The following is a 44,528-nucleotide window of genomic DNA, read 5'->3' as shown; positions in this document are numbered from 1 at the left end:
TCGCTGCGACGATGAAGCCGAAAACCGAGGAGTCCGACGAGCTCTAACGGTTAACTGGAAAGATCAGCGCGCTGCGGCCTACCGCGTAGGGTTACCTTTCGGAGCGACGTGCAGCAAGATCAAACGCCCACCCTCAAAGAGGATGGGCGCGTGGTGACTTACGACAGGATGACGTCCTACTTCTTCTCGGCGCTGGCTTCCTTAGCTGGAGGCGGCTTCATGCCGACGGTCAACTGGCGGATTTTTAAAGCGCCGCCTTCACGTATGTCGATGCCGCCCCAGAACACTGTGACCTGGGTGGCGTCGCCGCTCTTAGGGTCCTTACCGAAGATGTCGGTCTCGCCGTTGGCAACGACCAGATCGTTGTTGATGACCGACATGTTGCCGACTCTGATCTCTATATGATCGGTGCCGTTCTTGAAGTTGTTTTCGTATACGCTCTTAAGATCGGAAAACACACCGCCCGGGTTGATCTGGACCCCGTCCTTTGTATAGAGCGCAGCGACACAGCCCGCGTCTTTCTTGGCGACGCAGTCGGTGTAGGCGACGGCTAATTTTTCGGCCTCCTGCTTGACCTCATCGGCCAGTGCCGGTGCAGAGATGAAAGCGGAAGAACACAATGCCAAGAGCAATGAACGTCGCTTCATAACAACTTCCCCTCTGGTTGTGATGCACAATTGCATCGCGACGTCCTCCTGACGTAGGACGTCGCGTTGCTTTCGTTAGGCTGTAATACTACCGGCTTGCGAGTATATGCCACTTTGCACGGCTTGGCGCGCGCCAACTTTGATCATCGACGACGGAGGCGGCATTCATTCGAGAATGCGGCGAATGCGGTCGGGAAAGACAGGCAAGTTGACGCATTTGACAGATGAAAGTGTCTTGCTCGACGCCACGTTGGCCTACTTGTTCATCATGGTTAGGACGAACGACAAGCTCGCTACGGCCCAAGGCGCCTAAATTGCCGTTCAACGGCGAGGGCCGGCCTCAGGCAGGAAGCCCACCCGTAAATTTCCCAAGTGTCGGTAATAACGCTCGCTGGTTAACTGGTGCGGATCGAGCGCCGCATCATGAAAACACCGAAGCCAAAGCAATGGGCCGAGCAGGAGGTCCGACGGTTGGTCAGGCTGGCCCGGCAGGGAGTTGGCACGTCGAGGATAGCCGCCGATCTCGGTCGCCACGCCGGATCGGTGAGGCGCATGGCGCGAACGTTGGGACTGCTGTTGAAGAAGTAGTCCCCGAGCGATCTTGAGCGCAGCGCGGCTAACCTACAGCCCAAAGCCTCGGCCAATCTACCGCGCAAGCTTGAGCACGGCGTCGGTATTGCGGCCATAGAAGAACGCTCGATCAAGCTGCGAAAAGATGCCCATTCCAAATAGCGCGATGGCAATGCCTCTAAACATGGTTGTGGACCGGCTTGAACGATGGAGCGAAAGTTCAAAACGGCCCCAGGTACTCATTAAGAGGCTGGCTGCCTGATGTGCGGTTTACCGCCAACATCGGCCGAAGAGCGGATGGGCTCCGAGGTCGCCGATGGGCCCACGAGCGGACGTAGCTTGCCCGCTATTCAATCACCTCGTCGGCGCGCGCGAGAAGATGGGGCGGGATGGTAAGGCCGATTATCTTTGCAGTTCTCAGATTGATCGCCAACTCGAACCTAGTAGGCTGCTCGACGGGTAGATCGGCGGGTGCAGCGCCGTTCAGAATTTTTCCTGCATAAACGCCAAGCTGGTAGGAAACATCGGTGATGCGCGGTGAATAACTCATAAGTCCCCCATATTTTACGAAAAGAGACCACTCGTAGATCGCAGGAATCCGACCTTGCTCGGACAGCGCGGCAAGTCTTTCTCGCCGCGCGATGTAGAATGCGTCTGGGCTAACGAGAAGTGCAACATGCTGCTGGTCTCTGATCTCCTTGAAGGCAGCAGCAATTTGCTCGTCTGTGCTGGCCTTCAGAATGTGAATCGCCCGCGCGAGCGACTTAGCGGCAGCCTCAGCGTCTGAGGCGACCACATTTGCGTTAGGGTTTGTCGGATTGATCAGCACGGCGATCGAACCGCCTCCCGGCGTCAACTCGGCCAAGAGCTCAAGTCGCTTGGCCGTAAGCTGTGGAGTGTACATGCTCACACCGGTGGCGTTGCCTCCGGGCCTGTTCAAACTGGAAACGACGCCAAGGGATACAGGGTCCATGGCAATTGCAAACACGATGGGGATTGTCTTTGTTGCGGAAGTTGTCGCCAAGACTCCATTGGTGCCAGTGGCGGCGACAATTACCTGAACACGGCCTTGGACGAGGTTAGCTATCAGCTCCGGAAACCGATCATACTTTCCCTCGGCGAAGCGGTACTCGATTGCGACGTTCTGATTCTCAACAAAACCCTTGGCGCGCAGCCCGCCGCGAAAAGCGACGAGCAGTTCCTTGCTTTTCTCGGCGGAATCGAAGCCAAGGTAGCCTACTATCGGAAGCGGGCTCTTCTGGGCGTATACCGCACACGGCGACATCGCTACTGCAATCATGAAAAGCGCAATGAGCTCCCGTCACCTCATTTGGGCCTCGAAGATAGTGAGCCGGTTAAATGTTATCAGGTGTTAGTTGTGGCAGCCGGTGCACATCGTCGCACCCGATGCAAATGCTGCATCGCAAATGCGGTGCAGGACCGATCGGCTTTGGGTCATTCGCCTCAATTTGCCAGCGTGTTCTCGAGGTCCGCTCTGGCCCCGACGGCCGACGTGCGGGACACGATGGCGATCTTCGCCTTCGGGCCAACAAGCGACATTCACAAATAGCACGCGGTTCGCGAGCAGAGCGCGAATGCAGCCGGCCTACTTAATTAAGATGGCGCAGGTATCAGGCCGTGACATTTCATGATCTCGCCCATCCGGGCAGGATCAGGAGGCGCAGGGCCGCCGATGGCTATGGCCATTTCTCGGAAGAATTCCGGCCCGAGAACGCCTGGCGTGAGAACGCAAAGCATTTTCGCAATCGCCTGCGTCTCGTTGACGAACCCGTGGACAACACCGCGCGGGATGAAGAGATCGTCTCCGGGCTTGATCTCGATGCGCTTGCCGGCGACCGTCCAGGTGATGACGCCCTCAAGACCATAGATCGTTTCTTCCCAGTCACGGTGATGGTGCGGGACCGGCATACGGGAGTTGGGCGGGATCACCACCTCAAACATATCAAGCGCCCCGCTGGTATCATACTTGGTGCGCAGAAACCGCAATTGCATTTCGCCAACCTTGATAAGTTCAGCCATTGTCGTGCCTTCCGTGACGCCATAGAAAAGATCGCGGGACGGCTCAGCCCATCCGCACCGAAGTATCAGCAGAAAGCCTATGGTCGGACCTTGGGCATGTCTATTGGGCAATGATGTCTGGCATGGGTCAAAATGCGAAGAACTCAACGCGAGCAAATCTGGTCCGCCATGCCTCACTGAGCGGACCTCAACCGGTGCGCTGCTACTTCGCCGATGGCCCAGCAGCGGTCAATTGGCCGAGTCGACCCAAGCCGTCCTGACAGGCTGGGCCAAAGAAGCAGCTGCACTGGCCTTTAGTTGAACTGTTGTCGTTTTTGAACCTTCGCTCGAATTGCCGGACTCACGTCAGTAGACGATGGGGATGAACTGTCCCATCACAGCGTCGAGCGATTTTGGCTACCGTCACTCATCAGCGGCAGTTGCAACGGACTTAGTTTCGGGGTTGCCGGCCTAAGCCGCACCAAGCCAGCGGATCGGCCGGTGAATATCGCGGAGGCAAAGAGATGTTTCCAGCGAAACTTGCGGCATCGTTGCTTGGCTCAGCGTTGCTACTGACACCCGTACTGGCACGTGACGATGGCCGATACGACCACTCTCCGCTGAAGCCATGGTTCGAAAGCCTGCAGAGCGAATTTGGGAAGTGCTGTACCGATGCCGACGGATACATAGTGTCCGATGCGGATTGGGAGTCCACTCGTGGGCGTTACCGCGTCCTCATTGACGACGAATGGGTGATCGTACCTGACGGCGCGGTTATCACACAACCAAACCGTTTCGGCCGCACAATGGTCTGGAGGCACTACATAGACGGCCATCCGCGCGTCCGATGCTTCATGCCTGGCAGTATGACTTAATGCCCTTTAAAAGGTAGTCCGCTTCGGTCAAAGGCTGCCCTCTCCAGCCAGCATGGCCTTGGTCGGATCAGTTGCCCGAAGCGGACATCCCCGCGCTCCGGGCTGGGGTCAGCCACGGGCCATCAGCCGACATGCACCAGCGGGTTAAGCAATCCGCTGTAGCAGCGTCGATTGAACGTCGTTGCCCCACGAAGCAGCTGATTGTTTCACCCCGGCGTCATACCTTTGCTCTTGATCACCGATATGGCGTCCGGCGTTTTCAGGTAGTCGACGAGCGCCTTCGCGGCTGCGGCTTCCTTCGTGCCCGCACCGAGCGCGGCCGTGAATACGACATCCTGCTGCAAGTCAGCAGGGAACGGGCCAACCACATCGAGGCCCGGCACCGTCAAGACGTTCATCAGGAACAGCGCGAGTTCAGCCTCGCCCTTGGCGACCACAGCGACGACCTGTGCCGGCGTCGGCTGCGCTTTCATCTTGGCTTTCATCTGCTCGGTGATGCCGAGGCGCTCGAATACCTTCGCTATTGAATAGCCGGTTGCGCTTTCCGGAATTGAGGCGACCGATTCCGCATTGAGCAAGGCAGCTTTTAACGCGTCGGACGTGGAGATGTTGGGCTTCGGCGCACCGGCGCGAACCGCGACACCGAGGCCGACACGAGCTATGTCCAGCGTCGGCCCGGCTGCGAAATGTGATCGCGCGCCAGCGTCCCTCATCACCTCAACCGGCACGACACCGACATCAAACGGCTTGCCGGAGGTAGCTTCCTTGATCAGGTTCGGAGTGGTGCCGAAGAAGATATCAAGCTTGTGGCCCGAGGTTCGTTCGAACTTCGGCTTGAGACACGCCCACACTGCTGTCATGGCGCCGCCGGCCAGAACCCTCAACTCAGCTGAGGTCGCAGCCGATGACAGCATCATCACGGCCAAGATGCCCCCTGCCGCGAAAGAAAACGTCCTCATGTGACTCCCACAAGTCAATATGAACTGAGCGTTGATCGCACGTCGACGCTACGCCATTCTAGGTTAAACGCCTAATGTCTCAGATGGGTCACAAGCAGTCCCCAACCGCATTCACACGGCGGGTCGGCTAAGGGCCCAGAAGCTGACCAACGCTGGCGATGCCTGTCTCACGCGAATACTTTGCGGCGGTGGCGAATGCTGGACGGGGAGCGTCCAGAGAGCTCCCGAAAGGCGGCGTTGAACCGGCGCACGCTGCCAAAGCCGGCCCGGTAGGCGATCTGGGCCAATCGATCATTTGTCTCGTCAATTAGGCGCTTCGCCCGCTGTACACGCCTGGTCTTTGCTACCTGCTGCAGGCTGGCCCCGACATACCGCTCGAACAGACGCGCGAGGTGGCGCGAGCTTACCCCGAGCCGATCGGCGAGTGCAGCAACCGAACCGTCGTCCAACGCGCCACCATCGATCAATTTCGAGGCGCGCGCGACTGTCGAGCGCGTGTGGTCCTGACTGCCGTGTAGAAACGGCCGTCACAGCGCGGATTCATGCCCGTAGCTGCGACGCCACCCACACACCGATCGAGCGGGCACGACGTTTTGGCGTCAAAGGGATCGGCCGAAACCGAGCGGCGTCACCGGCGCAGCGGTCCACTGAGGAAACGCTGATTCCTAATCTCGCGAAGGAGCAGCATGCGCTTGGTTTGTGCTGCGTTGAGCAGCCCCTCGAACAAGACCAGGACCTCGCGGGCCTGCACGTAGACTTCGGTGGTGATGGCGCGTTGGTCGAAGCCATAGGTCCTCAGCCGCGCCTCTATCTCGGACGCAGCGACGGGATCACACCGCCAGCTCAGGGCATTTTGTAGCGTGTAGGTCTCGGCCTCCGCTTCGAACTCGGGATCAATTCCGACCATGTCGATGCGCCGCAGCGCCGCCTCAACCGCCTTTTGGCGATAGGTCTCGAGTAATTTATGCCGCAACATGCGGTAGCGCTGGATATCCCAGGACAGTTCGGCGACGTCAATGGCGAGGAGCCATTCGATGGCGGAGCGCGGCGCGAGGTCGGTAAAAATCGCCTGCTGGAGCGCCTGGTAGTGTTCGAGCTGTTCGCCCGGCAGCAGCAGTGGCGGGGACGCCAAGGACTCAAACTCGACCGGCAGCGTCGTGATGGTGAGCTCGCGCGCGGTTTGGAACAGACCGTTCATCCGGCGGCCTCCGAATCCAGGTTTGCCGCAAGCGACGCGGCGCCGACGGCGACGTTGGCGGGATCGTGGACGGGGCTTGCCGCCCACAACTCCTGCGCCACCGGCAGCGGCGCGATCTGCAGGTTCGCCCACCACGCCCGTTCATTGCCGTGCTGATGCAGCTCCTGGTGATGCGCGCGGCACAGGGGGACAGTGAACTCATCGCTGACCTTGCGGCCGAGCGCCCGGGCTTGAGCGAATTTCAGATGATGGGCATCGCACGGGGTTTGCCGGCACACCAGGCAGGGCTGCCCCCTAACAAACAACAGGTGCGTCTTGCTGCGTTTGCGGGACGGCTCCTTGGGATAGGCGAGCCCGGCCTCGGGTAGCGCTGGCTGCAGCGCGGCCTCGGCGTCAGCAGCAGGCGCTGCTGGCAGGCTTGGCGTGCCATTCAGGTCGGCCGTCTGCTCGGCCTGAGCACGGCCAGCGTCCTCAAGCTTGGCCTGATAAGCTGCCTCGACGTGCCGGGCATCCGGCTCCTGCAGGCTGTTCTTGAGCGGGAGGCTCGCCATGGCCCAGCTGAGCAGATCGGTGCTGGCGGGCAGCGCTTCGAGCTGGCGCAATAGCTGCTCGCGGAGTGCGGCGGACTCGCCCGGCCGCAGCACCGGGGCACGGTTGAGAGCGCCCTTGCCGGGCGAGGCCTTGGGGTTAGGTGGTGCGGGGGGACCAGCGGCCGCATCCGGGGCGTCCAGATCATCCTCGCCGGCAATCCCGACCAGCGCGAACAGGGCGTAGCGTCGGGCGTAGGTGAGCGCCGCGCCCATGCGGTGCGGCGCCTCAATGTCCCTTGAGGCGCAGACCGGCCACTCCGAGGAGATCCACTCGCCGGAGGAATGGGCAAGCAGGGTGGTGAGATGGATGTGGCCGGTGACCTGTTCGACCCGGGTGCTCTGGATGGCGGCGATCTCCTGCTGGCTCAAGGTCTTGCGCACGATGTCGAGGCCGCTCGCCAGCGAGGCGTAACGAAAGCTGCGGTCGTCATCGCGCAGGAACGGCGAGCGGATCTGAGCGGTCAGGGTCTTTTCCGGGTTGGTCAGTTCGGCCTGGGCGCGGGCCAGCGCCGCCGCGATCGCCCCGATATGCTCACTGGCCTGGTGCATGGACGCGCTCCATCTCAACCGGATCAAAGCTGATCGCGCCGGCTTTGGAGCGTTTGGCGCGAAGTCCGTGGCCAAACGCTTCCTTGGCATCCTCGGGCAGCAGCTTCTTGAGCTCGGTCTTGGCCAGTTCGTGCTCGCCATGGGCATCGCGGGTGCGCAGATAGGTCGCCGCGCATGCGGCCCACAGATTGGACGCGCTCATGTCGACGACCTTGACGGCGGCGAGCCGCGGCCGTGGCGCCTCGATCCCAAACAGCAGCGGCGGCTCGCCGCTCTGCACGCAGCGCCAGAACTTCTTTTCCGCCGTCAGCAGCAGGTGTTGGTAGAGCGGATCGGCATGCACGGTGATCTCGACCCATTTGCCGCCGCCGGTGATGATCGAGAGCACGGCCGCGCGCGCCGCGACCACCCACATGTTGTGCTGCAGCTGAGCCATGTGCTTCTCGGCCGCTGCCTCTTCAGTAAAGGCCCAAGGCAACATGAACTTGGCCTCGAACACCGCGCCGGTTTCTGCGACGATGCCATCGAGGGTGGCCGCCATCCAGCTGTGGACGGGATGGCGAATCCGCTTCTGAATATCCGTAATAGTCACGCCCGACGCGCGCTGGTACCAGCTGCGGTTGAGGTCTTCGGTCACGCTGCCGAGCTGGACGATGAGGTTGTGCGCAAAATCTTGCGGCGCGATCTCGCCGCGCTTTTCGCGCCACAGCCGCGTGAGATCGTCCTGATCATTGCCCATGATGATGCGGGCATCCGAGCCGCCGACAAAGGCGCGCCGGTCAATAGGGTCGAACTTGATGATGCGATGTGGCGTCTCCGCGCCATCGGTTGCAATCAGGGTCACCGGTCTCTCCTTGGTTTGGCAAACGCGGCTTGCCGCCGCACCACCAAAACCCCCGCCACTGCGAGGGGAGAGACCGGGGCCAAGGGCCTGCCGGCCGGTTTAATGATTAACGCTCCTTTTGCGCGGGAATGCCAGTCCTTTCTGCCGCAATTTAGCGGTTCTTTGGGCTGGAAAATCCTTGAGAAGTCAGGATCTTAGGGCCACCTTTCCAGGTGCCGCAACTAGCCCCCGGCCGAGGAGCTCGACATGTCGTCAATTCGACAAATCGAAGCCAATCGCGCCAATGCCAAGCGCAGCACGGGCCCGACAACGGCGGGCGGCAAGGCAAGGTCCAGCCGCAACGCGTTGCGCCATGGGCTCGCCAGGAGTTGCAAGCCGGACGAGCCGGAGGTCGCAACGCTGATGATTGCAGTTAGCGCGGGCCTCGGCTGTGACACTGGATCGGACACGGTAGCCGCCCTTGCGAATGCCAAGTGCGACCTATGGCGGGTGCGACGGGTCCGCCAGGCGCTGTTGGCCCATCTCTTAGATGGTCCGATCGACGCCATTGCACGACGGCTGAACGGCCTGGAACGCTACGAGCGTAGCGCGCTGGCCGCGCAGAAGCGCGCGCTTCACTCGCTCAAGGCACCGCGGGTGTAGAATTGCGATTGGCTTCGTTCTGGAGAAACTCTCGATCTTGTAGCTGCCCGGCGACCGGTCATGGAAAACCATAGCCATAACCCTCCCGGCCGACCGAAATGATGTTGAGTTCGATGTCATCGAACATCGGGTGATTGCCCGCCCATTTCAAGAATTGCGAGGTGCTGTCGACCTGGTCGTCATGCTTGCCGTGGGGAAACGCCAGCAGCTCCAACAGATAGTCGTCCAGCCAGGGCGCCTCTGCCGGCAGATGCACTTGTCCGGCCTCGATCCGGAAGGATTGTGCCGCCATACGGTCGGCCTTGCTGCCTTCGGGTTTGATGCCAATCGGGCGCGGCATGCCGGTTGGCGTATTGCGTTGCAGGTCCTGCAACATCGCAATGCCGGGCCCGGCGTCCTCCACCAAAACCGCGTCTGCGTGATATCGTATCGCCAGCGCGACCACGGCGCGCCGCAGGTCGGGATATTGATGCCGGCCGCGGTAGAGATCGACAAGGTAGTAGTCATTCTTGATCATGCGCCAGGTGGTGCAGACCGAGTAATCGTTGGCCTTTCCGGTCATCATGGCGGTGTCCCAGCTCTGCACGACATAGTCGGATGTCCCCGCCGGCGGCAACTGATCGAACCAGCGAAACCAGGCGCGCTTGATCAAATTGCCCTCGAGTGGCACCGGCCGTTGCTGGTATTGCGCCGAGAATTGCAGGCTGCCGATTTCGGCCTTGATCCGCTCCAGCACCGGCTTGCTTTCGCGCCGCGGGTGCAAGAGGTCGCCTGTGCGACGGCGGAAGAGGCGATCGTGACCGATGGCGATGTCGCTATCTTCGATGGCAATGGCCGGCAGATCGAGGTGATGCCAGCCGCCCGCTTGCAGCAGATGACCGGCGAGATCATCTTCGTGCAGGCGCTGCATCACCACGACGATGCGGCCGTCCTCCTTGTCGTTCAATCGCGAGACCAAGGTGCCGCCAAACCAATCGGTGACGCGGTTGCGCGCGGACTCCGACATCGCCTCCTCCGCCTTGAGCGGATCGTCGATGATGATGAGGTCCGCGCCTCGACCGGTTAGCGTGCCCCCGACCGTGGTTGCGTAGCGGCTGCCGCCCGCCGTGGTCACGAGTTCAGTGCCGGTATCCTTGGCCGGGCGCATGGCCGGAAACAGCTCCTGATACCAGCCCGACTCGATCACCATTCTGAACTGGCGGTGCAGCTCGGCGGACAGCTCGCTGGCGTAGCTGACCACGATAATGCGGCGGCTGGGGTCGTGGCCCAGCCACCAGGCGACGAACGCGACCGAAACCGACAGCGATTTGAGCGACCGCGGCGGCTGGTTGATGAGCAGCCGAGGGCAATCGCCGCCGTAAACGCGCATGAGCTGATGGGCAATGGCATCGATATGCCAGTTCGCCAGGTAGTCGCTGCCGGGAAAGACGGTCGCGAAGGCCCGATGGATGAAATACCGCACATCCGTTCGCAGCAATGCCGCCAACACCGGCATCATGTGGCGTCCTCCTCGTCGCGTTGGCTTGCAGTCGTCGCATCGGCGTCGGCCAAGACGTCTCGGCGATATGCCTCGAGGATGGCCTGATCTTCGGGCGGCAGGCTGGTCGCGGTCTCTTCCGCGGAGCCGACACTCATCGCCATCGCGAGGGAGAGGAATCTGTCGAGCGCCCTGACGTCGCCTTTGAGCGCCTTTTCCCGCAAGCGAAGCAATGCCGCCTTTTGCGTGGTGACGCGTCGTGATCTGCCGCCGTCGTTGACCGCGACCGGGGCCAATAGGACGGTTTTCAGGTCGGTGGTAAAATTCAGGCTGCCTTTCGGCCGACCACGCGGGTTGCCGGATTGCCCCGGCTTGAACCTGGTGTGCTGGGGCGGTTTGCCATAGCCAGAGCCCTTATCCGATTTTTTAGCCACTGGCGCGCTCCAGCTTCGCCGGGCTGGTTTGGCCGAACGGCACGCCGGTCTCGGCGTGCACTGCCGCCTTGCCGGTCAGATGCTGCCAGCGGCGGATCGTGACATCGACGTAGCTGGGGTCGATTTCGATCAGCCGTGCCCGGCGCCGGGTCCGTTCGGCGGCGATCAGTGTCGTGCCGGCGCCGCCGAACGGATCGAGCACGATGTCGTGCTCGTTGGTGCAATCGCGGATTGCATCGGCCACAAGCGCGACTGGCTTGACGGTCGGGTGCAGCGAGAGCTTGCCCTTGGCGGAATTTGTCCAGGTGTTTTGGCTGGGATAGCTCCACACGTTCGAGCGATTTCGACCGTTCCGGCCCAACTGCACGTTATTGACGTGTGGCGCGCGCCCCTTCTTGAACACGAAGACGAGTTCATGCGCCGACCGATACAGCGATCCCATGCCGGCGTTTGTCTTGGCCCAAACGCACACGTTCTTCATTTCCGTGTATATGGGAGTGGCGGCAGCCAGCAGCGGTCCGATCCCGCGCCAATCCATGCAAAGGAAATGAATGGCGCCATCCCTGGTGAAGCTGGCGAGCAGGGCAAAGCTCGTCGCTAAGAACGCCTCGAATTCAGTCGTCGACATCTCGCCGGATGCCATCGCAAACTCGGCATGGGTGATTCTCCCCTTGCCAGATGCGTGGCCATCGATTCTCTGGTTGTACGGCGCATCCGCGAACGCCATGTCTGCCAACTCATCGTCCAGGAGCCGACGGTAACTTTCGTCATTTCTTGCATCGGCGCAGAGTATGCGATGCTCATCGCCGAGTGCCCAGAGATCGCCGGGCTTGGTGATTGGTGGCTCGGCATCGGGTGCGGGCAAGTCGTCCTCCCAATCTTCTGAATCGGACGCCGCGACGTCGAGTTCTCCCATCGAAAATCCGGTTAGTTGCAGGTCGATCTGTGGGTCGATGGTCAGGAGCTCACTCAATTCGAGACGCAGAGCCTCGACGTCCCAACTGGCCTCTTCAGTTACGCGGTTGAGCATAAGCCTCAGCATTCGCAGCTGAGCCTCGCTGAGATCGGTAATGGTGACGGCGAGGACATGATCCAGACCGATCTGCGCGGCCGCTGCAACGACCGCCCATCCCGCTATCACTCGTAGCATCGCATCAACGAGAATGGGAAGAACTTGACCGTACTCCCCCAAGCTGGAAGCCAGCTTGTCGATTTGAGTCTTGGGGTGGCGACGCGTTTGGTTGCCGAGCGGCTTGAGGTCGCGGATCCGAACGGGAACGGCTTTCAAATCGTGGCGAAGTGCATCGCCATTGGTTGGTCGGGTGTAGTTCTCCAAGAGAGCCTCCGTGTGCGATATGCCTGTCGGCATATTGGCGGAAGGCCGGCGGGATGCACTTAGAAGGACGTGGACCTGAGCTCCGATTTGCGATCGGGGGTGCGATTTCGCCGCTTGATGGCAGCAGCCATCAGGCTGCAGACAGTTTGTTCGGTGATGTGAAGACAGCTCTGCAGGAATTGCAAGACGAAATGTCCGGCGGGCGTATTGACCTCGCCCTTATACTCCAAACCCCGGTAGGGATTGTGGGCGAAGGTGCCGCCGTAGCGCTCGACCAGCTCGCCGAGTGAAATTACGACGTGCAGCAGCATGGGCCGCGGGAGCGGGCCACCGGACTTTTTGCCGGTTTCGAGCGCTGTACGGGTCGCAAGCTCGAGTCGTTGCGCGATCCGCACGGTATCAGCGAACTGTCGCACCTCATAGTCCCACGTGTTGGGCAGGTACCGAAAGATCCTGCTCTGTGAAGGCTCGTTCAGCATCGTAAGATCTTCGGCGAGACGATCGGCTGCATCGGCAACCATGAGGAGCTCAGCGTTGCCGGCCCGCCTGGCGCTGCCGACAAGCGCTCGTAGTCGACTTGGAAAAGAGTAGGCCACGCTCAGGCGACCTGCGGGTTCGGTCGGCGGATTCCCAGCGAGCCAATCGAATTCAACGTGCTGCGCGCAGGTGAGAAACTGGCGGACGGAGCGAGCGGTATCATCCAGCGCGGCGTTAATTTGGGCTTGGCTTGGTTGCTTAGCTCGCCACCGCCTGTCATCCTTCAGGACGAGTTCTCGAAGCCAATCGAGCTCCTTGCGAATATCGGCCTCATGGCCGTCGTGGACACGGCCAGGGAATATCCGCATCAAAGTGCCAAATAAGTCGTCGCTGTGCAGAAAACCGTCGGAGGCGCTGCCCGGCCCGTGCATTTTTCCGTAACCGTTTAGTCGGACCAGCCCGGACCAACCCCATCTTGGATCAGCGCGCCTCCGCATTACCCCCGCCCTGCATCAGGTGAAAGCTCTCAGGTTCAGAATACAAGATTCCGCGAGAATCGTGCTTAGGCAAGGCCGGACAAACACGGTGGTGCACGACGAATTCCCGCACGTCACTTTTTCAGGAGCAACCCCATCTCTCGCGCCATGTGCTTTACTGAGCCGACATGCCGGCGAAGAGCTGCGGCAATTTCCGCCGCGCCGTACCGCCGGCGGATCATCGCCGAAAGCTTCTTGCGTTCGAGGTCGCTCCATTCCTTTGGCTTCGAGATTTTCATGGCGTGATCTTCGGGCCGGTCCGAGGCGGGCGACATTGGGAAATTTACGGGTGCCATCCTGAGTTGTGTCCAAAGACCGAGGAGAAAGTGGGATGCAAGCGTTGCGGACGCTTGCTGGGCTTCGTGTATGCTTATCCGCGCACGACCTATGCGAGCCAAGCCAAACGTTGCGGGCCTTCGCGGCCGCGGCGGCCGCAGCGAACCTACACGGGGTGGCGCATTTCTGGACCGCTCCCAGCTCCAGGTTTTTGCCGTCGACGGCAAACAACAGGCTCAGGGACAAGTTCGACCGACTCGCGGGCGGCGCGACACCGACGCGTGCAGTCGGCCCGCCATGAAGATGAGCGTGAACGGATCGAGATGGCGACCAGCACACCTGCGATTTGATTGCATCGGCGAAGCCCAAGTGCAGCGGGTTAGTCTTCACACCCTTTCAGGAGGGGCGGCGGCGAGTTTAATCGCCAGGACCTACGACCAACCCGCCCCTAGCGCGAACACACGTCCGTAATGCGGAAGGTCTGCAATCGACCCGTAGACCGCCAGGCGTGCGAACCAGCCAGCGCGTGGGCTCGGCGACAGCGCTGATCATCGAAGGCTCAAAGCTCTCCTGCACATCGGGGATGTTGTATGTTCTTACCTGCCAGTGCTTCTGCCGACCGCACCGGCGGTCCCGGTGCTTCGATACCAACCCCTCCAACCCCATGCGGCAGGCCGCCCGATATAGGTCAGGCCCGAGCCCGCCGCTCGACTAGCGCGCCCGAGCAGAGAGATCGCTCGCCGCGCCGATTAAATATTAACTAATAAAATGAAATTAAACAAATTAAATAATGGACGAGATTTAAATTTGGATTAAGATGCGAATGCTTGGCGCCGGACGCACGCGTCAAGGACCTCCTTGGAAGCGGCCCCATCATCTTGCCCCTGCTCACGCCGTCCAAAGGATGTAGGGGCCGCTTCTTTGGCAAATTGGGAGGGGAATCATGCAGTTCCTGTCATTGGGTGATTTGTTTTTCATCTCCGCGGCAACGGGTACGCTCCTATTGGTCGAGGTCGGAGTTTTGATCATTGTGGGCGTGATCTGAGCCGGACGCCTTCCGGTCAATGCTCCCATCGTCGCGGCCGTGCGCCTGGTGCGTGCCTCGAGTGGGCGGACAACCATCGACGTCATGCCTGCGGTCGCGAATGATAACGCAGGCACCTGGCCTCTACTACCGTTTCCGGATCGCTGGTACGCCACCTGTTGATCTGTGATGCGGCTCGGTCCTGCGGTGCTTAGCACGTCGCAGGCACGAGCGTTTTTCCAAATTCGGTCATTGCTCGGCTGCCGCTTGCTGTCGTTGGTGGTGAAGGCCTGTGCCTGACGTGTATGCCACCAAGGCTAAGTTGTATGCTTGCCAAAGCGTATGCCGGTCGAGATCCGGGAAACACTTCAACACGAGTGGTTCAACGTCAGCGGCTTGATATGCATCCAGGCATTGAAGAATGACGCAGCTGACGTCGGCGATGCTGTGGTGTTGCATTTTCATTGCTCCCGGTTATGGACATCAGCTGGTTCGGGGCCGCGGTCTCTTGGTCTGTTGCCAGGACGACAGGTGCAGCCACAAGCTGAAGCGACCGCCAGCAGACATTGATCGATGGCCCGATCACCGTAGGCGGGGCGCCTCGCTCGCGCGCAGGGTTTGCGGCAAGCGCGACGCCCTTGTCAGAGGCGGTCGCGACCCGACGATGATGCGCGGACATTGAGCTCTGATGAACCGCCCGGTCCATTAGTTTGGTGGAGTTGTTGGAGTCGCCTGTCGAGTTCTTGTTTTTTGGCAACGATCCTCGCGGCGAGAATCTGATCGACATCCGTGTAGAGAGCCCACAACTCATCGAGGGACATCTGCTCAAATTGCGGTTGGTAATCACGAATGTCCACAGTCCGGCCCCCGGCTGGGGCGGGTAGCAGCGAAGTCAGTCTTGAAAGCCCGGACCCTTACGCTGATCAGATGATCGCGTTGCTGGCCGGGCCGACCGCGCTGCCCTCATAAACCGCCTTCCCAGCTCTAGTTTCGCGTGTCGCACCGACGATTCTGCGCTCGGCCTTGGCTACTCGGTCTCTAAGGGTCTCAAGTTCGGATACTTGAGACGCGAGTGCCTCACAATGTTGGTGCAGAGCGAAATGACAACCATCCAGTCGCGCACGAGCGTCCATTGCACGCCCCTCTATGGTACTGCCCCAGAAGACGTGGCCCGCAATTGGGACCACCGCGAGACTAGTCAAATTGACCCATCAGGTCTGTTCGCTTTCGCACATTCGCTGTATGCTTTCCCTCCGCGGATCGCCGCGCGTCGAGTTGCTGCGAGGGGCAAGCAAGATATTGCTGCTGGCCTGCCGCTCGGGCCTCACGGTTTTCGAATTCGCAAAATGGACGACTTCCAGGCGACTGCCGCCGCAGACAAGGCCGGGCCTTGGATCTCGCGATCGCACAAAACACCGCCAGCCCGTCTACGGCCCCGGCACCGCCGCGATCTGCGCGCGTTAGCTTGGATCAGCCGGATGTAGTATCCCGCGCCAAGGAAAATCGGCAGATCGCGCGTTTCGGCCGATGACGACGATATCTCTGCTTGGCCTTGGCTACCTAATCTCGAAAGGTCCCGCGGTTCGACAGCTGGAAGCGAGCGCCGCGAAACGCTGGCGCGGGGAAGCGGAGGAGCGTGGATCTCAACACGGGGCTGTCTCCGGCGCGGGATATCGGCTCGCGCGGCTCTTTGCCATCGGGCGGTTGATCGTTTCGCAGGAGGTTAGTTTCAGGGCATCTGCTGAGCATTGCGAATACCGGCCGATCTGCGCGGCTTTCATGCGGTGGTTCTCCCTCTTTCTGGTAGCAGTACTTCGATTGCGTAAGGCGCGAGCCGGATGTCGGTCTCGCTCTCCGGCTGGTGATCCACGGGGTTTCTTCTCTCTTGAGAGAGCAAACTTGGCCGCTAGGCGTCTGAACAATGAACGCTTTGCGACTTGCATAGCTGCGGGAAGGCAGCCTTCGCCTCGTTAGTGCAAAAACAACATGCATTCCTTTGTCTTGCTGCTCGACCCACCAGTCTGCCTCGCCCTGACGAGCGATGCGGGAAGACTCAGCCCTCAGCCGCTCTATTTCGAGCCGGAGCAGCGCTTAGGAATAGACAAGTGCGCGATTTTGGTCTTCTTCACGAAAATCCAATTAAATGGCAAGTGACGTCCGGCGATTCAGGAGCGCATCGCGTCGATAGCGTGGGCGATTAAAATGCCCACGCTCAAAATAACTAGAAAAATGAGCAACCAGGTACTCACGTCCACCTCCTGTCTTGGAAGTGAACCTTCCTGTTTATGCACAGTCAAAGGCATCACGTAGGGAACCGCAATTTCAGCGGCCGCTGAGGATTCATTGCCACACGGCGGGCTATCGTCGGAACGCCAGGAAAAGGAGTGTGCCGACGATGGCGGTCGCGAGAAGTGGAAACCAAATGTCCGGCACTTCAGGGACTCCGACTCACTGCGTCGGATTAAATGCGAGCTGCGCTCTTAATTCTTCTGGTTTTCACTATTCTCCACAGCTCGAACAGAAGGCCGCAACTCGCAACGAACATTTGCGGTATTATGTTCGTGGTTTGGCATCGTCAGTATTCGGAGCTTTTCGATCTCGCGTGTTCGTATAGCTAGCCGGCCTCACGTGCAGATCCATTTCTGGTCAGCAGTTTCAGGTTTAACGCATCTCGGTAGCATCAAGCGTAACGAGTGACATTCGTTGCCAACTTGCCGAGACGGAATATCGTCGCGTCGATCGGGCATTTTTGTTCCCGAACCACCAGTTAGCGGGAGTTGCCTGAAAACGGGTTCGATTTCCATGATTCGATGTTCGTCTTATGGAAATTCGAACTATCGTGCACCAGCCGCGCAGTTCTCCTATCCCAGCGCGCGAGCGATATCGTCGGGTCGATTTCCTGCGGCGGCCAGAGCGATCAGCCGCTGATGATCTTCCGGCGTCCACCTTCTCACCAGTGGGTAGCGTGACTGTTCCCTCGCGCCAGCGGCCCCCAGCCTGTTGCACGCCTATGCCTGCCTATACAGTTCGCAGATTCGCGCCCAACAAGCGAGGTGGGCTGCTGGTCGGCGATCGGCCAGAATGAAAGTGCTGCTGCTGGTCGCGGAGCGAGGCGCGCCGGTGATGTTCGCCCGGCTAGGGTCATGTGCCTGTGAGGGGAAAGCGCCCTGGAGCGCAGGGGGGGCTTCAGGAGCGCCCCAGGGCCGCCCACTCCATGCCGGCGACGGCGTAAGGCCGGCATGATCGCCTACGGCGTTGCCCAAGGCACCGCCTATCGAAATGCCACTGCCTTAATCGTCATGATGGTGGTGATGGTGGTGATGCTCATGCGAGCTGCCCCCGCCAGACCGCGCAATGGCGTTAGACGTCAGCGATGTTGATAGCAGGAGCGTCATCGCTGGAGGCGTCACGACGGCAAACCTACCGCAGGTCTTTAAGAACTCGCGGCGATCCTCGTCTTCTGTGGCGCTTGGCATGCTGAGCTCCGGTTGGTGGCGTGCGGATATTAAGCCGAACGAAATTTAAAGCAATTAAACAAATTAAGTTCCTTTTATTATTTAAAGGCCGCGAGCCGGCCTCAGGTCAGGTGGGTGTGTCCGCTACCGGACAGACCGGCCGTTGGTTGTATGTTGCCGCCCGACGTCAAGAACTCGCGATTGAATACAAGGCCCTTGCTAAATCATCCGCTATTTCCACCGAACGAGCAATTTGGTTGAAGAGCGTCGCAAGGACCCTCACCGGATTAGCTAATCAATTGGACCGGCTTGCCTCTCTGACGAGAGACGAAGGCGTCACGTACGAGCCGCCGATGATCGCCCCGGGGCCGAGCCGGAAGACGGCCAACGTCTTTAGGATGTCCGCGTCGGCGACGATGCAGCCGAAAGCCACGCCTTCGAGCGCGCCAAGAAGATCGTCAGGAGCGATGGTGCACATTGGGAGACGCAAGACCTCAGACAAGAATTCGCAAGACAGCTCGGCAAAGCAGCAGATGGGGAGTGTCCACGTTGCGCTCAACATGGAACAGCCCGGGCAGTGCATCCGAAATTCAATACCTCCTATTGTTCGCCCTACGCTCAGTTCCAGAATTAACTTGCAACACGAACATCAAGCTTAATTCCAGACCGTGATTGCTGCCGCGCGCTAGAGGACTAGGTTTGCGCACAGGGACATTGTCCTTGTCCGCTCCACCCCAGCGAAGTCGCCGCACCATTATATTCGGTGCAGCGACTTCGACGCTGGACAGTCGCGCGAGCTTCACTTGAGAGAGCAGCCGGACCACGAAACGCTTGATCTCATCGAGATGCGTCGTCGACTTACGGCGCTCCGGTCGAAACACTCGGACAATCTTTTAATTACTTCGCTGTTGAACCGCTTTTTCGTGAAAGTCGCATTTCTGCTGAAGCCAACAGACCTGGCGCACGAGCAATATCTCAAATCCGAATTCGAACGAACGTTGACAAAGGTCAAAGAGATTGCTGCACGGACGAAATCTGACTGAAGGCCGCACCAACGCGTGGCTCTGGACCCGATTGGCCGGGTATCCGCCACTTCTCTATCGGATCAGCCAGTAGCGGTTGTCGGCTTTGGGCACCGGTGTCTGAACAATAATCCCCGCATTCGTCTTCGTCCTCCCTTAAAAAATCGGGTGCTGCTGCTATTCCCGGGGCTTGTCGGCAATCTCTCGCACAGCCAAGCTCAGCTCCAGCTCTCTGAGCTGCTCAATCAGAAGTTCTACGATCTGGTCGTAGTCAGACGCCGTCAGCGAATGCACGCCTCGCAAGGCCAGTTGGTTCTGGAGGATCATCGCCATCATGGCTTTAACGCTCATGGGCCCTCTCGTCGGGAAACAAGATCGTCATAAAAACAATCAGAAGTAGACGTCAAAGCTTTCGGATGCGCAACGTCCGTAAGAGTACGGACAACGTAAGGCGGCAAATCCCTTTGGCGCCGCACAAACGGTAGAATGTGTCGCGTGTGCGCCTTCAGACTAATCCGTTGGCAAAGGAGGCGTCGGGCTGCTGGGACTCCACCGGATCAAGTGTAACGTTTTCGCAGGTAAGGCCAGGTAGGATGGAGCTTTACTCGCCGACAGGCCAGCCACGAGATTGCTAATGACTTCGGATTGCAATGATGAACTAGCGGCTATCGCTCGAGCAATCGCAACCAAGCAGCTTTATATCGAAAGTCAAACCATCTTGATCCAGGTGCTCGAGCGTGACGGACACGACATGCTTGAGCAAAGAAAAGCTCTCGGTAAGGAACGATCAGACCTAGCAACACAGATCGCGCGACAATTTAAGCTGCTAGAGACAAGGTGCACATCGGGCGCAGATGATCTCGTTGCGGCTATAATGAAATGATAGAACGTCGAAAGCTGGAGCGCATCGATGTGGACGAGGTCGCCTACATTTCAGGCGACGGCGCCAGCTTACGCTGCCGCGTGGTCAACATGTCGGAAGAAGGGGCATCAGTTGAGCTTCCGTCGAAGCGGCACGTGGCCTCCACATTCAAACTAATGCTCGAGACAGATCGCATCATCCGAAGTTGCCGCCTAGTCTGGTCGAGTGGAAATCTTATCGGGGTCTCGTTCGAGGATGATCTTTAGGCGGAGAAGAGTCAGTTAGCTCTGCCCTACAATGGAATTCGCGGTTGTTTCGCTGGCATGGATGGGCGATGTCAAACAATAGACCGGAAAATCCGTTCGTGGTCCCCCGAGGAAGAAGCGCAACTTCTTGCGCTATTCGACAGTGGCATGACTGCACGCGGGATCGGCCAGTGGCTAGGCCGCACTCGCCTTGCGGTTTACAGTCGATTGCAACGCTTCCATAAGCAGCAGGGTCGAGTAAGCCGCACTAGCGGACGTGTCTTCGCACAGCGGGCCGGTTAGTCATCCAAATGCCGCATGGATGTGATGTAGAGGCAACCGCCAACCAATTTGTCGAGCCCTCTGCGGGAGGCGAATACACGATCTGAAATAGCGCGGCATCTGCAAACAAAAAGGTCGCGCCCACCGGGCGCGATCTTTCTCGAAGTTCGCCAGAATTCGATCAGGAATTCATTGCTTCTCTTTGATAACGGTCGTGCTGCTGGTGCTGCTACCAACGGTGCCTTCGTCGCAGACTTTGGTCTGCTTGATGCGGTCTTCAGCTTCGACGCGGCTCTTAAAGGCCATCGGACCGATCTGCGTCACGACTTCCTTGTCCGCCGGGCGCGTGGTGGTAATCGTACAGTTGTGGCTAGGTCCTTGCACGACGTAGAACTCGTCAGCAAGTGCTGGAGCAGCCCATCCGACGATGAGCGCGCCAGCAAGAAGGGATGCTTTCATTGTCACCTCTCTGTTGAAGTACTGCCCAATAGAGGACGAACGGATAAACAGAAATCCACCGTGCTACTGGGCGCATGGTTAGATTACCGCTTCTCCGGTTCTGTAACTCACCCGAGATTTCGAGGTTCCACGAGTTCTGGTGCAAACACAGGTCAGCACCAGGTCGAATTTAGATTTGGAGCGCACACGGGTGCCTGATGCGAAATTCCAAGGTGAACAGGGCTACTCGGAACGCTGAACTTGCTCGCGCGTTGTGCGTCATCGAAAGACCTAAAGATTGAAGGAGCGCGTTATGGATCGCGAGCACGTGAAAGGCGTCGCCGATAAGGCCAAGGGCACGATTAAGGAAGGTGCTGGCAAGCTGAGTGGCGACAAGGACCTCCAAAGACAAGGTAGGGCCGACAAGGCCAAGGGCGCCGTGCACAACGCCGCCGGTGACGTTAAGGATGCCGCGCGGGATGCAGCAGACGCCATGAAGAAGTGACTTCCCTTATGTGGGGACTAACACTCGCCGCTTCTTCTGGGCGACGGTTTTGTTTGCGCTATCGAGGAACCGCGCGCCTCTGTGCAGCGGCTTTATCTTCCTTTCCTACCTCTCGCATCACGACCTTGAGCACATGAGCAACGGCTCTTGCAGCGCCTTCGCCTCGTCCATGGGGCGGCGCACCTAACGCCGGTTAAGGGATTGGTTACCGGTCACTGTCACCATTTACATACAGTCGCATTATGCGGCAGCGCATTCTGAGAGCAGTCTATTACTTCGACACGCCCGGTTGGCGGTCTCTTTCAGGAGACGCCCCAATGCTTAAGGGCTTCACGGTCTTCGTTGTTGCGCTGATCAGTACAGCGCAAGTGGATCAATACCTAACCCACGGTCGGTACACCGACGCGGCCATGGCTATGCTGCGGCAGATCGGTCGCGCGTTTGGATTTTAAATAGTTCTTTTGCGACGGAGACCCGTCATGGACGGCATCTCATGTGCCGATCTCCAAAGGGATGAACAACGCGCAATTGCGATATTGGGAGCCGGTCTTCCATTGAATGTGCAGCCCCCTTGCTCTCCTGGCGTTAGGTCGACTTGGGTCTGATCATAGGGTCTCATTTGACGGCTGCTGCACACAATTTGCGAAGAGATGCCGTTTTGAAGTTTTGAAGCGTGTTGCTGGGTAAGCGGTTCGGCGCCGGTCGATCACGACAGGGGGTGGGATGCCAAACGCAATCGAGCTGATTGTGGACGGTTACGTTCGCTTGAACAATCGGAGGGCTCTGGATGATCTCCGCACGCAGCGCCGGAAACTGGCCGTGGACCTAAAGGCACGTACAGGTTTTGATTTCCGGACGACCGTCCAGCAGATCGAGGAGGATATCGCCGTGATCGAGGCTGGGCTGGCGCGGTTGGATGGCGCGGCGGCGAGCTAAGCTGCCAAAGCAGTTCGCGGTTCAAGCCGCCCGATTAGCTTCTTTCTCGGTCCCGCGCATAACGATCTTGAGCACATCATCCGGCAACGGGTCATTGCAGCGCCTTCGCCTACTCCCATGTCGGCGTGGCATCCAGCCATCTGCTACAGGTCAACATCGTCTCGACGCGTTTTACTGGTGCTTAGTAAGGCAATAGTTCGGACGCTTTTGTCCCGGCCAGGCTGTGGAAATTCTTGCAATGACCTATGGCTGTACGGGTGACATGGCGCTCAGCCGAAGGTGTGTAAGACCACAGCATAGTGGTTGCAACAATGAGGAAGGCAACGGCCACGATTGCAGATGAGATCAGACGCTTCATGGGAAACCTCCGGTTTCCGATTGAAGGTTCGTCCGACAGTTCGATTAAAGGTTCAATGGAAAAAGCCAAAATCTCGGCCCGTTCATGGAGTTCCGTTTGAGACGTAAGGGCGGCCCCCCGTGCTAGGCGGCATGCCCACCCGCAATCGTGACTATCTCGCACCCTGCACCTTCGAAAAGCCCGATCCGAATGGTTCGGAAACACCCCGGCATCGGTGCGAAGTTGCCGACATAGCGGTTGACGACGCGGAACAGCGCGATAATGGCGGCTTGGTTGCTGGTGATCAAACGCGCAAACGAGAACACCCGCTCGCCACCTACTCGACGTCGATCATTCGCTCCTTGGTGATCCGCAGGCTGCGGACGTAATAGCCTTGTGCCTGAACGGCTGACTTGATTTCGTCGCTGACCTTGAGAACTCGTTTCCTGCTCTTCCGCCACTTATGTGCAGAGTAAAGCACGGGCACGGGAGAGCCTGAACTTAGAACGAGCAAGAAGCGCCTGTCATTGCGATAGACATCATACATTTCGCCCCCGCGATCATGTTGAAGTAAGCATGTCTGGTCGTCTCCACAGCTTAGTATCGCGAATGGCTGCGCGGGTTGTAAATCTGCAACGTCCGGGATTTCTTCAGCAACGTTCCAGATTGGGAACGAACTTGGTGCAAGCTCGGCAGCTTCCGCGTAGGCGGTTCATGAGCGCGAGCGCAATCCAGCCTCCTCGGTAGCATCAAGCTTAACGAGTGACATTCGTTGCCAACTTGCCGAGACGGAATATCGTCGCGTCGATCGGGCATTTTTGTTCCCGAACCATCAGTTAGCGGGGGTTGCCTGAAAACGGGTTCGATTTCCATGATTCGATATTCGTCGTATGGAAGTTCGAACTATCGTGCACCAGCCGCGCAGTTCTCCTATCGCGCCCGCTGGAAGCCGAGTACCGTCAGCTCATCGAGTTACGAAAGCGGGTCAGACAGGCCGAAGCCGCGGCCTCAAAGCGGTTTACGATCGCGACAAGGAAAAGAACTCGCCGCAACGAAGATGAGTCCGCTGGCAGGCATCTGCTCGATGCGCGCGGCGGAGTTCGTGGCGTGCAGCGCCAGGGTTGTAACCACTAAAGTCAGGTCGTCGAGAGTGGTCGAGATGCCTTGGTGGCGGGCTTGGGGGAGAAGCGTGCAGTCGGGGGGACTACGACCGTTTTGAATGGGCCCGCGAACCGCGAGGGCCAGCTCCGTCGGATGGCCGGGCGATGCGCCGCCGTCCGTCTTTCCCGAAGATCCTCGACGGATTAGAGGCCTGTGCGCTGTCGCCGAAAATCCGCCCTCCGGTTTTCATCTTGTGGCCTTGCTTTGGTCAAACCGGCGTTGGGGAGTGTGGACTTGCCCGATTTAATGCCCGGCCTCGGTCCGGATGACATCGGGTGCGATGGGGAACGCCGATGCATTCGCCGATTAGACCGATATATCCCGGCTCACAAATTCATAGTCCCGCGCTCTCACCGGAAGACGTCGAGCTTGTTGCGCGCGCGGATGAACGGCTCGTCCACGCCTATGATCAGATCGCACGTGCAGATGAACAGCTGGCGCGTGTCAATGAACAGCTTGCCAAGCTAGATCAGGATGGCACGCGCCATCCTTCTCAGCCGAAGAATTCCGCGAAATGGTTTCGACCACCTGACCGCGGGGCGAGCTCAGCGCGCGGAAGGCCGGCACTGCGCGGCCTGATCGGTCTGCTGTTGGCAAGCGGCATCTGTTTAGCTGCTCTTGCTGCGCAGTCATCTTACGGCGATGCGGTCAGAGCAATGATGTATCGGTGGTCCGCGCATGCCGTTTCACCTTCGTCGTTGCCGCAAGAAAGAGCCGAGATCTCCTCGGCTCTGCCTACCACTCAGACGAGTGCAACCTATGTGGCACTTCAGCAACCGGGGCCGCTGACTACACCGCACGATGCGATCCAGGCAGCCGCTGGCCCCAGTTCGCCGGAGCTAGCGCTCCAGGGATTGTCGGGCGACCTTACGAACCCGCAGCAAGCGATCGAGCAGCTCAAGGCCAGCCAAGATCAAATCGTCCGCGACCTTGGCCAGCTCTCCGACCAGCTTACGGCGGTCCAGGCACAAATGGTGCGAGACAGAGCGGATGCCGGCGAACAGCTCAGAATGGTCCAAGAACGATTGGCCGGCATCACCACTAACGCTTCCGAGCAGATCCTACGCCCCAAGACGCCGGTGCCGTTGCCCAGGCCAGTTGCCGCCACGATCCGCAAACCTGTGCCAACCGTTCGGCGGGCGCAAGACAGGGGGCGGCCACACGCGCCGCTGCAGACCGACCAGGCCGTGCAGGACTAGGGATTAACTGTTTTCCAACGCGTCTGATCGCTGCGAGACCTCGATGCGGAGGGCAGAGGGCGCTGTTGCTTGCTCCGCAGCTGTCGCCATCGCGCGGCTTGCTGCCCATAGTTCACTCGCAACCGGGAGGGAGATAATCGTCCCAATGTGGGGGATGGCGACCGGCGCCTTTTGGCGCTCTCCTTCCCTGTTAGATTGGGGCGGGAGCGCGACTGGCGTTCCCATCACCGGAGCTCTCCGCGGACGCTCAGATGGCACGCTCCTTGCCAATCAGTCGGACCAGTGATTTTCGTTGCGAGGAGACGTCTAGCAATGGGACCAAAAATTCGAATCTTCAAAGGCCCAAAGCCCAATCTGGCACATGTTACCCGCAATCTGATGCAACTACTCGACGCGCTCGAGGATCTTGAGGAGCTGAGAGAGAAGGTCCGGCTAGCAGAAGCAACCCGAGTGTTACATTAAAGCGGCCACCTCCGTCAGACCTGCTGACTAATCTGCCAATGGCACCTTGAATCGGCAATAGTAGCTCGCGCGGTTTTGCGTTTTGCGTGCGACCAATCGAGGGCTCGCGTGCGGTCCAGCACTATGCGGCAGAACCAGCCATGGCGCAGAGGAACCGGGCTCGGGGATCATGGTTAACGGTTTGGCAAAGGAGATCGTCCAATGCCCCATGCCGCCCCTTTGGTGCTCGCCGCCATCGTCGCCAACTCAGCTCTTCTGGTCCTCGCGCCAGGAGGCCCGCAAATTCTGGGTCGGCGGGTGCGGGCACGGGGACAAGCGCGAGCAGCGCCAACGCTGGTCCCTCGGCGCCTGCCGGAATGGGGACGAATGCGGGTAGCGCCGGCGCTGGTCCCTCAGCGCCTGCCGGAATGGGGACGAAAGACACCGCCACCGGCGCAAATCCGAGCACCAACAATCAATTGAACAATCCGAACGTTGAACCCGCCACCCCGACAAAGTCGCGGACGGCCGCACAGGCCGCAAGAAATGCCGGGGTTGGCCACGCGCAAAATGGCCTGCCGATCGGGGCCGTTGGAACGGGTACAAGCAACGAGGACCAGATGATCATCGGCCCCTTACCCGCCCGAAACGCATCAGCCCCGGCAGCACAGGCCAAAGGAAACATCAATGGTGGTCACGCGACAAATGGTCTTCCAGTCGGAACGTTTGGAAAGGGCCCCAGTCTTTCGGACCAGGTGAGCCGGCCGCGCGCCGCGCGAGCTGGCGATAAAGTGCTGGACGCCAAAGCGCAGGTCGAGCGACGAACAACCGTTTCGCCCAAACGCGTTCCCGGCATCACAAAGCGGGGTTTGTAGCTGCGAGCGAAGCGGCGAGCAGACTTGTAACCGAGATCCGGTGGGGCGTGGCAGGTCCCGATGGCTGGCGCCGCAACTCGCCTGCCAGAAGCCGGATAATTGAATCATTAATATCGCGCCATTTAACTCAAGTCACGGTGACCTGATTTGACCCGCGATTGAACCGGTCCTGCCGCGGCGCGCGCCCGCCCAATGGTCGACGCACAAGCGGCTTGGTGCCGTAGACCTGATGCGCCGAGGGCTTTGACGTCGTGGTCCGTTGATCGTGGTCGGATGCCGGCGAATGCGAACAACGGCCGAACCACACGACACCTTGTTCCTGGTCGGCTTGCGCGTCGCCTCTCCAACTCACGTCGGCCCTATCATGGTTCCGTCCGAAGCGCCGCTTAATCGCTTGGACAAACGGAAGCACGAGGGCGAGCGCAATTCTCCCCGCAACCGAAGCAATAATGCGCTGGAATGAGGGTGGCGCAACCGTCTTCCAATCGACCGACCGTCTTATTGATCGGTCCCGGAGACGGAGGGCCCCTCCGACCATCTCGGAGGGGAGCGCCTCCGCGCGGGCACGACAGCCATCACAAAGAGAATGTTGATCAGCAGCCATACCCGAATGAGCAGGATAGTACGCACAAGGAAGCGAGCATAAACCGGAGCCCGTCGCGAGGGAGCCACCTTTGCGCAGCTGGGCGAAAACGGCCCCGACATCCACCTCATTGGGACGCCAACACCGTCGGATCCCAGCGCATCTAGGGACACAATGAATCAGTCGAAGCCTAGTCCGGTGCAAAACTCGCGTCTGTGCGGTTTCAGGCCTTGATGTACCTTTGATGGCACCCTGGCTGGGTGGACCTACGGCGAGGTCGGAATGCCGAGGCCTCGCGCCGTGACCACCAGCCCGTCCATCCAAAGTTGGCCCCACGGGCGACCGTGGCTATGCACCGCACGGTGAATATGCGGCTAACTAACAGTTAGGAGAACCAATATATTGTTTCCTGGTTGAATCATCTGTCATCCCGGAAAGCAACGTTACTGTTTGCGTCGAGGATGAGTTTAGAACCTGAGCCAAGACGATGAAGGACCTCAGGCGACGATTGGAGAAGCTCCGTGCGGACGCCAGAGACTTTGCTCTTATGAGTCAGTCGGCGACGGATGCCGAAAAGCGCGCGCTCTTTCAACGCTTGGCGGATGAACTCGCCTTCGAAGCTCTTGAGCTTGAGGTCATCGTAAAACAACAAGGGCACTCCGATTCCAGCGAGCAGCACGAGGTCGTAGAATTTAAGCCATCCGCTCAGAAGAAGCGCGGCTGATGCGGAAAGAGGCTGGGCGGTCGGCTTGTCTTCCTTTTCCGTCCGCGCCCTGAACGATTTTGAGCATAGCCTCCACCAACGGCCGCTAAGGCACCTTCGCCTCATCCCATTGCGCATGGATCCAGACGTCGCGCGGTTCATCAGCTCGGTCAGCTCGACCCGCGGGGCCGGCCACGTCCCAGGCGGCGTCCTCGCTCAAGCATTTGAGCGCAAGTCGCAGCATCCGGAGCTGCACCTCGCTCAGATCGTGCAAGGTGACGATCGGCATCGCAGCCGCCCAGCAGCTCGGTCTCGGCGAGGTACCAGCGCCCAGCCGGACACCAACCCGTCGCGCGGCATCGACGACAAGGGGAAGAACGAAACCGCACATCGCGATGTTGCATCGGACCGCCTTGGCAAGAACTAAGACGCGGACTCATAAAGACGCAGCCATAGCCTGATCGACGCGAGCTGAACGAAGGCAAGGTAGTTGGGGGCCAGCCTGTCGTACCGCGTCGCCACCCGACGACATTGTTTGATCCGGTTGAAGAACCGCTCAACCCGGTTGCGAGCGCGGTAGAGATATGGGCTGAAGCAGATCGGATCGCTGCGATTGCTCTTCGGCGGGATGTTGGCCCACGCGCGCCCTTCTTCATGGCAAGCTCCCTGATCCAGTCCGCGTCATAGCCACGGTCCGCAAGCAACATTGACCCGGATGTCAGACGAGACAGCAGTTTTCCGGCAAGTCGAACGTCATTGGCCTCACCGGGGCTCAGCGCCAACCGTACCGGCAGACCATTGCTGTCGACCACCGCATGGATTTTGCTCGTCAAACCGCCGCGGGACCTTCCCATCGATTGGCGCTGGTTCCTTGCGATGCAGGCTCCATGCTGATGTACGCGGACAATGGAGGTGTCGATCATCTGGGTAGCGGCATCATGGGCAGTGCCAAGCGCTTCTATGATGCGGCCCCAGACGCCAGCCCGCCGCCACCTGACGAGCCGGTTGTAGCAAGTGGTGTATGGCCCAAACGCCGCCGGCAGATCACGCCAGGGTGCTCCTGATCGAAGGATCCAGAAGATGCCATTCAGGACCCGTCTGTCATTCACCCGGGGGACGCCACGCGGCTTGTTCGGCAGCATCGGCTTGATGGCGGTCCATTCATAGTCAGCGAGTTCGTAGCGCATGATTCGAGCTCCAGTTCGTGAGTTTGAATCACGGCAATCCGGCCAAACGCAACGCTCATGGGCAGACACAGGTACGGCGCTTTTGGACAGGAACGGACATCAACCATCCCGCACTCTGTGCCAAAACTGTCGAAAATGACCCAAAGCAGTCGTTGCTGGAAATCAACAGGATTGAATGCTCCACCAACCGGGCCGCAATGCCGGGGCAACCGGGACATCGTCAGAGTGCGATTGTTTCCTCGACTACATGTTTCAGCGCCGTCCCCTCAGCCGACAGGGTCATTCGCAGTTTGAGCTTGCCATCTTTCACCGCCCCGCTGCGCACTAGGTTCTCAATTTCACGCTGCGATGTAACTCCGACATGCTTCAGAAATTTACGGATAGCCATATTGAAGCGGTCTTCATCGAACTCGGCGGTCATGGCCGTTCTCCCTGGTCGGTCAGGCGATGTCTAACACGAGGCGAGCAAAGACCCAACATCGAGGCCCAACTCGCGTCACCGCCGACTTCCTCCTCAACCTGATTGCCTACAACATCGGCCGGAGCTGAAGACTACACCCGAGGCTGCGCAAGGTCGGCCGTTTGAGGTGGACCGGACACGGCTGGCGCTGTCGCCGACCGCCGCTTGTGACCCATGGCGGAAGTCAGTGACCGGTCAAAAAAATATTCCTTCGAAGGCCGCTGAAGTCATCTTCCATTTGTTCCGTTTTGGCGATTACACTGTTGCACTCGTATGGTACCCAATTTTTTTTGCACGGAGAGATTTCATGACCTTGTCAGACGTCACCCGCCGCAGATTGATCGGCAGTGTCGCGGCCGGAGTAAGCGCGGTCTCGGTAACTTCATCAAGCATCAGCAGCGCACGTGCTCAATCCGCGCAAAAGACGTTTGTTCTTATTGGCGGAGCCTTTTACGGAGCTTGGTGTTGGCATCGCGTCACCGAGAGGCTCGAAAAGCAGGGCCACAAAGTCTATGCGCTTACGCTTACGGGATTGGCAGAACGCTCGCATCTCCTCAGCAGAGACATAAATCTCGACACGCACATCACGGACATCGCAAATCTCGTCGAATGGGAAGACCTCACAGACATTTGCCTCGTTGCCCATTCGTATGCCGGATGTCCCGCATCGGGCGCGCTTGAGCGCGTCGGAAACCGTGTGTCATCTATCGTCTGGGTTGATGCAATAAAGCCTGCCGACGGGGAGTCATTCCGAGACTTGGTCTCCTTCCCGATAGAGGAGGGTGCAATCAGCCGTCCGGCTCCCAAAGCGCTCCCCCCGACGGCCTTTAGCGACCCCAAAGACGTTGCTTGGGTTCTATCGAAGGTAACTCCTCAACCGATTGGCACATGGCTGCAACCTGTGAAGCTCTCCGGCGCACGCGAAAAGGTCGCGAAGAAAACCTACATCCGCTTACCCAAATTCCAGTTAGCGGCCTTGGACAAAGCGGCAGGGGAGTGCAAGTCCGATAATTCTTGGACCGTCCTCGAAAACGCGACGTCTGGCCACTCCGTTATGATCGCCGAGCCGGATTGGTTGACTGACGTGCTGGTGAAAGCAGCGTGAGATTGATCTGATCAGGAACGACTTCCTGGGCTGCCATAATTAAAATTGTAGCCGAGCGATCCGTCTCGCTCGGCTTGCGAGTAGCCAGTGTACGAACGACTTCCACACATGGCCTGTGACCGACCTCAGTTAGAGCGCCGCGAGGGCCGCTTCCGGGAGATGAGCCGACCCGATCATGCAAGCTGCCGGCTGCCTTTGACCCATAAGCGACATGGGCGGATTGAAAATCCTTGCAGTACAATAGGCCGTGCGGCATCGGATGGCTCGCGAGGACCGGGCGAAGCTGATAGATTGCCATCGTCAGGAGCTGATCGATGACATCCATTGACGAGCGTCTTCTCGAAAGCAAGATGACGCAGATCGAGCAGGCCCGCACTTGGAGCCCGCGCGTAATCTCCAAGTTCGAAACGCTGATCCGCAGTGGTGACGAGGTCAGCCTGTACCGTGCCAATCCGCTGGCGTTCGCCCGTGATCGCAGTGTGGCTGAGCCGGAGTCGATCGATCTGTTTCTCCATGCCGCTCGCGCCGGGCTGGTCGACATGCATTGGGACATTCTCTGCCCCCACTCGGGTCTGGTGCTGGAAAGCTTCGGGAGGCTCCATGCGCTCCGGAGCCATTTCGTCTGCGGGCTTTGCGATATCGAGGGTCAGACCGAACTCGACGACTTCATCGAAGTGTCCTTCTCCGTCTCGCCGCAAATTCGGCGCCTCGCCTTGTATGACGTCGACAATCTCTCGATCGAAGATCTGCACTGGAAGCTCAAGTTCGCCAACAGCGGACGGCTGCCCGGCGGACAGACTCGATTTGTCGATGTCTTGCGCGGTTTCGTTCGCGGAATGACTTATCTGCCGTCCGGTCTGACAACGACGCTGCAGACCGATATTGGGCCGGGCGCGGTCTCAGGCGTCAACGTCCAGACCCAGGCGGGCTTTACGCTCCTGGTCGCGCTCGATCCCACTGCCGTGCAGATGCCGAATACTCCGACGATCATTCGTACCACCTATGACGGGCAGCGGTTCACGCCCGCCGTTTCGGCCGTGCCGTCGGGGCCTGTGGTCTTCGAGATCAGCAACACCGGCCCTAAGCGCGGTTCGCTGCTCCTGATCAACTGGCCACCTGAAATCTTGGAAATGCCCGAGAAGCCGACCCTCGAATTCGATCCCTACGTCTCGGGCGGGATGCTGCTGACGCGTCAGACGTTCCGCAAGCTCTTCCGCTCAGAGCGCGTGGATGAGGAGGAGGGCCTCGGCGTTCGGCAGGTGACGTTCCTGTTCACGGACCTGAAGGGTTCGACCGCGCTCTACGAGCGCCTCGGGGATCTTAATGCCTATGCTCTCGTCCGCGAACATTTCGCTCTCCTCGACGCAATTGCCCATCGGCATGCCGGTGCCATCGTGAAGACCATCGGCGACGCCGTCATGGCCGCGTTTTTCCGGCCGGTGGATGCCGTGGAGGCAGCGCTGCACATTCTGCGGGACATCGGAGAGTTCAACTCCAAGCACGGCCAGCCGGCCGTCATTCTCAAAATGGGGGCACATTGCGGACCTTCCATCGCCGTGACCCTCAACGAGAATCTCGACTATTTCGGCCAGACCGTGAATATTGCCGCGCGGGTGCAATCATTCGCCGACGCCGGCGAAATCTGTCTCACTGAAGCACTCTACACCGCGCCCGCTGTTCGCCAGCTGCTGGCGGGCCACCATGTCGAGGAGTTCGAGGCGCCGCTGCGCGGCGTCGAAGGCGAGGCGCGAGTCTACCGGATCACCGGCCGATTGTAGCCTAGGCTCTGCGGCAGTCCGCACTAGCGTAGTGATCGAAATGTATTTCCGACATCTGGCCGCCGCGAGGCGGCTTTTCTTGGACACGGCAAGAGCAAGGAGTCTGTTCGTGGCCCAGAGCTGACCTGCCCTGCGCAGCCGGTCGAGGACCGCTTGTGACCCAAAGCAGCTTTTAAAGCGGCTCGAAAATCATCTGCCAGCCCTTTCGGGTGTCCATGTATTCGCGAACCAGCTTGATCCGCTCGCCGGAAAGGACAAAAGCGAAGCAATAGTCATTCTCGTAGGGCTTGCCTCTAGGAAGAGTGGCTCGCATTCGCTCCTCGACGATCACAGTATCGCCATCGGCATGAATGCCCCGAAACGAGATGTCGACGTTCGAGAACAGATGATGCATTTCCGAGGCAATAAAGTGTGCGATTTGGTCCGGTCCAATCATGTGATCTGTGTGTTTGAGAGCGACCGCCGTGGCATTTCCAGCCGGTGCGATCCATTCGGCATCGGGAGTAAACAGCTCCGCGATCAACTGGGCATCACGGGTTTTAAAAGTCTTCCAGGCATTGATCACGATCTCTTTAGGATTCGTGCTGTTCATTTTTGCTTCTCCAAGTGCTCAGCGAATTTGGACCTTCTCTATAAGAAGGGCGCACCGATATCGCTGGCCGGAATCGGACCTGATCATCTCAGGGCTATTCTTCTGGCTGCGGCCTGCGGTAAAATGAGTCATGCTCAGTTTTGAGGTATGCAACACCGCGCGCTTGCAGCGCGATCCCCGCTATGACGGCCGTTTCTACACGGCAGTGAAGACCACGGGAATCTACTGCCGCCCAGTTTGCCCGGTGAAGCAGCCGTTGACCCGTAACGTGGCCTACTATCAAACTGCAGCGGCCGCCGAGGCTGCGGGGTACCGACCTTGCCTGCGTTGCCGTCCGGAGACCGCGCCCTTCTGTGCTGCCTGGAATGGCACGCGTTCGACAGTCGCGCGGGCCTTGAAATTGATCGATGGTGGCGCCTTGGATGACGCTTCGGTTGCCGCACTGGCCGATCGGCTCGGGGTAAGCTCGCGCCACCTTGCGCGTCTGTTCGAACGGTACGTCGGGGCCAGCCCCCAACAGGTCGCGAAGACCAGGCGTGTACAGCGGGCGAAGCGCCTACTTGACGAGACGACTGAACCACTGGCCCAGATCGCCTACCGAGCTGGCTTTGGCAGCGTGCGCCGGTTCAACGCCGTCTTTCGCGAACTCTATGGGCGCTCGCCCTCCAGCATTCGCCACCGCCGCAGAGTATTCGCCTGAGGTCGGGCATCCCAACGTTGGTCCGCTGTTGGCCCTTCGCTACCGTTGACGCGGTGCCGCTATATGTCGGTTCAGAGGGGTAGACCGGAAGTTCGCTGTGGAGCGCTGGACCGACGCTTTTGACCCGGACCGGACATCGCGTGGCTGACATGCCTATTCGAGATTCTGTAGCAGAGGTCATAGCCAGTCGGTTCCAATGTGTTAGTTTGAGGCGAGTCATAGGCTGTCTCTAGGCTTTGCGGAGGCATCAGACATGAAGCGGCGCGAGTTCATCACGGCACTCGGCGGCGCTGCGGTGTGGCCGCTGGCGGCTCAAGCGCAGCAATCTAAAAAGATTTACCGAATTGGATATCTGACGGCTAATTTGAGCAGCTATCCTTGGGTAAACGGCTTCGTCCGCGAATTAAGTGATCGCGGCTATTCGGAGGGCAACAATCTCACCCTCGAATGGCGGGAGGCAAAAGGACATTCGGAACTTCTGCCCGAGATGGCTGCCGATCTCGTCCGGCAGAATGTGGACGTGATCGTGGCTGTGGGAAATTACCCCGGACTTTTGGTGCAGAAGATTACTGCGACAATTCCCATTGTCGTGCTCTCGAGCCGCGGCGGCGTTGAAGCCAAATTATACTCGTCTCTTTCACATCCTGGCGGGAACCTTACGGGTATCGACAATCTCTCGCCTGATCGCGATGTCAAACGAGTCGAGTTCTTGAAAGAAATTGTTCCAAAACTCTCGCGGTTGGCAGTTCTTTACAATCCGCTTCCCTCTCACGCCAGCAATCATCTCAACAGTATTTCTTCCGCATTTGAAAAATTGGGAATAGAAGCGCAGCCGTTTGAAGTTCGTTCACCGCCGGAATTTGAGGTCGCGTTTGCTTCAATCCTGCGCAAAAGGCAGGATACGATGATTGATGCGATGACTACTGTCACCGATCCGATGTTCGTCTTTGATCGCAAGAGGATTGTCGACTTCGGAATAGAAAACAAAATTCCGAACGCCCATGAATATCGAGAATGGGTGCAGATTGGCGGACTGCTTGCCTATGGTCCGACAATTGATGGAATATGGCGCCGGGGCGCTTATTTCGTCGAGAAGATCCTCAACGGGGCAAACCCAAGTGATTTGCCCGTCGAAGGGCCGAGCGAATTCCATCTTGCGATCAACCTCAAAGCTGCCAAAGATATGGGCCTATCTGTTCCTCAGCATTTGGTCGCGAGGGCTGACGAGTTGATTAAAGCGGACGTACGCTAAGCGCTCAGCTAAGGACCACCCATTGCAGACCTCCGGGTTGAAGACCGGTAGCATCCCGATGTTCTCGAAGGTCAAGGCGCTCGGCATCGATATCCCTGCGACGCTGCGCGGCCGCGCCAACGACGGTTTTGCCGATCAATTCGGATTGCGCTTACCGTAGTCATTCTAGATCGACGATGCACAAAGCTTCACCGGCGGCATCGTACATCCATGTTCGGCCGAGCCGATTGCGGCTCAACCGCGCGACTTGTTCCGGTGCTCGGCCGCTTCGAATTCGCGGAGCCGATCGATTTGCGCTCTCAGGCCCGCCGGTACTTCCGGCTCTGGTTTCAGCGACGCACGTAGTCTCTCGCCGATCTCTCGAACGATGGCCCGACTGTGTATGTGGTCAATGTCAATTCCGTTGCGCATGACCGAGCCTTCGGTTCGGCCAGCACGCCGTGCACTCCTCCCGCAACCGATCGGGGCACTGCTGGCGATTTTGAATAGAACCGGAGACCGTCGCTTTTGGCTATCTGCGCGAGCGCTTGTATTGAGAACAGCGGGTCGTTCGTCACGACCTTTGGCTATCCGCGACATGCGCCGTGTTACTACCGGCGAGCGACGGCCTCAGTGTTTCTAAGGCTTGGCGGACCTTTTCGTTCCTTGATTTCCTTCCGAAGGAGGAACCTGCCCAGCGGCTAGTCGCTGGCGCCATGGAAGCAACTTCCGATGCGGCCGAAAACATTGGGCCGCAGCGTTCGGGAACCATTTCTGAGAGTACCCGGTTAGTTCATGGGGCGATAAAAGGGGATCATCGTCATGAGGACCAAATATCTCGCTGCGATAGCGATAGCTGTTGTTGCTGGTAGTGGGCTGGTCGTGAATTTCGTCGGCTCGCTTCGCGAAAAGCAGTCCACGCCGGCCGCCATACAGGTGGCGGACCGATTAGCTGGGTCCTTGGATCCGTATTTGCTACGGTCTGGTGGCTAAAACGGCCGGTGTAATTCAGAAATGCATTGACGGCGCTGCCTTAAGTCATGGGGCATCGCGCCCGCTCGGCGAGCAAGGCTGTAACGCCTTTGCCTCACATCCCATCGCGCTCGCATCCATACGTCGCATTCCTCGTCTGTCGGATTGAACGCTGCCTCTGCTTACGCCGCAACTTCGTGTCGTTACTTCCGGTCTTGGCCCTTAGCCGAAGGTCGATTGAACGCTTGTCATCTCGGCTGTCAGGGGTAAACCGAACGCCGATCCAAATTGGCGTCCACGGCTGCTTTGACCCAATTCAGACATCGACCTCTCTCTCTCTCTCTCTCTCTCTCTTCATGTTGCAGTAGTCTTGAATTGAGACGCCCCGACCAAATTGTCGGGGCGCTCGTCGATTTCATATCTTCGGCCAACTAGCCCTTAGACGCTTGTCTCGCCCATGGCCCGTCGGGTCGGTTGGCGCAGCGACATATCTAGAATTCGGCGCAACAAGGAAGTCACGTCAGAGGGCAAACCGACGCGATCGGCGCGCGGTCGCGTGCGCCATTCGCTCCTACAATCGACTTTTGGCGAAGAAACGAGCCTTAAGCCTTTAGGTCCGTGATCCGCATAATCGCCACCACGTTCCCATCATTGAACGCCTGCTCCTTTGTGTCCTTGTTGCAGGTCCAGACAAAATTCTTCTTGCCGGTAAAGGTCTTTTCGTCCTGCTCAAGCCGAAGCTCTCCTTCGGTGATATGGCAGACCATGGCATTCATCATCGGGGGCCCCATGGTCTTCGATCCCGGCTGCATGATGATGTCGCGCATTGAGACGGTCTTAAAACCCGGGATCAGCGATGGTGTCTCGCTATCATACTCACGCACCACCACACCTGGCCACGGAGTTGTGTCCTTGTAGCCCGTAGTTTGAGCGGCGGCGGGCTTTATCATGGCCGCCGAAGCCGCTGCCAACCCGAATGTCAATGCAGACCTTCGATCGATCTTGCTCATCGCTTTTCTCCCTGGGTTACTGCAACAAGCCGCCGCAAAAGCTGCGCGCGTGTGGAATGTGAAATCGTGGTGTGAAACCGAAAAGGGGGCGGTCTCTTAGGGTAGCGTACCTGCCGACAGCGCTAGTACTGCTCGTTCGTCCCGAACGGTGACTTCGGCACATCCCGCTTCAAGGGCAACCACATTCTACGAGAACGGACGCGCCCTAGAAATGGGTGTTTCGTCCAAGAGGCATAATGCCTCAGTTTGCTTAGGCCCGAAGTTCGGACCGGGCGTCAGCAACTTCACACTGCGACCAACTGAATACGCAAGTCAGTATCACTGACTGGTCCTGTGGCGGGTCGCAGTAAGTGTGCGGCCACGACCTATTGGCGTCGAGTGCGGAGGCGATGATGCTGCTCCCGCAAGACCGCCCGGGGTTAGCCCATCAGCGAAGTGGCAGCACGCCTCAGTTTTATCGGACAAAGGGCAAGCGTCCGATGGCATCAGTGCAACCCGGAAATGAAATAGCTCCAAGCGGTGGCCGGTATTATACTGGTGCTACTGGAAGTGCTGTTTCAAGCGTTCGTGGAAAGATTGCTACGACCAGTCTGGGAGGAACATCTGATGACGACCATGTTTATTAGACACACGGTTTCCGACTACAAGACCTGGCGGAAAGTTTACGACGATTTTGCTCCGGTTCAGAAGGCGAAGGGCGTAACAGCCGAGGCTGTCTACCGAGCAGTCGAAAATCCCAATGACATCACAGTAACTCACGAGTTTGCCACGATTGAAGCTGCGCAAGCCTTCGCGGAGAGTGCTGAATTGAAGAATGCCATGCAGAATGCGGGAGTGGCGAAAGCTCCAACGATTTGGTTTACAAAAAAGGCGTGAAGTATCGATCCCGGCCAAGTGCCGGGATTTTTTGCTGTGGTGGTACCATGTCGCCTGTTTGCCCATTGAGACATGCCGAGGCGGTCTGACGATATCCGAACACAGGGGTAGACCGGTAGAGAACGGCACGCGGCCAAAGTGACGCGATTGACCCTGGCTGTGTAAAAACGCAAAAGATCGAAACGCGACGAGAATGACATTCTGGCTTTGCGGGCCCGCTGCCCTAGAATTGCGGCGATCAGGATGGGCGAAATGCAGTATGTTTGCGACGCGCCGAAGGGTAAGACCTGGTTCCGTATCGAGACGGAAGGTGAAGCGGTGCAAGAGTCGCGCCTGATGCGCCACACAGTCGAGAAATATTTCTGCCGCGAGCGAGAGAAGGCAGTCCAATCCTGGCGTCCGGAGCAGCCCAACGCGATCGAGCGCGACATCGGCCTCGAGGCCCATGTACAGCGAGAGATGCCGCTTTTCCTCACGTTGCGTGACAGGGAGGGTAATCCCCTGGCTACAGCGATGCTGCCACCGGGTGGCAAGGATCGCGGCGGGTTCCGGATCATCATCGTTGCCGCATGCAATGCCGATCCTTATCCTGAGCAGGATGCGGCCATCGCTGCGCTAGGAGCGCATTTCGGTCTCACACTCGATCGCCACCGCTGCTTCCCCTACGGCCGCTAAGGAGCCTGACAAATATCGCTGCTTGGAGCGATGTCGGCTCATGGCCCGAAGGCGAATATCGCCATCGTGTCCGGCACGTCGGCAGTCGGGGCCAGAGCGGACATCGAGAAGACGCGGGCAAAATCGACGCGAATGACCCAACTCCGACTCCGCCGAACGATTGCGTTGATTTACGCGACGCGATCCTTGTCGGACTGTTCCTCGACTGCCGTCACGGTTTCTTCGAATCCCTTTTCGTAATTGCCCGCAAACCTTTCGATGCTGTCGGCCCACATCCTCAGAATTGAGACCTGAAAATGCATAATTGGCTTCAAGGCAATCATACCGATTTCTGTCGCTGCGGTTGTGCGCTTTTGGGCGTCGCGCGCGAAACGGCCTGAGTTAGAGATGTTGTCTGCCATGGCTGCTTGCTCCTTCTGCTCGGGTGATTAAGCCCAAAGCGACCTGCCAGGTTGTGCACTGCGTGATGCTAACCCCTCGGCTAAAGCCTGATCTGCGGCGAGTCTCGCATGTCGGTCGTCATGCAGTTCGTCCAGCTTTTTCAGGTAAGCGACCGCTGCTATTTGCAAGAGATCGAAATCATATTCGCCAGCATCGCGAAGATTGGTAACGTAGCGAAAGAGGGCGGAACGCCTGTTATCGTTCTCACTAATACCACTATGGAGCAGCAAGTAGTTCCGCCAGGCGAACGCACATGCGCCTTCTATGGCTTGAGAAGTCATGGGCACCTCCCGAAGGTCAGAGAAAGACTGATGAGCCGTTTCGTTCCGCGAATGTCTCCGATGTAATGCTGTTCCGTAGGTGCGCCGCAAGGTGTTTCGCGAAGAGGTCAGTGCTGTGGTAGTGGCGGTGTGCACGTCATCGTGCGCTCTGTTGCGCCTAAAGCCGGCGATCTCCTTGTCGATTTTTACCGCAAATGACAAGGTCAAAGAACCTACCGCTCGGGCGGCGTTAACGTTGCAATGCGATGGCTTCCGGATTGATCACGAAGTAAGTCAGCCCCATCTCGGCTTGAACGAAAGGAGAGGACACGCAACTTTGGGCGAAGCGGGGGATTTACGCCGCCGATCTTTTCTTTGTTCCACGGACGTGCTTCGAGACGTTCTCATTGATTCTTGGACATCGATCATGATGACTTCCTCGCTAATGAGGTTGGCCATTCTCAAGCCGATAACCTTCCGAACCTGCGTCGGCTTTCAGACGATTGGAGACGTAGCGCCCAAACGCGCCCGGGCGGTAACCCGGATTGGATCAGCAAACACCGTTCGGAATGATTTCTGGTATTGGGCCCTTTGTGGTCAACGGCGCACGGCAGACGGTTGCTGACCGGTCCGCCGAAATGAAATGGATCAACGGCTGGTCGACGGCCGCAACCTTCGGAGGGGAGTTCTCCAGCGTGACGCGCAGCTACGCCGAAGGGCGTGGTGCGTATGCTTGCTAACATCGCGACTTCCGCTGTTGGCCCGTGGCTGCCCTTCGCTCAGAAAACTGAGGGGGTCAGCTTTCGAAAGGCGAGCCGAACAGCGCAATTCGGCTTGGTACCAACCGTAATACTGACAGGACCTGTTCCTCGAAACCGGGCGACCGCGCGATGTTGCGTAGGAGGGCGGAGGTAAGCCTCGTCTCCATCCTCTATTCTAGGGAGGCATCAACAGCAGGGAGCTAACATCATGCGCGCATTTGGAGCTGTATGTTTCTCACTATTACTGTCGGCAGTTCCTGCGACTGCAGCAGATCAAAATCTCAAGGAGGAGATTGGGAAGATAGCTTCAGCATACGAGCAGCACTTCGACAAACTAGATGCTGCTGGGATTACATCACTTATACGAAGAACTACCTGCGTGTTACTCAGAATGGAATTGAGCTCGATAATACCAAGTTTTACGAGGACGGTTTCAAAGCTGGACTTAATCGCCTCGAGGTGAAGGTGATCGAAGTTCAGCCATTGTCAGAAAACATGGCTCTATCACCGAACAACAGCTGCTGAGTGAAGACCGGGCTGCAGCAAGGACAGCCCTGCAGGACCGAGTCTGGCCCTAAGCCGAAGAGCGGTTCAGCCGTGATGTCCGCTGTCGCTGGTAATGAGGGGCAGAGCAGGTCCGCTCTGCGCAGCCAATTCAGACGTCGACCTGCCCTGCTATTGCGAGTGCATCGTCGACTTCAATTGCCAGGTACCGGACGGTGTTCTCGATTTTGGTGTGCGCCCGGCGTGGGAGCACGCCGAACCTGTTTCCGCTTGAAGCCCTTGAACGAGCTGGCCCTTGGGCTTGCGGTGATGAGTTTCGCCAGGAATTTGCCTGGCGCGCGACGATGCGGCGACCGCTCTCGACGTGACGGCGCGCCTGCGAACTGTTCGACGGTCATTGGATGCATTCCCAGTGGCCGGGGAGCGCAAGCGGCGTGCTCGCCGGATGGACGCCAAAGTCCAAACGGGTGACGCTCCCATTCTCAGATGTCGCGCTCTTGGGCGCGGGTATATCCGCTCATCCCTTGAAAGTCCCCTAGGGGCATCTAAATATCATCCGCACGCCATCCAGTCGGATGGTGATTGAGGTGTTTAGCGCTATGGCCGACAATGTGCGCGAGTTGCGACCCAAAGCCCCCGACACTGAGAAGATCACGATCAACCTTGGCTACGTCGACCTCGGTCATGTCGATCTTATGGTGCAGGAAGGGTTCTATTCGAACCGGACCGATTTCATCCGGACAGCAATCCGGAACCAGCTCGAGCGCCACGTAGAAGTCGTCAGACAATCCACGGCCCGGAAGAACCTGGACCTTGGGCTGCGCAACTACACTCGCGAAGATCTCGAAGCGGCGCGGCGCACCGGCGAGATGCTGCAGATCAACGTTTTGGGCTTAGCCACCATCGCCCAGGACGTCACTCCCGAGTTGGCTCGCGCCACAATCGCGTCGGTCTCGGTGCTGGGTGCCCTTCACGCCACTCCCGCGGTCAAGTCCGCTCTCGCCGACAGAACGAGGTGAACGATGCTGAATCAAGACATAGTCCGCGAAGCAACACGCCTCACGCGTGCCGGCCAACTGGTCGAGGCCACCGCGCTGCTGCAGCGCATGCTCCAGGGCGGTAGCGCTCCAAGACCGGGGTCTCGCAGCGCCTCTCAGGCTCGGCTCCCGCGGCTCGATCCGCTCACCATCGACGCCACGGCCGAAGTTGTCGAGGAGCGGGAAGCTCCGCAGATTGCGCCGACCCGCTCTGCTCAGGGACGCAGACGCTCCTTACCGGTCGACGGCATGCGGGATTTTTCCGGGCTCGGCCTGCGAAGTCCGATCACGCGCGTTCCTCTGTCCCCATCGGACATCGTGCCCGAGAACACACGATTTATCGCCGGTACCTTCAGTAACGCCGCGGGAAGCCGGACCTACAAGCTATTCATCCCAAGCCGATGTCAGGGACAACAGCTTCCCCTGATCGTCATGCTTCACGGCTGCACCCAATCGCCGGACGATTTCGCGGCCGGCACCCGGATGAACTTCCTGGCGGAAGAGCAGAATTGCTTCGTGGTCTATCCTGAGCAGCCGAGCGGAGCCAACCATTCGAAGTGCTGGAACTGGTTTCGCACGGGCGATCAACGCCGCGGCGGGGGCGAGCCCTCGATGATCGCCGGCATTACCCGCGAGATCATGCGCGACCATGCGATCGATCCGAAGCGCGTATACGTCGCGGGTCTGTCGGCCGGCGGGGCCGCCGCCGCCATCATGGGCGCAACGTATAGCGACCTGTACGCGGCCGTCGGAATTCATTCAGGCCTCGCGTGCGGCGCCGCGAGCGATCTTCCCTCCGCGTTCGTAGCCATGCGGCAGGGAGGCGGCTTCAAGGCAATTGCGGATAGCAAAATTTCCGTGCCGACCATCGTTTTCCATGGCGATCGCGACACTACGGTGCATCCAAAGAATGGCGATCAGATTATCGAGCAGTCCGCCAGGGCAACGAGGCCGACGACGATGGTACTTCGCGGACGCGTACCCCACGGCCATGCCTATACTCGCACCGTCCTGATCGACGGGGCCGGTCGGACGATTTCCGAACACTGGAACATCGATGGCGCCGGACACGCGTGGTCAGGAGGTAGCCCCGCCGGGTCCTACACTGATCCGCAAGGGCCGGATGCGACGAGGGAAATGCTGCGCTTCTTCCTCGAGCATTCGCTCGGTGGGTAGTCTGGCTTCACAGGGCCCTCAGGTTGTCCTCGAGCACTTCGCCGAGCGTCCGGACCGCTTGGCGTCGCCGAAGCCGGCCTTTATCCGTCAGCGCTGGGCGCGACGGGCGAGAAACAGGTCGCATAGATCACCGGGACTTTGGAATAATCCTCTCGGCAACGTTCGGTATGTGCCATCCGTCGATGTCTCCGGGCGGCTTGACGACCGTGATGAGAACGTCGGCGAGAAAGCGGTCCTTTGGAGAGCGCAACGCGCGGAGGCCTGATCGTTCTCAGATTGACGCCGTTGAGCATAGGTCTGGAAGATCGCCAGCTAGACGTTTGTTGGTTGGAGTTGCTACCTAAAATCATCCTCGACAGCGCAGAACGTCCGATTGATCTCAGTTCATGCGGGACTCCAACAATGCAAGGGCTTGGAACGCCACGTCACAAAGCCTGTTGTCCTTTCAGAAATGACCGTTGTGGTCGCCCCCCATTTTCTTGGAGTGTCAGATGAGCAAACGCAAGCCGGCGACAGCGCCGAAGCGCGCCCGCAATCCGAAAATGGCCGCGCGGGCCCAACAGAACAAGCAGGCCATTGTTCGAAGCCCGAAACAGGATTTACTTCGCTCTGTTGCGGCAGTCTCGATTGAACCGCCCCTTGGGCTTTATGATGACTCTAAACACGAGGTTCCTCTCATTGAGCCTCGGGTGGATGCCTTACCGGATGACCTCAGTCCGAGAATCACGGATAGCGATCCAACGAAAGGCGTTGCTTTAGCGACGGCAAACATGCAGGCGTATCAAGCGAAGCTTCTTGAGATAGCCGCGGCCAACGCGCAATTTGCTTTTGAATTCGGCCTCAGACTTGCGACGATCAAGTCACCGACTGAATTTTTTGGCGTTATTACGGAGTTTACAACCAGACGGGTCGATATGGTCGGGCAGCATTCGAAAGAACTGGCGGCTTATCCGTTCTGGCGCATCAATCCGCCCCAAGAGCTCACCGCTCTGTCGGGACGATAACTGCACGCCGTATCCGCTGCGGCAAGGATGGAAGCGAACGCGGATCACGCACGCGCGGTTGCTTGCTTTCGGCTGGGGCGCGCGGCTCACAACGAGGGAGCCGAATCAGCATCGGCCCTAAGCGGCCTCGGTGCCGCCAATCCGAGGTACCCGCCATCGCGCATATAGGTTGACACCATGTCCACAACAGAAGCCGTGCTGATGATCGTTTTGGCAGGACTTGTCGTTTTGATCCTCGGCAACATCGCGTTTCAGGTGGCAGCGGAGCGAAAGAATCCCCCGATCGGCGTCTTTACCGAGTGCGACGGAGTGCGCCTTCACTATATTGAACGGGGCGATACCGCCGCCCCTTGCGTGGTCCTGTTTCACGGGAACGGCACCATGATTCAGGATCTCGTCCTAAGCGGTTTGGTCGACCGCCTGGCCCAAGAGTATCGCGTCGTTTGCTTCGACCGGCCAGGATTTGGCTACAGCGACCGTCCGCGCACGCGCATCTGGACGGCCACAACGCAAGCTTCCTTGTTCGCGAAGGCTCTTGATCAGCTTGGAGTGCGCAATCCCGTGGTGCTCGGCCACTCCTGGGGAACGCTGGTGGCAATCGCGCTGGCGCTGCGAAGCGGTTATGCCGTGGGTGGGCTCGTGCTTGTGTCCGGCTACTATTTTCCAACCTTTCGGATGGATTTTTGGCTCATGTCAGGTCCGGCACTGCCGCTGCTCGGGGATCTGATGCGCTACACTATCTCGCCGATCATATCGTGGGCTATTGCGCCGAAGCTGATGCGCACGCTGTTCGCGCCGCGTGCCATTCCGCCGAAATTCAAGAATGAATTTCCGATCTCGTTGGCTCTCCGGCCCAAGCAGTTGAGGGCGGCCGCCGAGGAGAGCGCGTTCCTTATTCCAGCTGCCGCGCAGTTGCAGCTTCAGTATCAGGACATCCGGTTTCCCGTTAGGATCCTGCATGGAAAGGGTGACCGGCTCATCGAGGCCGACCAGTCGCGCCGCCTGCACGAGGTGTTGCCCAGCTCGGCGCTATATCTGGTCGAGGATGCCGGTCACATGGTTACCTATGCAGATGCTGCGGGAATAGCGGATGCCGTGGCGGCGCTGGCGCTCACCGCGCCGGTGAGGACCGCATAGGCTGTCTTGTTGTGATGCCGGTGTCCGGAAGTGGCCGATTTTGTTGCAAAAGTCGGTTGAGACAAGTCACGAAGCGTGATTCCGTTGTGTTGACGCGAATCTCGGCGAGGTCGATCCATGATGGG

47 protein-coding genes and 1 pseudogene are annotated in these 44,528 nt (G+C 58.9%); 23 read left to right on the top strand and 25 right to left on the bottom strand.

The window, feature by feature from the left end:
• Positions 1-176: 176 nt before the first annotated feature.
• The 3 genes from ABIB91_RS38645 to ABIB91_RS38635 all read right to left on the bottom strand — a co-directional run bounded on the left by ABIB91_RS38645 (position 177) and on the right by ABIB91_RS38635 (position 3,257).
• Positions 177-647 (bottom strand): Cif family virulence factor, encoded by a 471-nt coding sequence (locus ABIB91_RS38645; RefSeq protein WP_354172182.1) that lies wholly within the window; start codon positions 645-647, stop codon positions 177-179.
• Between the two features lie 916 nt (positions 648-1,563).
• Positions 1,564-2,517: an ABC transporter substrate-binding protein gene (locus tag ABIB91_RS38640; protein ID WP_354172184.1), complete on the bottom strand. Its 954-nt coding sequence runs from the start codon at positions 2,515-2,517 to the stop codon at positions 1,564-1,566.
• A 314-nt stretch (positions 2,518-2,831) separates the two neighbouring features.
• On the bottom strand, positions 2,832-3,257 hold the full coding sequence (locus ABIB91_RS38635; RefSeq protein WP_354128937.1) for a cupin domain-containing protein: 426 nt from the start codon (positions 3,255-3,257) through the stop codon (positions 2,832-2,834).
• 503 nt (positions 3,258-3,760) lie between these two features.
• Here ABIB91_RS38635 and ABIB91_RS38630 point away from each other — a divergent pair.
• On the top strand, positions 3,761-4,111 hold the full coding sequence (locus ABIB91_RS38630) for a hypothetical protein (RefSeq protein WP_007595479.1): 351 nt from the start codon (positions 3,761-3,763) through the stop codon (positions 4,109-4,111).
• A 206-nt stretch (positions 4,112-4,317) separates the two neighbouring features.
• Here ABIB91_RS38630 and ABIB91_RS38625 read toward each other — a convergent pair whose 3' ends face one another.
• The 5 genes from ABIB91_RS38625 to ABIB91_RS38605 form a co-directional block, all read right to left on the bottom strand.
• Positions 4,318-5,070 carry a molybdate ABC transporter substrate-binding protein gene (locus ABIB91_RS38625; RefSeq protein WP_354172187.1) on the bottom strand — a complete coding sequence of 251 codons (753 nt, stop codon included), beginning with the start codon at positions 5,068-5,070 and terminating at the stop codon, positions 4,318-4,320.
• A gap of 167 nt (positions 5,071-5,237) precedes the next feature.
• Positions 5,238-5,519 (bottom strand): helix-turn-helix transcriptional regulator, encoded by a 282-nt coding sequence (locus ABIB91_RS38620; RefSeq protein ID WP_051058428.1) that lies wholly within the window; start codon positions 5,517-5,519, stop codon positions 5,238-5,240.
• Positions 5,520-5,698: 179 nt separating this feature from the next.
• Positions 5,699-6,268: a hypothetical protein gene (locus ABIB91_RS38615; RefSeq protein ID WP_354172189.1), complete on the bottom strand. Its 570-nt coding sequence runs from the start codon at positions 6,266-6,268 to the stop codon at positions 5,699-5,701.
• Positions 6,265-7,407 (bottom strand): ERF family protein, encoded by a 1,143-nt coding sequence (locus tag ABIB91_RS38610; RefSeq protein ID WP_007595461.1) that lies wholly within the window; start codon positions 7,405-7,407, stop codon positions 6,265-6,267. The genes ABIB91_RS38615 and ABIB91_RS38610 overlap by 4 nt, the downstream gene beginning before the upstream one ends.
• The gene (locus ABIB91_RS38605) at positions 7,391-8,251 is read right to left on the bottom strand and encodes a YqaJ viral recombinase family protein (protein WP_354172192.1); all 861 of its coding nucleotides are present in this window, start codon (positions 8,249-8,251) and stop codon (positions 7,391-7,393) included. Before ABIB91_RS38605 ends, ABIB91_RS38610 begins: the two co-directional genes overlap by 17 nt.
• Before the next feature lie 246 nt (positions 8,252-8,497).
• On the opposite strand from ABIB91_RS38605, the gene ABIB91_RS38600 reads away from it, so the two are divergent.
• On the top strand, positions 8,498-8,893 hold the full coding sequence (locus ABIB91_RS38600) for a hypothetical protein (RefSeq protein WP_007595457.1): 396 nt from the start codon (positions 8,498-8,500) through the stop codon (positions 8,891-8,893).
• Positions 8,894-8,951: 58 nt separating this feature from the next.
• Here ABIB91_RS38600 and terL read toward each other — a convergent pair whose 3' ends face one another.
• The 5 genes from terL to ABIB91_RS38575 form a co-directional block, all read right to left on the bottom strand.
• Entirely contained in the window at positions 8,952-10,391 is a 1,440-nt protein-coding gene (gene terL, locus ABIB91_RS38595) for a phage terminase large subunit (RefSeq protein WP_007595455.1), read from the bottom strand.
• Positions 10,388-10,804, bottom strand: coding sequence for a DUF5681 domain-containing protein (locus tag ABIB91_RS38590; protein WP_085359868.1), 417 nt, complete (start codon positions 10,802-10,804; stop codon positions 10,388-10,390). Before ABIB91_RS38590 ends, terL begins: the two co-directional genes overlap by 4 nt.
• On the bottom strand, positions 10,797-12,140 hold the full coding sequence (locus ABIB91_RS38585; protein ID WP_354172195.1) for a DNA modification methylase: 1,344 nt from the start codon (positions 12,138-12,140) through the stop codon (positions 10,797-10,799). The genes ABIB91_RS38590 and ABIB91_RS38585 overlap by 8 nt, the downstream gene beginning before the upstream one ends.
• A 59-nt stretch (positions 12,141-12,199) precedes the next feature.
• Complete coding sequence (locus ABIB91_RS38580) at positions 12,200-13,048, bottom strand: hypothetical protein (protein WP_354172197.1); 849 nt, start codon at positions 13,046-13,048, stop codon at positions 12,200-12,202.
• 179 nt (positions 13,049-13,227) lie between these two features.
• A complete protein-coding gene (locus tag ABIB91_RS38575) occupies positions 13,228-13,392 on the bottom strand; it encodes a hypothetical protein (RefSeq protein ID WP_354172199.1) in 165 nt (54 codons plus the stop codon).
• A gap of 3,047 nt (positions 13,393-16,439) precedes the next feature.
• Between ABIB91_RS38575 and ABIB91_RS38570 the strand changes: the two genes are divergently transcribed.
• Entirely contained in the window at positions 16,440-16,607 is a 168-nt protein-coding gene (locus ABIB91_RS38570; protein ID WP_354172201.1) for a hypothetical protein, read from the top strand.
• Positions 16,608-18,711: 2,104 nt separating this feature from the next.
• A complete protein-coding gene (locus ABIB91_RS38560) occupies positions 18,712-18,951 on the top strand; it encodes a hypothetical protein (RefSeq protein ID WP_035993372.1) in 240 nt (79 codons plus the stop codon).
• Between the two features lie 156 nt (positions 18,952-19,107).
• Here the strand turns inward: ABIB91_RS38560 and ABIB91_RS38555 are convergent, their stop codons facing one another.
• Positions 19,108-19,281: a hypothetical protein gene (locus tag ABIB91_RS38555; protein WP_219684619.1), complete on the bottom strand. Its 174-nt coding sequence runs from the start codon at positions 19,279-19,281 to the stop codon at positions 19,108-19,110.
• 528 nt (positions 19,282-19,809) lie between these two features.
• Here ABIB91_RS38555 and ABIB91_RS38550 point away from each other — a divergent pair.
• Positions 19,810-20,058, top strand: coding sequence for a PilZ domain-containing protein (locus tag ABIB91_RS38550; RefSeq protein WP_007595438.1), 249 nt, complete (start codon positions 19,810-19,812; stop codon positions 20,056-20,058).
• A 450-nt stretch (positions 20,059-20,508) separates the two neighbouring features.
• Here ABIB91_RS38550 and ABIB91_RS38545 read toward each other — a convergent pair whose 3' ends face one another.
• Positions 20,509-20,778 carry a hypothetical protein gene (locus tag ABIB91_RS38545; RefSeq protein ID WP_007595436.1) on the bottom strand — a complete coding sequence of 90 codons (270 nt, stop codon included), beginning with the start codon at positions 20,776-20,778 and terminating at the stop codon, positions 20,509-20,511.
• Positions 20,779-21,070: 292 nt separating this feature from the next.
• On the opposite strand from ABIB91_RS38545, the gene ABIB91_RS38540 reads away from it, so the two are divergent.
• The 3 genes from ABIB91_RS38540 (at position 21,071) to ABIB91_RS38530 (ending at position 22,198) form a co-directional block, all read left to right on the top strand.
• Positions 21,071-21,262 carry a CsbD family protein gene (locus ABIB91_RS38540; protein WP_007595434.1) on the top strand — a complete coding sequence of 64 codons (192 nt, stop codon included), beginning with the start codon at positions 21,071-21,073 and terminating at the stop codon, positions 21,260-21,262.
• Between the two features lie 317 nt (positions 21,263-21,579).
• Positions 21,580-21,714, top strand: a complete 135-nt coding sequence (locus tag ABIB91_RS38535; RefSeq protein ID WP_007595432.1) for a hypothetical protein — start codon at positions 21,580-21,582, stop codon at positions 21,712-21,714.
• Positions 21,715-21,985: 271 nt separating this feature from the next.
• Positions 21,986-22,198, top strand: a complete 213-nt coding sequence (locus tag ABIB91_RS38530) for a hypothetical protein (protein ID WP_007595430.1) — start codon at positions 21,986-21,988, stop codon at positions 22,196-22,198.
• A gap of 181 nt (positions 22,199-22,379) precedes the next feature.
• Here the strand turns inward: ABIB91_RS38530 and ABIB91_RS38525 are convergent, their stop codons facing one another.
• The 3 genes and pseudogenes from ABIB91_RS38525 to ABIB91_RS38515 all read right to left on the bottom strand — a co-directional run bounded on the left by ABIB91_RS38525 (position 22,380) and on the right by ABIB91_RS38515 (position 23,082).
• The gene (locus ABIB91_RS38525) at positions 22,380-22,556 is read right to left on the bottom strand and encodes a hypothetical protein (protein ID WP_007595429.1); all 177 of its coding nucleotides are present in this window, start codon (positions 22,554-22,556) and stop codon (positions 22,380-22,382) included.
• Between the two features lie 197 nt (positions 22,557-22,753).
• Positions 22,754-22,843: pseudogene (locus tag ABIB91_RS38520) on the bottom strand (SOS response-associated peptidase); the annotation flags it as partial.
• Positions 22,844-22,872: 29 nt separating this feature from the next.
• Positions 22,873-23,082 (bottom strand): hypothetical protein, encoded by a 210-nt coding sequence (locus ABIB91_RS38515; protein ID WP_007595423.1) that lies wholly within the window; start codon positions 23,080-23,082, stop codon positions 22,873-22,875.
• Positions 23,083-23,989: 907 nt separating this feature from the next.
• On the opposite strand from ABIB91_RS38515, the gene ABIB91_RS38510 reads away from it, so the two are divergent.
• The 3 genes from ABIB91_RS38510 (at position 23,990) to ABIB91_RS38500 (ending at position 27,518) form a co-directional block, all read left to right on the top strand.
• Complete coding sequence (locus tag ABIB91_RS38510; protein ID WP_219684620.1) at positions 23,990-24,895, top strand: hypothetical protein; 906 nt, start codon at positions 23,990-23,992, stop codon at positions 24,893-24,895.
• 869 nt (positions 24,896-25,764) lie between these two features.
• A complete protein-coding gene (locus ABIB91_RS38505; protein ID WP_354172206.1) occupies positions 25,765-26,211 on the top strand; it encodes a hypothetical protein in 447 nt (148 codons plus the stop codon).
• A gap of 1,070 nt (positions 26,212-27,281) precedes the next feature.
• Positions 27,282-27,518: a hypothetical protein gene (locus ABIB91_RS38500; RefSeq protein ID WP_219684622.1), complete on the top strand. Its 237-nt coding sequence runs from the start codon at positions 27,282-27,284 to the stop codon at positions 27,516-27,518.
• Between the two features lie 85 nt (positions 27,519-27,603).
• Here the strand turns inward: ABIB91_RS38500 and ABIB91_RS38495 are convergent, their stop codons facing one another.
• The 3 genes from ABIB91_RS38495 to ABIB91_RS38485 all read right to left on the bottom strand — a co-directional run bounded on the left by ABIB91_RS38495 (position 27,604) and on the right by ABIB91_RS38485 (position 29,105).
• Complete coding sequence (locus tag ABIB91_RS38495) at positions 27,604-27,786, bottom strand: hypothetical protein (RefSeq protein WP_198288338.1); 183 nt, start codon at positions 27,784-27,786, stop codon at positions 27,604-27,606.
• A gap of 134 nt (positions 27,787-27,920) precedes the next feature.
• A protein-coding gene (locus ABIB91_RS38490) for an IS5 family transposase (RefSeq protein ID WP_354172209.1) occupies positions 27,921-28,684 on the bottom strand; the annotation gives its coding sequence in 2 pieces (ribosomal slippage) (positions 27,921-28,139 and positions 28,142-28,684; 762 coding nt in all).
• Positions 28,685-28,904: 220 nt separating this feature from the next.
• Positions 28,905-29,105: a DUF6494 family protein gene (locus ABIB91_RS38485; RefSeq protein ID WP_354172211.1), complete on the bottom strand. Its 201-nt coding sequence runs from the start codon at positions 29,103-29,105 to the stop codon at positions 28,905-28,907.
• A gap of 226 nt (positions 29,106-29,331) precedes the next feature.
• Between ABIB91_RS38485 and ABIB91_RS38480 the strand changes: the two genes are divergently transcribed.
• Both ABIB91_RS38480 and ABIB91_RS38475 read left to right on the top strand, forming a co-directional pair.
• Complete coding sequence (locus ABIB91_RS38480; RefSeq protein WP_354172213.1) at positions 29,332-30,249, top strand: alpha/beta fold hydrolase; 918 nt, start codon at positions 29,332-29,334, stop codon at positions 30,247-30,249.
• A 314-nt stretch (positions 30,250-30,563) separates the two neighbouring features.
• Entirely contained in the window at positions 30,564-32,027 is a 1,464-nt protein-coding gene (locus ABIB91_RS38475; RefSeq protein ID WP_354172215.1) for an adenylate/guanylate cyclase domain-containing protein, read from the top strand.
• 172 nt (positions 32,028-32,199) lie between these two features.
• Here the strand turns inward: ABIB91_RS38475 and ABIB91_RS38470 are convergent, their stop codons facing one another.
• Positions 32,200-32,619: a nuclear transport factor 2 family protein gene (locus tag ABIB91_RS38470; protein WP_354172217.1), complete on the bottom strand. Its 420-nt coding sequence runs from the start codon at positions 32,617-32,619 to the stop codon at positions 32,200-32,202.
• Between the two features lie 130 nt (positions 32,620-32,749).
• On the opposite strand from ABIB91_RS38470, the gene ABIB91_RS38465 reads away from it, so the two are divergent.
• From ABIB91_RS38465 to ABIB91_RS38455, 3 genes are all read left to right on the top strand, one after another.
• Positions 32,750-33,319 carry a bifunctional transcriptional activator/DNA repair enzyme AdaA gene (locus tag ABIB91_RS38465; RefSeq protein ID WP_247532489.1) on the top strand — a complete coding sequence of 190 codons (570 nt, stop codon included), beginning with the start codon at positions 32,750-32,752 and terminating at the stop codon, positions 33,317-33,319.
• Positions 33,320-33,572: 253 nt separating this feature from the next.
• A complete protein-coding gene (locus ABIB91_RS38460) occupies positions 33,573-34,571 on the top strand; it encodes an ABC transporter substrate-binding protein (RefSeq protein ID WP_354172219.1) in 999 nt (332 codons plus the stop codon).
• 37 nt (positions 34,572-34,608) lie between these two features.
• The gene (locus ABIB91_RS38455) at positions 34,609-34,731 is read left to right on the top strand and encodes a hypothetical protein (RefSeq protein ID WP_354253297.1); all 123 of its coding nucleotides are present in this window, start codon (positions 34,609-34,611) and stop codon (positions 34,729-34,731) included.
• 1,393 nt (positions 34,732-36,124) lie between these two features.
• On the opposite strand, the gene ABIB91_RS38450 is transcribed toward ABIB91_RS38455, so the two are convergent.
• Entirely contained in the window at positions 36,125-36,532 is a 408-nt protein-coding gene (locus tag ABIB91_RS38450) for a hypothetical protein (RefSeq protein ID WP_085357631.1), read from the bottom strand.
• A gap of 606 nt (positions 36,533-37,138) precedes the next feature.
• On the opposite strand from ABIB91_RS38450, the gene ABIB91_RS38445 reads away from it, so the two are divergent.
• Together ABIB91_RS38445 and ABIB91_RS38440 are read left to right on the top strand one after the other, a co-directional pair.
• Positions 37,139-37,408 carry an antibiotic biosynthesis monooxygenase gene (locus tag ABIB91_RS38445; protein WP_354172224.1) on the top strand — a complete coding sequence of 90 codons (270 nt, stop codon included), beginning with the start codon at positions 37,139-37,141 and terminating at the stop codon, positions 37,406-37,408.
• 243 nt (positions 37,409-37,651) lie between these two features.
• A complete protein-coding gene (locus tag ABIB91_RS38440) occupies positions 37,652-38,083 on the top strand; it encodes a hypothetical protein (protein WP_245285917.1) in 432 nt (143 codons plus the stop codon).
• A 170-nt stretch (positions 38,084-38,253) separates the two neighbouring features.
• On the opposite strand, the gene ABIB91_RS38435 is transcribed toward ABIB91_RS38440, so the two are convergent.
• Both ABIB91_RS38435 and ABIB91_RS38430 read right to left on the bottom strand, forming a co-directional pair.
• Positions 38,254-38,484, bottom strand: coding sequence for a hypothetical protein (locus tag ABIB91_RS38435; RefSeq protein ID WP_007595383.1), 231 nt, complete (start codon positions 38,482-38,484; stop codon positions 38,254-38,256).
• 27 nt (positions 38,485-38,511) lie between these two features.
• The gene (locus ABIB91_RS38430; RefSeq protein WP_083869852.1) at positions 38,512-38,805 is read right to left on the bottom strand and encodes a hypothetical protein; all 294 of its coding nucleotides are present in this window, start codon (positions 38,803-38,805) and stop codon (positions 38,512-38,514) included.
• A 524-nt stretch (positions 38,806-39,329) separates the two neighbouring features.
• On the opposite strand from ABIB91_RS38430, the gene ABIB91_RS38425 reads away from it, so the two are divergent.
• The 5 genes from ABIB91_RS38425 to ABIB91_RS38405 all read left to right on the top strand — a co-directional run bounded on the left by ABIB91_RS38425 (position 39,330) and on the right by ABIB91_RS38405 (position 44,403).
• Positions 39,330-39,524: a hypothetical protein gene (locus ABIB91_RS38425; RefSeq protein WP_354172227.1), complete on the top strand. Its 195-nt coding sequence runs from the start codon at positions 39,330-39,332 to the stop codon at positions 39,522-39,524.
• A gap of 1,124 nt (positions 39,525-40,648) precedes the next feature.
• Complete coding sequence (locus ABIB91_RS38420; RefSeq protein ID WP_354172229.1) at positions 40,649-41,068, top strand: ribbon-helix-helix domain-containing protein; 420 nt, start codon at positions 40,649-40,651, stop codon at positions 41,066-41,068.
• Between the two features lie 3 nt (positions 41,069-41,071).
• Positions 41,072-42,262: an extracellular catalytic domain type 1 short-chain-length polyhydroxyalkanoate depolymerase gene (locus ABIB91_RS38415; protein ID WP_354172231.1), complete on the top strand. Its 1,191-nt coding sequence runs from the start codon at positions 41,072-41,074 to the stop codon at positions 42,260-42,262.
• A gap of 491 nt (positions 42,263-42,753) precedes the next feature.
• Positions 42,754-43,266 (top strand): phasin family protein, encoded by a 513-nt coding sequence (locus ABIB91_RS38410; protein ID WP_354172233.1) that lies wholly within the window; start codon positions 42,754-42,756, stop codon positions 43,264-43,266.
• Positions 43,267-43,443: 177 nt separating this feature from the next.
• Entirely contained in the window at positions 43,444-44,403 is a 960-nt protein-coding gene (locus ABIB91_RS38405) for an alpha/beta fold hydrolase (protein WP_354172235.1), read from the top strand.
• Positions 44,404-44,528: the final 125 nt, after the last annotated feature.

The organism is Bradyrhizobium sp. JR4.3 (genome assembly GCF_040547695.1).
Lineage (GTDB): Bacteria > Pseudomonadota > Alphaproteobacteria > Rhizobiales > Xanthobacteraceae > Bradyrhizobium > Bradyrhizobium canariense.
Note: the sequence above shows the minus strand (reverse complement) of the source record. Positions and strands in the feature narration are given on the sequence as shown.

Bases quoted from the DNA above. Each gene is read 5' to 3' on its own strand.
- ABIB91_RS38610 (WP_007595461.1), bottom strand. From the start codon at position 7,407: ATGCACCAGGCCAGTGAGCATATCGGGGCGATCGCGGCGGCGCTGGCC.
- ABIB91_RS38515 (WP_007595423.1), bottom strand. From the start codon at position 23,082: ATGTATGATGTCTATCGCAATGACAGGCGCTTCTTGCTCGTTCTAAGT.
- ABIB91_RS38535 (WP_007595432.1), top strand. From the start codon at position 21,580: ATGCTTAAGGGCTTCACGGTCTTCGTTGTTGCGCTGATCAGTACAGCG.
- ABIB91_RS38530 (WP_007595430.1), top strand. From the start codon at position 21,986: ATGCCAAACGCAATCGAGCTGATTGTGGACGGTTACGTTCGCTTGAAC.
- ABIB91_RS38505 (WP_354172206.1), top strand. From the start codon at position 25,765: ATGGGGACGAAAGACACCGCCACCGGCGCAAATCCGAGCACCAACAAT.
- ABIB91_RS38405 (WP_354172235.1), top strand. From the start codon at position 43,444: ATGTCCACAACAGAAGCCGTGCTGATGATCGTTTTGGCAGGACTTGTC.
- ABIB91_RS38510 (WP_219684620.1), top strand. From the start codon at position 23,990: ATGCATTCGCCGATTAGACCGATATATCCCGGCTCACAAATTCATAGT.
- ABIB91_RS38440 (WP_245285917.1), top strand. From the start codon at position 37,652: ATGGGCGAAATGCAGTATGTTTGCGACGCGCCGAAGGGTAAGACCTGG.
- ABIB91_RS38600 (WP_007595457.1), top strand. From the start codon at position 8,498: ATGTCGTCAATTCGACAAATCGAAGCCAATCGCGCCAATGCCAAGCGC.
- ABIB91_RS38630 (WP_007595479.1), top strand. From the start codon at position 3,761: ATGTTTCCAGCGAAACTTGCGGCATCGTTGCTTGGCTCAGCGTTGCTA.
- ABIB91_RS38575 (WP_354172199.1), bottom strand. From the start codon at position 13,392: ATGAAAATCTCGAAGCCAAAGGAATGGAGCGACCTCGAACGCAAGAAG.
- ABIB91_RS38460 (WP_354172219.1), top strand. From the start codon at position 33,573: ATGAAGCGGCGCGAGTTCATCACGGCACTCGGCGGCGCTGCGGTGTGG.
- ABIB91_RS38645 (WP_354172182.1), bottom strand. From the start codon at position 647: ATGAAGCGACGTTCATTGCTCTTGGCATTGTGTTCTTCCGCTTTCATC.
- ABIB91_RS38540 (WP_007595434.1), top strand. From the start codon at position 21,071: ATGGATCGCGAGCACGTGAAAGGCGTCGCCGATAAGGCCAAGGGCACG.
- ABIB91_RS38640 (WP_354172184.1), bottom strand. From the start codon at position 2,517: ATGATTGCAGTAGCGATGTCGCCGTGTGCGGTATACGCCCAGAAGAGC.
- ABIB91_RS38475 (WP_354172215.1), top strand. From the start codon at position 30,564: ATGACATCCATTGACGAGCGTCTTCTCGAAAGCAAGATGACGCAGATC.
- ABIB91_RS38465 (WP_247532489.1), top strand. From the start codon at position 32,750: ATGCTCAGTTTTGAGGTATGCAACACCGCGCGCTTGCAGCGCGATCCC.
- ABIB91_RS38545 (WP_007595436.1), bottom strand. From the start codon at position 20,778: ATGAAAGCATCCCTTCTTGCTGGCGCGCTCATCGTCGGATGGGCTGCT.
- ABIB91_RS38445 (WP_354172224.1), top strand. From the start codon at position 37,139: ATGACGACCATGTTTATTAGACACACGGTTTCCGACTACAAGACCTGG.
- ABIB91_RS38410 (WP_354172233.1), top strand. From the start codon at position 42,754: ATGAGCAAACGCAAGCCGGCGACAGCGCCGAAGCGCGCCCGCAATCCG.
- ABIB91_RS38430 (WP_083869852.1), bottom strand. From the start codon at position 38,805: ATGACTTCTCAAGCCATAGAAGGCGCATGTGCGTTCGCCTGGCGGAAC.
- ABIB91_RS38580 (WP_354172197.1), bottom strand. From the start codon at position 13,048: ATGCACGGGCCGGGCAGCGCCTCCGACGGTTTTCTGCACAGCGACGAC.
- ABIB91_RS38500 (WP_219684622.1), top strand. From the start codon at position 27,282: ATGAAGGACCTCAGGCGACGATTGGAGAAGCTCCGTGCGGACGCCAGA.
- ABIB91_RS38625 (WP_354172187.1), bottom strand. From the start codon at position 5,070: ATGAGGACGTTTTCTTTCGCGGCAGGGGGCATCTTGGCCGTGATGATG.
- ABIB91_RS38550 (WP_007595438.1), top strand. From the start codon at position 19,810: ATGATAGAACGTCGAAAGCTGGAGCGCATCGATGTGGACGAGGTCGCC.
- terL (WP_007595455.1), bottom strand. From the start codon at position 10,391: ATGATGCCGGTGTTGGCGGCATTGCTGCGAACGGATGTGCGGTATTTC.
- ABIB91_RS38450 (WP_085357631.1), bottom strand. From the start codon at position 36,532: ATGAGCAAGATCGATCGAAGGTCTGCATTGACATTCGGGTTGGCAGCG.
- ABIB91_RS38635 (WP_354128937.1), bottom strand. From the start codon at position 3,257: ATGGCTGAACTTATCAAGGTTGGCGAAATGCAATTGCGGTTTCTGCGC.
- ABIB91_RS38495 (WP_198288338.1), bottom strand. From the start codon at position 27,786: ATGCCGATCGTCACCTTGCACGATCTGAGCGAGGTGCAGCTCCGGATG.
- ABIB91_RS38420 (WP_354172229.1), top strand. From the start codon at position 40,649: ATGGCCGACAATGTGCGCGAGTTGCGACCCAAAGCCCCCGACACTGAG.
- ABIB91_RS38525 (WP_007595429.1), bottom strand. From the start codon at position 22,556: ATGAAGCGTCTGATCTCATCTGCAATCGTGGCCGTTGCCTTCCTCATT.
- ABIB91_RS38485 (WP_354172211.1), bottom strand. From the start codon at position 29,105: ATGACCGCCGAGTTCGATGAAGACCGCTTCAATATGGCTATCCGTAAA.
- ABIB91_RS38555 (WP_219684619.1), bottom strand. From the start codon at position 19,281: ATGAGCGTTAAAGCCATGATGGCGATGATCCTCCAGAACCAACTGGCC.
- ABIB91_RS38615 (WP_354172189.1), bottom strand. From the start codon at position 6,268: ATGAACGGTCTGTTCCAAACCGCGCGCGAGCTCACCATCACGACGCTG.
- ABIB91_RS38415 (WP_354172231.1), top strand. From the start codon at position 41,072: ATGCTGAATCAAGACATAGTCCGCGAAGCAACACGCCTCACGCGTGCC.
- ABIB91_RS38570 (WP_354172201.1), top strand. From the start codon at position 16,440: ATGCATTCCTTTGTCTTGCTGCTCGACCCACCAGTCTGCCTCGCCCTG.
- ABIB91_RS38470 (WP_354172217.1), bottom strand. From the start codon at position 32,619: ATGAACAGCACGAATCCTAAAGAGATCGTGATCAATGCCTGGAAGACT.
- ABIB91_RS38435 (WP_007595383.1), bottom strand. From the start codon at position 38,484: ATGGCAGACAACATCTCTAACTCAGGCCGTTTCGCGCGCGACGCCCAA.